Origin of the sequence: Psychromonas arctica (assembly GCF_036697365.1) — a bacterium.
Classification (GTDB): Bacteria; Pseudomonadota; Gammaproteobacteria; order Enterobacterales; family Psychromonadaceae; genus Psychromonas; species Psychromonas arctica_A.
In genome coordinates this window covers 115,343-173,013 of record NZ_JBAHZA010000008.1, presented here as the reverse complement: position 1 = coordinate 173,013, position 57,671 = coordinate 115,343, and the positions used below count along the sequence as shown (strand labels likewise).

Here is a 57,671-nt window from a genome sequence, read left to right as displayed (position 1 = left end):
AAAACAGCAGAATTTTTAGATATTATCATTGAGCAGGCAACTGTTCCTGTGATTGTTGATGCAGGCTTAGGAAGCCCTTCACATGCTGCTTTAGCAATGGAAATGGGCGCTGATGCAGTGCTCGTTAATACAGCAATTGCTGTTGCAGGTAATCCAGTGGCAATGAGTGAAGCGTTTGCTAAAGCGGTACAAGCTGGTCGACAAGCTTACTTAGCTGGTTTAGGTGGTCAAAGTACAGAAGCCGTTGCATCAAGTCCATTAACTGCATTCTTAGAGGCTAGCCTGTGAATTTCAGCGATAAAATAAAAGAGTATCAATGGGATGATGTCCGTTTATCTATTTATGCTAAAACGGCATCAGACGTGCAGCGTGCATTATCTAAACCACGTTTAGACTTAGAAGATTTCAAAGCCTTAATTAGCCCTGCAGCTGAACCCTATTTAGAGCAGATGGCTCAAAAGTCTCAACAGCTCACTTTGCAACGTTTTGGTAAAACACAGCAATTTTATATTCCTTTATACTTATCGAATATGTGCAGTAATATCTGTACTTATTGTGGTTTCTCAATGCACAACGCATTACGTCGTAAAACATTAGATATGCAAGAAATTGAAGACGAATGTATTGCGATTAAAAAAATGGGCTTTGACCATATTTTAATTGTAACAGGCGAATCTGAGCGTAAAGTCGGTGTAGATTACTTCAAACAAGCACTGCCTATCATAAAAAAATACTTTGCAAATATCACCATCGAAGTGCAACCACTTGATCAAGAAGAATACAGTGAATTGATTGAATATGGTGTTAATGCAGTACTCGTTTACCAAGAAACCTATAATCCAGTCACTTATGCAGAGCATCACCTAAAAGGTAAAAAGTCAGATTTTATTTACCGTTTAAACACTCATGACAGGTTGGGTGAAGCGGGCATTCATAAAATGGGGCTGGGGAGTTTAATTGGCCTTGAAGAGTGGCGTACAGATTGCTTCTATGTTGCAGCTCACTTAAATTATCTTGAGAAAAAATATTGGCAAACACGTTATACTATCTCTTTTCCTCGTTTGCGCCCTTGTGAAGGTGGTATGGAAATAAAATCGGTAATGAATGATAAACAACTAGTACAATTAATTTGTGCATACCGTTTGTTTAATCCTGAGGTTGAGTTATCGTTATCCACACGTGAGTCTGAGCATTTTAGAAATCATGTGTTACCGTTAGGCATTACCTCGTTAAGTGCAGGTTCAAGTACACAACCAGGCGGATATGCAGAACAAGCAGACAAAGCCCTGGAGCAATTTGAAATAAGCGATGAACGCTCACCAGCAACCATGGCAAACCTAGTAAAAGCGCAAGGTTATGAAGTGGTCTGGAAAGATTGGGACCATAGCCTGACAGGAAAGTAATACCAATGACGTTAAGTAAGTTATTTTAACCAGTAAAATACACTAGTTGATTAATGTTATTGGTATAATTTAATTTAATGATAGATGAGAAGATAGATGTCTGATGAGCAAGAAATTTACGCGACGTTAATAGAGATCCGTGAAGAACCCACTGCATTGTATAAAATATTAAAAATAGCCAACCTAGTCTCTGGTGGCGGCGAAGCTAAACAAGCTATCGCGGAAGGGTATGTCTCACTAAACGGTGAAGTAGAAACGCAAAAGCGTAAAAAAATCTATGCAGGTGATTTAATCTACTTCAACGAACAATACCTACAAATCGCTTTAGCAGGTGAAACACAAAATTATGAGTTTGTAGAAGAGTCTGATGTAACAGAACAGCAAGTAGAATCCCAATCAGACTACCAAACCTCATTTGAGCAAGTCGAAAGTAGTACCGCGCCAAAGGTAAAGAAACCACGTAAACCGATTAGTTTTTAAAAGTTAACTGTAGGTCCATAATGATTTCAGTTATTAATAATTAGAAAGCACCTTTTATTTTGTAGGAGATTACCTTTTAGAAAGGTGAATTAAAGTTAACTTTTTGGGATTAAATGAAAGTACAAAATAATTTAACTAAAATATTCTTAAGAATCGCTTCAATTCAACTATTCAGTCGAGGGATCGCCTTACTTTCAGGTGTAATTGTAGCAAGGGTTTTAGGGCCTGAAGGATATGGCTATTATACATTTGTTTTATCTACAATTATTTTTGCAATGATCCCAAGTATTGCAGGACTTCCACCTTTATTGATTAGAGAAATAGCTAAATATCGAATTGAGAAAGCACATTCTCTTTTTGTTGGAATTTTGATTTGGTCTAAAAGACATGTGATGTCTATTTCATTAATAATGACAATGATATATTGCTATATATCTTTATGGATTGGAAAAGATAGCTCTATGATAATGTTGATGCTTATTGGTAGTGCCCTCATCTCCTTTAAAGGGTTAATAATAAGACATGAGGCTATCTTAAATGGATTACAACATCCTGCTTTAGCGTTACTGCCAATGGCTATTTTTGCACCCTTAACTTTCTTAGTTATTATTTCAATTAGTTATTATTTTTATGATGTGAGCTTGGATGTCGAATACTTACTTTATTTTCAAATAATAGTGCATATTTTAGCCCTAGTTTTAAGTGGTTATCTCGTTCGGCGAATTAGATCTCATAGATCAAGCAAGGTAATAGCTTTATTTGAGAAAAAGCATTGGTATAAAGCGTTAATGCCTTTTACTATGCTAACGCTTATTGGAGCAATGAGTGGAGAGCTAGCTACAATATTATTGGGTATTTTGAGTGGAGGAACCGCTGTGGGGTATTTTAAAGTGGCCATTCAAGCTGTTTCCATGTTTGCATTAGGCTTGGATTCTGTAAACAAAGTAACAGCGCCGAAAATCGCGAGTTTGTATAATCAAGGTGATTTTGTAGAGATGCAAAGATTACTGAAATCTAGTGTGAGAATTAGTGTTTTAAGCTCTCTCCCATTCGCATTACTGTTAATCGTATTTGGGAAACTATTTGTCACTTTGTTATTTGGAGAAACTTACCTACCAGCTTATAATTTGATACTCATATTATGTTTAGGACAAATCTTTAACGTAGGCATGGGATCAGTAGGGCTCGTCATGAATATGACCGGGCATGAAAGAAGAACATTGAGAACAGATCTCATTGTGCTATTTGTTTCGTTAGTGTTACTAATTTCACTCATTCCACTTTATGGTGCAATGGGTGCTGCAATTACTGTAACAATTGCCATGATTGTATGGAATATAATCATGGCAATTGATGTGTATCGTTTAACTGGATTAAAAACGTGGCTTAGGTAAAACTAGCAATAAGAGAAGGTGTTTTCTAGGAACAATAAATGATAATAAATCATGACAAGAAAGTCGTTTTTATTCATATACCTAAATGTGCAGGAAAAGCAGTTAGGCACATATTATGTGAAGCTGATATGTATGGAAAATTTTGGCATTGGAATTATTCGGAAAAAACGAATAGTTGGAACGATCTTGCTCATTTACCATTACATTTACTCTATCATTATGACGAGTGGAGTTTTCTGAGAGAATATAAGGTTATCGCTGCGATACGAAATCCACTTGATCGTTTTATAAGTGCAGTTGAAGAGCATAAAAGGCAACATGACCGTAAGATAACAATGTCAAAAATTATTGAGGAGTTAGATCCAATAAAAATTGCATATGATCCAAGGTATATACATTTCTGCCCTCAAAGTTATTTTACACATTATAATGGCGTATCAGTTATTGATACTTTTTTACATCAAGAGAATTTAAAAAATGAACTACTTTCTCTTGCATTAGAATTGAATCTTAATATAGAGAAAATAAAACAAATTGAATTGCTAGGGAATGCATCTACTTATGCTAACAATGTTAACCAATTTAATAGTAGAGATGTGACTAAAATTGTTGAACTATATAAAGATGATTTTAATTTATTAGGATACCCTTGCCCAAATAACTATAAAAAAGAATTCTCCTTCGAGAATGAAAGCTTTAAAAAGAAAATTTATAAAGCATACTCGTTTAATTTTCCATGCGAACCCCAAACTAATATCTATTTAAAATTAAGAAATTTTTTTAATTTTAAATAATGAAAGTCCATTGAACGATAAAAGTAGAAGAGAGATGTAATGAGAGGAAAAATATACAATGTAATTCAAACCTTTGTTTCAGGAGAAAGAGATCAAAACTTGTATTACTTTTCAAAAGGCTCTGTTTACTTCGAAAAGCATGCTATAAAATTTTCTTATTTATCTTTAATTGATAGCCACACCTATTTCAATACATTACCTCTTGCTAAAATAAGAAAGCATACTGATATTAATCAGTTAATGTTAAAAGTAAATGGTAATGGTAAATTTTTAATATCAATCAATACAGCTAATAAATCAGGTAGTGTAGTTAATTTGTTTAAAACTGTACTTTTGCTTTCAGGCGAGCATATTCTTAATTTTTCTGATGATTGTCAAAATATATTTGATGAGCGTCTGTTATCTGTTTCGATTCAATGCTTGAGTGATAAAGGTTCCATAGAAAAGATGGAATGGGTTACTGATATCTCCCCTGCTAATGAAGTTAAGCTTGCTATTGTAATTACGCATTATAAGCGAGAAAAAGCTGTTGAGTTGGCTTTGGATAAAATCACTGTAGAACTTTCAAAAGCAGGCATCGATATTATTGTTGTTGATAATTCACAGAGCTTAGAATTACCTGAATACCCTTCCACATTTATTTTGAAAAATGAAAATCTAGGTGGTTCTGGTGGTTTCACTCGAGGCATGTTATTCGCAAAAGATGCGGATTATAGCCATGTGATTTTAATGGATGATGATGCAAGTTGTGAAGTAGAGTCAATATTTAGAACTCGCATGTTATTTCAATATTCGACTCAGGATAAATTAGCTGTTTCAGGGGCTTTGCTTGATGAAGAGTATTCTTATTCTGTTTGGGAAAATGGTGCAAAATTTAATGGTATTTGTAAGCCTCTAATGCATAAACTTGATTTAAGAAACCCTAGAAATGTAAGCATAATCGCTAATAGTAGTGATGTTATTGATTATGGCGGCTGGTGGTATTTTGGATTTAAGTTGTCAGAGATTAAGTATTTTTCATTTCCTTTTTTTGTTCGAGGAGATGATATAATGTTTTCCATGGTTAATGATTTTGAGCTTATTACTTATGCGGGAATTTGTAGTTGGGGTGATTCATTTTCGAATAAAACAAGTCCGATAACTGCGTATCTTGATTCTAGGCATCACATTGTTCAATTACTTACTCACTTGGATTTAGGAAAAAGCAGATTGAACATTATTCTGATTAAGCAGATGTTAATATGCTTATTATCCTATAAATATTCATCAGCGAAAGCTTTGTTATTTGCGATGGAACATATTTTAATTGGAAGGTCGTTTTGGGCTGATAATGTGGATATGATAAATGTGAGAAAAGACATAGCTTTATTACCAGATGAACAAATGACTTCCAATAATCTAATATCAAACCCTAAGGAATTATTTTTAGATGATGAATCAGAACCTCTAAGAGTCGAGCCATTAAAAATAGAAGCGATTCATAGAAGTCTTATGCGTTTAATCACTTTAAATGGCAATTTAGTCCCTGGTTTTATGTTATCTAATGATATTTCATACCAAAATCATGAAAGGGGTATTAAGTTAAAAAGTGTTTTCATGAAAAAGTCAATATGTTATGTCAATCGGCAAGGTTTTTCTTATGCTGTTTCAAGGAATAATATAGAAGCTATAAAGATTATTTCAATATTTACAATCAGACTGATAAAAATTAACATAAATTATAAGTATCTTAGAAAAGAATATTCTGAAGCTTTTAACACTTTTACAAGAGAAAAATTTTGGGAAAAAATATTTAAGGTCAAAAAATGAATATTTTATGTGTAGGAGCGGGGTTTTCCTGTGCTGTTATAGCAAGAGAATTAGCGGAGCATGGTTTAAAGGTTACGGTTATTGATTCTCGTAATCATGTTGCAGGTAATTGCCATACTAAACGAGATGACGATACAAATATCATGCTTCATGTATATGGCCCTCATATTTTTCATACAAATGACCAAGAAGTTTGGGAGTATATGAATAACTGGGCTGAATTTATGCCATATATAAATAGAGTCAAAACGACTTATAAAGGAAGCGTTTATTCTTTGCCAATAAACTTACATACTATTAATCAATTTTTTGAGCAAGCATTAAGCCCTAATCAAGCTCGAGTATATATTGAATCTAAAGCAGATATGTCTATCAACATCCCTCAAACTTTTGAAGAACAAGCTATGCGGTTTGTTGGGAAGGAGCTGTATGAAGCTTTTTTTAAAGGGTATACACAAAAACAGTGGGGAGTAGCTCCTTCGATGTTACCTGCTAGCATTCTAAAACGTTTACCTGTTAGGTTTACTTACGATGACAATTACTTTAACCATAAATACCAAGGTATGCCTAAAAATGGCTATACTGAAATTGTAGAAAAAATATTAAACCATAAAAATATTAAAGTTAAGTTGAACACTTCATTTAACAAAAGTATGCAAGAAGGGTTTGATCATATATTCTATTCTGGGCCCATTGATGAGTATTTTAATTTTAAGTGTGGCCGATTAGGTTATCGAACATTAGATTTTAAAAAAGAAGTTTTTGAGGGAGAGTATCAAGGAACTGCTGTTATGAATTATGCAGATATTGATATCCCATATACACGAATAACGGAGCACAAATATTTTTCTCCCTGGGAAGAGCACAACAAAACAGTGGTATATAAAGAATACAGTCGACAAGCAGAATGTAATGATATTCCGTATTACCCTATCAGGTTTGCAGAAGGCGATTCATTAACACCGCTGATGAAGTATCGTACACTTGCGAATACGCAATCTTCAGTTTCTTTCATTGGGCGACTTGGGACATATAGGTATTTAGATATGGATGTTACAATTAGAGATGCACTAGATACAGCAAAAAAAACGATCAAACTGATTAATGATAATAAGCAACTCCCAGCTTTTTTTATTGATGAATAAGTTTAATGGCCAATTAGAATGACTAGCATTTCTGTCTGTATTGTTACATTTAATCGCAAACTAGAATTAATTCGCTGTTTAGATAGAGTGCTTGATCAATCATGTCAAATTACTAATGTAATCATTTATGATAACGCTTCGATAGATGGAACCAGCGAAGCTTTAATTGACAAGTTTAAATGTCAAAAGTCTACCAAAGTAGGAATGCAAAAGTTAGGTAAGGTTAGAGCTGCAACAATATGGCTTGTTTGTTCATCAAAAAATATTGGTGGTGCAGGTGGTTTTCACGAAGCCGTAAAGCAATCAAGAGAAAACTTCAATACTGATTATTATTGGTTAATGGATGATGATGGCTATCCTGAAAAAGATTGTTTGAAAAAATTACTAACATATGCCAATAGACATCACCTCGAATATATTATGCCTGTTAGTATTGATATTGAAAATCATCAAAAATTGTCATGGAAGACAAGGAAGAAGAATGGTCAGAAAACTGAGTTGTATAAAGAATTAAAAGCATCATGGGGAGCTGTTATGAATTATATCACTCCATTTAATGGTTCTCTATTAACTCGTTCTTGTGTTGATAAAGTTGGATATGTCAATAAAGATTTTTTTATTTGGGGTGATGAATACGAGCATTATTGGCGCTGTAGGGAAGCAGGAATTAAACCTATTACTTTAACGAGTGCTATATTTTATCATCCTGCGTTGAAGTTACCTTTAGTTCCTATTTTTAGGGGGGTGTTTAAAGTTCCTTATACAGACTCAAAACTAAGAATGGTGTGCTTAGTAAGAAACCACACTTATATTTATAAAAAGTATGATTTTAAATTAAAAATTATTGTGAAGTTGTTCATGTATTCATGGTTTTATTTGGTTACAAGAAAGCTGGATTTTAAAGGTTATAAACTTTACCTTAGTTGTGTTTTTGATGGTTTAAAAGAAGATTTTAGTCGGCACCTCCGTTATTTAAAATGATTTTTAGAATTAAGGTTTTTATTTAGTGAATGTTATTGCCATTGTTGTAACTTATAAAAGAAGTAAATTACTTCGGAAGGTTTTAAACTCCTTAAAAGATCAAAGCCTAAAGCCGAGTAAAGTTATTGTTATTGATAACAATAGTGGAGATGAAACTTGTGCTGTGGTTAATGAATTTTCGCGATATGACGATTCATTTTTTTATTATAATACGAATTGTAATTTAGGTGGGGCTGGAGGGTTTCATTGTGGATTTGAAATAGCTAAAAAGTATAACTATGACTATTTATGGTTAATGGATGATGATTTATTGCCAGCTAAGAATTGTTTAGAATATTTATTATTTAATACTCCTATCGATATTGTCCAGCCGACTCGTTTTGATCAGAACGGCATCTGTGTAGAAATGTCCCCAGTGGTTTATGATCTCAACAAAGTATTTTGCAAAAACCCTAAGCTGTATTCGGTGGCAGATATTTATTCTTCTTTAAAAGAAAAAGAATTGATAAATATTGCAACAGTACCTTTTGAAGGGCCTTTAATATCAAAAAAAGTAGTTGAAACTATTGGCTTTCCTAACCCTTTATTTTTCATTACAGGCGATGATACAGATTATTCTTTAAGAGCTATAAGATCTGGGTTTACTATAAAATGCTCGCTAAAAGCACGTGCAACTAGATTATTAATTCACAATCAAAGTGATGATTTATTTACATGGAAAGGATATTTTATTTTAAGAAATCATTTTTATATATTGAGAAATTATGGGGATAACATATTTGTCAGAAATCGAAGTGTTATTATTTTGTTCTATATCGCAATAAAAGCTTCATTCAAAGTGAATTTTAAAGCATTGCGAACAGTGTTTTCTGCGTATGTAGATTCTTCAAAACTGAATAATAATGAGCGTCATAAACCTTGATTTACTAAAATAAGTGAGCTACTTAGCCCCAAACCCCGTAATCATCGTTTTAAGCGTCTTAAAGAAGATGTTTACATCAAGCCAGAATGATAGGTGTTTGATGTAGTAGAGGTCGTGTGCGAGCTTCTCTCGGGTGGAATCTGTGTCTGCAGTATAACCTTGCACTGTTTGTGCCCAACCTGTTATGCCGGGTTTTACCATGTGGCGATAACCATAAAATGGAATGTCTGCTTCAAAGCTTTTTACAAAGCTTTCTTGTTCTGGTCTTGGACCAATTAAGGCCATCTCACCTTTTATTACATTAAAAAACTGTGGTATTTCATCTATACGGGTTTTACGAATAAATCGGCCAATATTGGTGACTCTGGCATGCTCTTCGGTGACGAATTTAGAGTCTGCTTTTGGACAGCCAACTTCCATACTTCTTAGCTTGTAAATCTTAAATGTATTACCGCCTTGTCCTATTCGTTTTTGTGTATAGAAGACCGGCCCTTTACTCTCTAATTTTATTGCGATACTGATGATTAACATTAATGGTAAAAATACTGGTAGGCTTAATAGTATTAGGCCTGTTTCTATGAAACGCTTAATTAGGCGATAACTAGGATTAGTGTTTAAAGCATTGAGTGCATTTTCTGACAAATGGGTAGTTTGTACTTTGCCTTCAATCATCTCTTTAATAGTTTCTGAATGATAAACGACTTTGTTGTTGATGCTGCAGTCGGCAATAAACTTCTCTTGCTCTGCTGTTAGTGATTTATGTAAATTTACTACTAGACCATCTTTAATTTGTTTCAGATTATAAGGCGAGTTGATAGTTTCAATTTCGATATGTTGGTTGCTATTAAATGATGAAAGACTGAAATTATCGATAGCTTGTAGTTTTAAAATAGCGCTTTGATGGTTAAATCGAGCACTTATCAATAGCCAGAATAGCACTATGGCAAATCCATAAATAAGGGTAGGGCGAGAGTATTCTATACGTAATAAAACAATGGCGATGATTGCCAAACTATAAAGGGATAACATCACGGGCAAAACATATAAACTTTTATCTACCAATAAAAATTTAGTCACTCTAGGTAAGGTAATAACACAGCCTGTATAAACGATGAGTGTAATTAAAAAGCTGTTATAAACCGTGGCATATGAGAATGGCATTAATATGTCTATGATGGCATATATCAATCCTAAACCAATTGCATAAGTGATGTATTTATTGGTGAATAATTGTTGGGTTTTATACATTACTGATAACTACTCATACTAAAAAATAAATGGTTTAGGCTTTTGTTTAAGGAAGTTTAGCTATCTTCCTATATGTTAAAGATATAAATTGTGTTGATAATACTGGTAAAAAGTTAATACCTTTGAAACATATTTTTGTGTTTCAGGATAAGGCGGTATTTGACGTTTATAACGCCTAACGGCTCCTTCACCTGCATTATAAGCTGCAGCTGCTAACTCCCTTGTTTTAAATTCTTTTAATAATATCTTTAAATATAATGCTCCGGCATAAATATTTTGTGTCGGATCAAAAGGGTCTGTCACAGAGAAACGTTTTGCCGTCTCTGGCATTAATTGCATTAAGCCTTGTGCGCCAGCAGAAGAAATTGCGTTACGTTGGTAAGCTGACTCTGCGGTGATAACTGCATGTAAAAAGGCTGGATCTAGGTTATTTTTTTGAGCCGCCTTGATAATAATAGGGTGGTACTTTCTTTGTAAGGTTTTATCACGTGGGATCGAAATGTTTGTATAACTTTTTGCCTTCCAGTTTCTGAAGCTGGTAGGTTTTTTATTAGTGTCGCTGCGTAATAGAAGGGTATAGTTTTTATTTTCTTTACGTTCAGAAAAGTATTTATTGCCATTTTTATCTGTATACATATAAATATCAGCATGACTGGCACTGAATAATCCGCTTAATAATAAAGCGATAAAGCCAAATAGTGAGCGGAATACTTTCATACTATGCATATTACGGCTGAGCCTCATGACTGATCTTAGCCGAAGAAACCGCTTGGCTTGTTGTTACTGCGACCGAGGTCACTTTTGATGCACTTTCTTTCACTTTATCCGCATTCTTTAAGCCACTATCTCCTGGATATAAATAACGTGCATAGCTTAGAACTTCAGCCGCTCTTTCTGGTTGATTATGATGTTGATAAGCAATATAGAGTAAATGATAGAAAAATGGTTTAGGTGTGCTGTAAACGGTTTTTTCTAGCCCTAATATCACCTTCTCAATTTCAGCTTGATTACCTGTGTTGATTGCATTGGTAAGGCGGAAATTATAGAGGTGGAAAGAGAGATTATCTTCAAATACTAATGGATTCACAATATTGATGATCTCACGAAGGTCGCGAGTTTTACTTCGCTCAAAGTGTGTAACCGCATGAATCGCAAATAGATTAGTGATCATGAAAATAGCGGTAAATAATGGAATTAATGTGCCAGCTACTCTTAAAAAGAAAGTGGGGTAAAATCTTTTTTCATTATTTTTCTGTGATTCTGAATCCACATAAAACACTAAAACCATTAATACCAGCCAATGTAATGCTGAATGATATAAAGGGTATTCTGTTTGTGTATGTAAGCCAATGGGCACCACTAATGCAAGCAAGGCGAGTGCTTTGCTGAGTTTAAATGAGCATAATCGATAAAAGAAGGTAAGTACTAATAACAACATACCTAATATTGGTGCTATTCCCCCTTCAATCGCCCAAAAGATAAGATCGTTATGAGGGTGAGTTAGTACTTGAGAAAATTTCTTAAGTTCGCCATTTTTTACACGTTCAGCATGGCTTAATAAATACTCTTTTTCGAAACTACCATAGCCATATCCTAATAAAGGTCTTTCTTTGATCATGTGCCAACCGTGTTGATACATCTCAATACGAGCGCCACCTTCTTTCATCGCTTCTACATTACGTGCGCCTAATGCATCGCCCTTTAAGGAAGCAAAGCCTATCCCCAATAATATCGCTAGTACAAATAAACTAAGGCGTTTTTTATTACTTTGCCATGCCAGAGGCAGTAGTAGCAATAATCCAATTAGAGTGCCTAAATAACCGGTACGAGACATTGCAACACTGATCACCCACATATTTAATAATGCAGTTAATAGTAAAAATGCTTGCAGTTTTTTATCATTTACTTGTTGTAACAGGTAGCCGCTTAAAATAAGCGTGGTAGCCATAAAGCTAGCGAGTACATTAGGCTGTTGGAAGATGCCATAAGGACGACCATAACCAACGCTATACCCAAAGTAATTACGAGCGGGTAATAAATAATCTTGCATTAAGCTATAACAGGCTTGAATAAAGCCTGCTAATACAATGAGTAGCAGTAGCTTAGTAATTTGCTCTCGGGTAAAGCTAAATTGTTGTAAGCTGAGGAAGAGTAATACACCTGCAAATAAGCCTAATAAACGGGTGTAGCTTTGATCCGCTAGGGCATTATTAGGATAAGCTAAGGGCAGAAAAAATAAACCTAAAGCAATAAATACAATAGCAGTGTATTTGGAGTAAATAATTTTTTGTTGGGCGGTGATCCGCCAAAGGCCTAAACCAATTAATAGAGAGAAAAATATCCAAACAACGTTGTTTACAGCTAACTGTAAACCACTACCTCCTTGATTGTGTTGGAAGTAATGCGCACCGAGCCCCATTAATAATGCAAAACTTATAAAGAAGGCACGTGTTAGCTTTTGTTGTAAGTCCATTTATCTCTCGTATTTATTATTTTTGTAAGATAAGGCTTCTATGTCATTTTATGAAGCACTTTTGTCTAAAATTGGTTTCAGGAATTGTCCAGTATAGCTGCCTTTTACTTTGACCACATCCTCTGGTGTACCTGTTGCGATAATTTCACCACCACCGTTACCACCTTCTGGACCGAGATCGATGATCCAATCGGCTGTTTTAATCACATCAAGGTTGTGTTCAATAATAACTAAAGTATTTCCTTTATCACGTAGAGTGTGGATAACTTTGAGTAATTGTGCGATATCGTGGAAGTGTAATCCCGTTGTTGGTTCATCTAAAATATACAGTGTTTTGCCTGTATCACGCTTGGACAATTCTTTTGCTAGTTTAACACGTTGTGCTTCCCCGCCAGATAAAGTTGTCGCTGCTTGACCAAGGCGGATGTAGGATAAACCAACATCCATTAATGTCTGCAATTTTCGTGCAATAACTGGTACTGCTTCAAAGAATTTAAAGGCATCTTCCACTGTCATATCCAATGTTTCATGAATATTCTTGCCTTTGTATTTTACTGACAAGGTTTCACGATTATAGCGTTGTCCTTTACATGAATCACAAGGGACGTAGACATCAGGTAGGAAATGCATCTCTACCTTAATCATGCCGTCACCCTGGCAGGCTTCACAACGACCACCTTTTACATTAAAACTAAAACGGCCTGGTTTGTAACCACGAGAGCGAGACTCTGGTGTAGCAGCAAACAGTTCGCGGATAGGCGTGAAAATACCTGTGTAAGTGGCCGGGTTTGAACGTGGCGTTCGACCAATTGGGCTTTGATTAATATCTACTACTTTATCCAGTTGTGATAAACCTGTAACGCTTTTATGCGCAGCCGCTTGAATGGTGGTTGCTTTGTTTAGTTTAGTTTGGGCTAATGGGAATAAAGTGTCATTAATTAGGGTTGATTTACCTGAACCAGAAACACCGGTTACACAGGTTAATACACCTAGTGGTAAGTCTAAATTAACTGATTTTAAGTTGTTTGCACTTGCTGATGTGAGTTTTACCCATTTGTCGGTTAGTGGAGTGCGTTGCTCTGGAACTACAATCTCTTTACGACCACTTAAATAATCCGCAGTTAATGAGTCTTTTGATTTTAATATTTTTTTGTAACTGCCTTCAGCAATAATCTCTCCGCCGTGAATACCCGCACCAGGGCCAATATCGATAATATGATCTGCTTGACGGATCGCATCTTCATCATGCTCAACAACGATCACCGTATTGCCTAAATCACGTAGATGGGTGAGGGTTTTTAATAAACGTTCGTTATCGCGTTGGTGTAAGCCGATAGAAGGCTCATCAAGAACATACATTACGCCCATTAAACCCGCACCAATTTGGCTAGCTAAACGAATACGTTGTGCTTCACCACCGGATAATGTTTCAGCACTACGCTCTAAGCTTAAGTAATTAAGTCCAACATTCACTAAGAAACTGAGTCGTTCTAGGATCTCTTTTAAGATCTTTTCGGCTATCTGAGCTTTTTGTCCAACCAGTTTAATGTTTTGGAAGAACTGCTCTGCATCGGCAATTGATAATGCAGATACATGAGATAAATTAACGTCATTAATAAATACGTGACGAGAAGACTCTTTTAAACGTGACCCGCCACAACTAGAGCATGGTTGACGGTTCATATATTTACTTAGGTATTCACGCATTGCAGGTGATTCGGTTTCTCGATAACGACGAGATCGGTTTGGTATCACGCCTTCGAAAGCGTGCAAGCGAGACACTAAGTCGCCTTTATCATTACTGTAAGTAAAGGCGATTTTTTCGTTGCCCGTACCTTGTAGTACATATTGCTGGTGTTTTTTGCTCAGTGATTTAAACGGTGCGGTCAAGGAGAATCCGTAATGGTCAGCGACTGCACGTAAAATTTGGTAATAATAATTAGACTTACTACTCCAACCATCGATTGCACCATTGGCTAAACTCAAGCTTGGATCAGTAACTACTAATGCTTCATCAAAATATTGCTCAACACCTAAACCATCACAGGTTTCACAAGCACCAGCAGGGCTATTAAAAGAGAAAATACGTGGTTCTAGCTCTGCAATACTGTATCCACAATGTGGACAAGAGAAGTTAGCTGAGAAAAGTTGTTCAGGTTCACTGTCGTCCATGTGAGCCAAAATAGCTGAACCGTTACTTAATTCTAAGGTGGTTTCAACCGATTCAGCCAAACGTTGTTTTAAGTCGTCACGCACTTTAAAACGGTCAACCACTACTTCGATAGTGTGTTTTTTATGTAATGCTAATTTAGGTGGATCGCTTAAGTCACATACGTCACCGTCAATACGTGCACGTAAGAAACCTTGTGCGGCTAAACTTTCAAAGGTTTTAACATGCTCCCCTTTACGACCCTTTACAATCGGGGCTAGCAGCATCATTTTTGTGCTTTCTGGGTGCTCTAAAATAGCATCGACCATTTGGCTAACGGTTTGTGCATGTAAAGTTACACCGTGTGTTGGACAACGAGGATCTCCAATACGAGCAAAGAGCAACCTAAGGTAATCGTAAATCTCAGTAATGGTGCCTACTGTAGAACGCGGGTTATGTGATGTAGACTTTTGTTCGATAGAAATTGCTGGAGATAAACCTTCAATATGCTCGACATCAGGCTTTTCCATTAATGATAGAAACTGACGGGCGTAAGCTGATAGCGATTCAACGTAGCGACGTTGACCTTCCGCATATAAAGTATCAAATGCTAATGAGGATTTACCTGATCCGGATAGGCCGGTTATCACCACCAATTTATCTCGTGGGATTGATAAGCTAATATTTTTTAAGTTATGCGTTTTTGCACCGCGAATTTCAATATTGTTCATTATTTCTCACTCATTAATGCATTTGAATTGGTGTATTTGATATCTGAAAGCGTTATATAACTATCATATTACACTGTAAATTATTACAGTGGTAGTGTGGTGAAATGTACTTTTATCAATCTCTACCAATTTGAGGCAAGTTGCTTAACGTTTATTATTTTGCACTTGATTATGATTGTCATAACAAACCTTTGCAAACCGGATCTATTGTTTGCTTCTTAATAGGTGGTTGTATTAAATCAGTTTATGGAATTACTTAGTTATATAACAAAGTTGTCATGTAAATAGGTGTATAAAGAGGAGGTTTTACTTTATTTAAGGTAACCAAACTTTAACACTGTTTTACTAAAGCAGTGCTCTCGAAACATGCTGATTTACAATAGTAATTAATTACGTATTAACGATTTTAAAAGATCATTAGTCAGCAAAAACTACGACTGCATTTTTTCCACCGTCGTTCATCCCATTATCAACGTAGCTATAAGCATCATCGGGTAATAGAGTAAAAGCTTCGCCACTTTCTGAAGTCGCTTGGTAGATGAATTGAAAACCTTGACGATCTTCCATTGAGATATTTTCAGCTATCTTAAATTTACCATTTTTAAATTTTTTAAACTCAATAGGCGTCCATTGGTTATGCTCTGAGAGTAAGTTGATGGTACTGGCATTTTTAGCCATTTCTTTACTAATTTCGAAGGTCACTTTTACGATTGGTTTGTTTTTTAAAAATTGCTTTTTAATACTCATGTCTGCTCCTTAAACGATATCTATTTGAGATTTAATTTACTGCAAACATTGTACAATTTCTAGTCAATTCTGTTTCACTTATACATTTAAATTAAATTGCTGGTTAATAATATGCTGAGTGAATGCTTTTTTAAGGTAAAAGCCACGAGGTCTTACTTTAATTAATTCGCCTTCTTCTCCATAAGCATCAGTAACAACTTGTCCATTGGCGGCTTTGGGGCGTAGTTGTAATACCTGCCCATCGCGTGCACTAATTTGTTCTATTTTGCCCAGTGCAATTTTTTCCATGATTTCATCCCAGTCTTGACGCATTAATTGTTCCTGTTGCGTTGAAGCTGTCCATAAAAAGCCATTACCGACTAGACGTTCTGCTAGTGGGATCTTTCGTTCGCCTTGAACAGGTAGCCACAATACTTTGCTGAGTTTATTGCGAATATTACTGTTTTCCCAGGTAAGGTGAGTGGTATTTAAAATAGGTGTACTGCAAACAAAAGTGGTTTCTAATACTTTACCGTTACTATCAATAGGGATTGTTTTCAGTTCAATCCCAAGGTGCTTAAAGTCTTGCTCTGGTTTACTGCCTGCTGATGCACCCAAATGCCATTCAATGAGTTGGCCTACCCAACCTTTGTTTTTACGTAGATTTTCTGGGGTGATAATACCTGCTATGTCTGCTAATTCAGATAAAGAGTAACCGGCTATGGCTTCACAATAACTCAATAACTGAGATTCAGATTGTGGTGTAGGCTGCATAATAACTCGCTTGATAGGCTGTAAAATATAAATATATTGATTGTACGTGTTTTTTTATTGTTGGGTTATTCATAGTTTTAAAATGAACTTACACAGAGTTATGCACATTTTTAGTGGATAACTGAATAGATCGAAAGATCTTCATTTTCAATCTGATCATTTTACTTAATTTTTCTAAAAATCTATTTTATATGTTTATTTTTTGTACGGAAATGCATCGTTTTATCTTGGTTGTATGTTTTTTGTACGATCAAGATATTCACATTCAATTGTGAATGAAACTTACTGGATCTATTTACAGTAATCTATTCTTATAGTTTGTTGTTTTTATTTAACATGCTGTTTTTAAATGTAATAATAGCTTTTTAAATAAATATATAAAGATCTTGCGGTTTGTTGTGTTTCTTGATCCTTTTATTTGTGTTTAATTGTACACATAGTTATGCACAGATTTAGTGGATACATTAATATTATTCATTTTCAGTAAACGTGACCTAGGTACTATCGTTTAACCTTTTTATAGTTTATGAGTTTGATGGATAAGGGTTTCTGTGAAAGAATGCAATTATAATTATAATTTCATCTATTTTGTTTTGTCGTTGATTTACTTGTGTATAAATAATAATAGATCTTAACCTGAGAAAGTTTTTTAATGATTGATGCTGACGGTTATCGTTCTAATGTAGGTATCATCATTTGTAATAAAAATGGTCAAGTATTATGGGCTAAGCGCTTCGGTCAACATTCATGGCAATTTCCACAAGGTGGAATAAAAGAAGGGGAAACCCCTGAAAAAGCGATGTATCGAGAATTATATGAAGAAGTTGGCTTAAAACCTGAGCATGTCAAAGTAGTAGCGAGCAGTCGTCAATGGCTGCGTTATAAACTTCCCAAGCGCTTAGTACGTTGGGAATCTCCCGCACCTATTTGTATTGGCCAAAAGCAACGCTGGTTTTTATTACAATTGATTGCCAAAGAAGAGCAAATTGGATTTGATACTTGCGGACACCCTGAATTTGATGATTGGCGGTGGGTAACTTACTGGTATCCAGTGCGTCAAGTTGTGTCATTTAAGCGCGATGTTTATAGAAGAGCATTGACTGAGTTTGCCCATGCTGCATTTTCGTTAATGCACAGAACAGATAAAAAACGAAACAAACGACCTCGTCGAGGTTCTTACAAATAATAAATACCTTCTTACCTTACTAATAGGAGCGTTTTATGTTCAGCCAACTTCGTCAAATTGTAGAGCAATTCGGTGAGGCCAGTACACTTTCTGATGCTATGAACTTATTAGTACAGCAAACTAAAAACACAATGATCTTAGATTGTTGTTCTATCTTTGTGACTAATCAAGAAACTAAAAAGCTAACACTAATGGCTAGTGAAGGCTTAGATAGCCAAGTAGTGGGTGCAACGCATTTTAATTTGGATGAAGGTATTGTAGGTTTGGTTTACCAAAAAGGTGAACCGATCAATTTAGTGAACGTTTCTGAACACCCTCAGTTTAAATATCTCCCTTCTAGTAATGAAGAACAATTTAATTCGTTTTTAGGCGTTCCTATTATCCATAAACGCCAGGTACTCGGTGTCTTGGTTGCACAACAACGAACCCCACGCCTGTATAATGAACTTGAGGAATCCTTTTTAGTTACCTTAGCGGTTCACCTTGGTAGTGTGTTGGGCGGGACATTATTAGATCTTCCTGATAAAACTGAATCCAAGAGCCGATCTTTACATTTGCAAGGTAGCCCTGCGAGTTCTGGTATCTCTATCAATAAAGCACATGTGTTACAGGCTCACCTGTTATTAAGTGATGTTGGTATTGAGTTAAGTGAAGATCCAGAACATGAAATGAGCTCTTTTACTAATGCAGTGCAAGCTTGTGCAGATGAATTTTCTAAGGTATCTATTACTTTAAAAGAGCAAGTTTCCAAAGATGCATTTATGCTATTTGATGTCTACGGGCATCTTTTACAAGATAAAGCGTTATTAAGTGCGATAGAAGTTCAGATTAGACAAGAGAAGTTAACCGCTAAGAGTGCTGTTAAACGTGTCTCTGAGAACTATATAGAGCAGTTTGAGAGCATGAGCGACCCTTACTTAAGAGAAAGGGCGGTTGAAATCAGAGATGTTGGGCAGCGTTTGTTATATCACCTTTCTAATCGTGACGATGAACAGCTCGACTTTCCAGATGAAATTATTTTGGTCGCAGAAGAAGTGACTATTTCTATGCTAGCCATGGTGCCTCCAGATAAACTAAAAGGGATTGTCTCAGTTCGTGGTGGCTTAAGTTCTCATATTGCGATCCTATCTCGTACTTTGGGTATCCCTGCTGTATTAGGTGTACCACTTCGATTGAAGAGCATCGCTCAAAAAAATATGATCATCAATGGCTATGCCGGTACCATTATTATTGAGCCAGAAGCTTCATTAATCGCTGAATATCAAATTCTTTTAGACGAAGAAAATGAGATGAAGGCGCTGGTAGAGTTGGAAGCTAATCAAGCTTCAGTGACCAAAGATGGTTTTGAAGTTGAGCTATTGTTAAATACTGGTTTGAACTCCACCCCAGACGTATTCTCAGAACATAACTTCTCAGGAATTGGTTTATACCGTAGTGAGCTGCCTTTTATGCTCAGTAATGCCTTCCCAACTGAACAAGAGCAAGTTAGCACCTATAAATCCTTATTCGATCAGTACCAAAACTTGCCTGTTACTATGCGTACGTTGGATATTGGTGGCGATAAACAGCTAAGTTATTTTCCTATTAACGAAGAAAATCCATTCTTAGGGTGGCGTGGTATTCGTTTAACGTTAGATCATCCTGAAATATTTTTAATTCAAATACGTGCGATGTTGCGTGCGAGTATCGAAACACAGAATCTACGTATTATGCTACCTATGGTCGGTTCAGTAGGTGAAGTTGAAGAGTCTAAACGTTTAATAGAACAAGCCTGGAAAGAGGTCTGCTGGGAGCAAGCTTTGTCTCATGAACAATTCCCATTACCAGATATCGGCGTGATGATTGAAGTGCCTTCCGCTATTTTCATTATTGATCAATTAGCGCCGCTGGTGGACTTTTTATCAATTGGTACTAATGATTTAACGCAGTATTTATTGGCTGTGGATCGCAATAATAGTCGTGTTGCTGATTTATTTGATAGTTATCACCCTGCAGTGTTACAAGCGATGCGTTTAATTTTAGAGCAAAGCAAAAAGAACAATATAGAAGTGAGTATTTGTGGTGAGTTAGCTGGTGATCCGATTGGCTTATTAATGCTATTAGGGTTGGGTTATCGTAAGTTGAGTATGAATGCTTTTAACATTAATAAGGTTAAATATTTACTCAATAAAATTACTATTTCTGAGCTTGAAGCTTGTACTGAAGTTGCTTTAAAAGGGCATGATGGTGTGTTTATTAAACAGACGTTTATCGATTATCTTGATGAAAAAGGCTTAGGTGGATTTGTTCGAGCTGGTAAAAAATAGTAGGTGATTCTTAACACTAATCAAAACCAAAAAACCGATCAATTGATCGGTTTTTTGGTTTTCAGAGCTAGCTTTTAGCGGTGAACTATTTTGCTTCTTCAGCACGACAAGCGGCTGTAGTGAAGATAACGTCCGTAGAGCTGTTCAATGCTGTTTCCGCAGAATCTTGAACAACACCAATGATAAAGCCGATTGCAACTACTTGCATTGCTACTTCATTTGGTACACCAAATAGGCTACAAGCTAATGGAATAAGCAGTAATGAACCACCTGCAACGCCTGATGCACCACATGCTGAAACCGCTGCTACAACACTTAATAAAATAGCAGTAAAGATATCGAATTCGATACCTAATGTATTAACGGCTGCTAGCGTTAACACTGTAATAGTAATCGCTGCACCTGCCATGTTGATCGTTGCACCTAGCGGGATAGAAACAGAGTAAGTATCTTTATGTAGGTTTAATTTCTCACACAGTGCCATATTAACTGGAATATTAGCTGCAGAACTACGTGTAAAGAAAGCTGTTACACCTGACTCACGTAAACACTGTAAAATAAGTGGGTAAGGGTTTGAACCTAGTTTGATATAAACAATGATAGGGTTAACAATCAATGCGATGAATAGCATTGATCCTATTAACACTGCTAACAAGTGAGAGTAACCGATTAGTGAATCAAAGCCTGTTTCTGCAAAGGTTGTCGCAACTAATCCAAAAATACCGATAGGCGCTAAACGAATGACTAGTTGTACAATCTTTGAAACGCCATTTGATAGATCTTGTAATAAGTTTTTAGTTGATTCATTACCATGTTGTAATGCTAAACCTAAGCCAACAGCCCAAGCTAAAATACCAATAAAGTTACCCGTTAACAGTGCATTAACTGGATTATCAACAATTTTAAATAACAAAGTATTTAAAACTTCTAAAATACCTTCAGGTGGAGTTGTCGTTACATTACTAGTGATTAATACTAAATCAGTAGGAAAAACATAGCTAAATAATACAGCAGTGATCGAAGCTAATAATGTGCCGATTAAGTATAAGTGAATAACAGGTTTAAGATTAGTGTGAGTACCTTTTGCTTGGTTAGCAATAGATGAAGCAACTAAGATAAAAACTAAAATAGGGGCAACTGCTTTTAACGCACTAACGAAGAAGCTACCAAGAAAAGAGACTGAAGTGGCTGTACTTGGTGAAAAACTCGCAAGGCAAACACCTGCAATAATACCGACAACAATTTGTAATACTAAGCTACCGCTCATCATACGTTGAATAAGAGTGGGGTTTGAATTCATTGAATATTCCTACTTTATTATTTTTATGCATTAATAAACGAGCTTATTGATGCCATGGTTAATCATTTAACGCTTTATTTCGGAAAACGCCGTTACTGCAAAACTACAGGTGATTGTAGTGAGTAATCTGTTATTGAAATTAATACAGATCATAATTTGGCGCAGAAAATAGCATAAATAGCGGGAAATTAATTCGGTAATTGCTATTTTTTATCATTTAGTAAAAAACAACAGACCAGATGGCTATATATCTAGGTCTACTAGTTTTTCTTTTGATAAAGAAAACTATGATTATTTTTCCATTGAAATTACGATATGATACGGTCACTAAACTCATCAATTAGAGCAAATTATGTCCTCATCTCATTATGTATTACCCCAGATCGATCCGATCGCAATCAGTCTTGGTCCACTTGATATTCGTTGGTATGGATTGATGTATCTTGTTGGTTTTGCCTTTGCGTTTTGGATGGCAAACCGTGTATGTGATAAATCTAATGGCGTATGGACACGCGAGCAAGCCAGCGACCTGTTATTTGCAGGTTTTATGGGGGTTATTTTAGGTGGTCGAATTGGCTACGTACTGTTTTATCAGTTCCCGACCTTTATCGATAACCCTATGTATTTATTTAGAATTTGGGAAGGCGGTATGTCATTCCATGGCGGCGTATTAGGGGTTGTAACAGCGATTATTATTTATGCTAAACGCCATCAACGTTCGATTTTATCGGTAGGTGACTTTATTGTGCCACTATTGCCAGTTGGCTTAGGTGCAGGGCGTATTGGTAACTTCATTAACTCAGAGCTTTGGGGTCGTGTAACAGACTCTCCATTTGGCGTAGTGTTTTATAATGCAGGACCATTGCCGCGTCATCCTTCTCAATTATATGAATTTGCCCTAGAAGGTGTTGCGTTATTTATTATTTTATTCTTATTTATTCGTAAGCCAAAACCGGCAGGTTCAGTCGCTGGATTATTCTTGTTAGGTTACGGTACGTTCCGCTTTATTATTGAGTTTGCCCGTGAACCTGATGCTCAGTTAGGTTTATTAACCTTCAACATGAGTATGGGACAAATTTTATCACTGCCTATGATTCTTATCGGTGCTATTTTAATGGTTTATGCATACAAAAATAATCCTGTTCCAGAAGTGAACCAAGGTACTAAAAAAGCAAAGGGTAAAAAACAATGAAACAGTATTTAGCATTATGTCAGCGCATCATAGATCAAGGAACTTGGATTGAAAATGAGCGTACTGGAAAACGTTGCCTTACCGTAATAAATGCTGATTTAGAGTATGATGTTGGTAATAATCAATTCCCAATGATCACCACGCGTAAGAGCTTTTATAAATCTGCGATTGCTGAGTTTCTTGGTTATATCCGTGGTTATGATAATGCTGCCGATTTTCGTGCTTTAGGCACTAAAACTTGGGATGCGAATGCTAACTTAAATGATGCTTGGTTGAACAATCCACACCGCAAAGGTGCAGATGACATGGGGCGTGTTTATGGGGTGCAGGGGCGTGCATGGGCAAAGCCTGATGGCACGACATTAGATCAACTTAAAAAAATTGTAGATAACCTTAAAAACGGTATCGATGATCGGGCTGAGATCTTAACGTTTTATAATCCAGGTGAATTTGATATGGGTTGTTTACGTCCATGTATGCACACTCATACTTTCTCATTATTAGGTGATACATTACATTTAACCAGCTATCAGCGTTCATGTGATGTGCCACTTGGGCTTAACTTTAATCAAGTGCAGGTATTTGCTTTCTTAGCCTTGATGGCACAAATAACCGGCAAAAAAGCAGGTAAGGCATATCATAAAATCGTGAATGCACATATATATGAAGATCAGTTAGCGCTTATGCAAGATGTACAATTAAAGCGTGAACCTTTTCCATCACCACAACTGAAAATTAATCCTAAAATAACTTCATTAGAAGACTTAGAGACTTGGGTTACTATGGATGACTTTGAAGTGGTCGGTTACCAGTGCCACGAAGCGATTAAATATCCTTTTTCAGTTTAATCAAATTGCTTAATGCTTAACAAAAAGCCTAATCAATAACGTTATTGATTAGGCTTTTTGTTTGGTATCGACTACATTAAATAACTTATCTATTTAGTGTGATTGGTATTACTATTAGGTCGAAATTAATCTTCTGGTAACTCATTAAATAATTTTTGTTTATTCGCGTACCAAACCTTACTCGCTTCTATATCTTGCATCAATGCCTTTACTTTACGACTTGCTTCAATGTGTTGTTCATCCTGTTGCATCATCATTTCTACCATATGTAGCTTATTTTGTTCTAACAGGTCTTGTAACGTATCCCCTTGATAAGATTGCTCACAAGCACCTCCAAGTTGTCTACAAGTCATCGTTTTCATCATCATCCCTTACTTATAAATTATCTTCATAATAATAAACTAATCCTAATAGGTTATACTATGAGTGCTCGTTTAGTGAACAAAAACACCTAAATTTTACTTTTTATGAAATATTTATAATGGAGCTAACCACTTACAAAGTTAAGGGTATTAGTTCACATATAATACAAAATAAGCTATTTTTTACCCTATATAAATCACAGAAGACAAATAGGATGGGTGACACTGATACCAAACAGTGTTTATTTGTATTACTATTAAGTGACTTTATTATAGGAATGAATCTTATGCAGAATGCATTTGTAGAAATAGCAGGAGTAAAACGCAGTTTACATGTGCAAGTAGCGCGCGAAATTGCTCGTAAAATATTATCCGGAGAAGTTGCTCAAAATGAGATTATCCCTGGCGAAATGGCTTTATGTGAACAATTCAAAGTAAGCCGTACCTCCCTGAGAGAAGCAATTAAACTGTTAACGTCCAAAGGGTTATTAGAATCTAAACCCAAAGTGGGGACACGAGTCACTAACCGAGAAAACTGGAACTTCTTAGACTCTCAATTATTAGACTGGTTAACTGGTTTAGGCGATAATGATGCGGTTTATCGTGACTTTTTATCATTACGTAATGCATTAGAGCCTGAAGCCGCAGCATTAGCAGCAGAAAATGCAACTGCACAGCAACGTATTTTATTATCAGCGACTTTTCAGCAAATGGATGATATCTCCAAAGACTTTGAATTAGAGAGTTGGACTGATGCCGATATGGAGTTTCATCGCCTTATTTTCCTCTCAACAGGTAATAGTTTTTATCTGCCTTTTGCGAATGTACTTTGCACCATGTTTAAAAGCTTCATTACACATTCTTCTATTCGTGGTAGTACTTGTATTAACGAGCATCGTGCAATTTACTCAGCGATCATGGCGGGTGATGCAGATAAAGCGAGACAAGCTAACATTGAGTTATTAAGCAAAAGTAAACGCCGTTTACCAAGTAAAGATTAAATCCCTCGTAATAGTTTTGTTATTTATTCCAAACAGAATCAATAGGTATAACTTACTTTGATGCTTGGTCCGAGTATTTAGCAAAACGAGTATAGCCATTCTCTATTATTAGGAGCGTGGCTTTTTGCATTAAAATGACAGTGTTTTTAAAGGATGACTTATGCCTCAAACATTAATACCTAATATTCATGATTTCCTAGCGACGATTGATCCCTTCGATAAATTGCCTAAAGAGTTACAACGTAAAATTGCTTGTTGCATAAAAATAACTTACCTCGCGAAAGGCGAACAAATTCAGTTTGGAGGAGAGCATGAATTACGTTATTTATATGTCGTCCGAACCGGTTCAATGGAGCAGCGTAAGCATAACGGAATGTTAAGAGCAAAATTAGGTTCAGAGGATCTATTTGGTTTTACCTTTCTGTCAGAACAAAAGGAATCACAGGAAGATTACACCGCTGTTGCATTAGAAAATACACTCTTATATTTAGTTCCTCACTCTGATCTATTAAGCCTTTTAGAAGAGTATCCTGATTTTGCTGAGCACTTTGCCAGTAATGTACAAGTTCGTTTACACTCTGCATTAGACGTGGTGTGGTCAGATAGTGAGAAAGGTATTTTCGTTAAAAAAGTATCGGAAGTTGCTAGTGACAAAATAGTAGTTGCTGATTCTAGTACACCGATTAGACAGGTCGCAGAACAAATTATGGCTGTTTGTTCACCAACAGCAGTCATTACCGAAAATGGGCAAATAGTTGGCTTAGTGACTGACCGTGATATGACCAAACGCGTTATTGTAGCAGGCTTAGATTACACTCGTCCGGTAAAAGAAATCATGACACCTAATCCCTTAACTGTCGCGCCCAATGACCTTGTGCTAAAAGCCTCATCAATCATGATGCAAAACAATGTCCGAAGCTTACCTGTTGTGGAAGGTAATAATGTATTAGGAGTGTTAACAACAACTCATTTAGTACGCAATAACAGGATTCAAGCTGTCTTCCTAATTGAAAAAATAAAATACGCTAAGACGGTTTCTGATTTATCTAAATTAACTCCTGAACGCCAAGCTATTTTTGAAGCATTAGTAGAAGGTAAAGTAAGTGGCGATATTATTGGCCATGTGATGACCTTAATTATGGACGCCTATAACCGTCGCTTATTACAAATAGCAGAAGAGCATTTTGGTAAGCCGCCTTGTGAGTTTGCTTGGATCGTTGCTGGATCGCATGCGCGTAATGAAGTGCATATGCTGTCTGATCAAGATAATGCGATTATCTTAGCGGATGATGCAACTGCTGCAGATCGCATTTACTTCCAGGGGTTAGCGATGTGGGTATGTAATGCGCTTGATGCTTGTGCATATCCTTTGTGCACCGGTAAATTTATGGCGGTCAACCCTAAATGGTGTATGCCACTGAAAGTATGGAAAGCTTCGTACAGCAAGTGGGTGGCGAATCCAGAGTATGATAGTTTGTTAAATGCAACTGTATTTTTAGAGACGCGTTGGCTATACGGTAACGAAAGCTTCAATAAAGAATTACAAGCACATCTGTTTAGTAGCATTAAGTCCTCACATGTCTTTTTATCTTCTATGGTACGAGACTCTGTTTCAGTAAGTCCACCATTAGGTATTTTCAATTCATTGGTATTAGAAAAAAGTGGTGAAAACTCTAAGACTCTGAATATTAAGAAATTTGCTCTAAGTCTATTAGTTGATTTGGCACGAATTTATGGACTGTCGTCAGGCTCAGAAAAGGCCGAAACGATGGCGCGTTTCGAACATGCTTATGAAAATAATTTATTAAGTGAAGACATGTTGAAAAATGTACAAGGTGCATTTCAGTTTATTACTCAAGTCCGTTTATCACATCAATTTACGGCCTTGAAAGAAGGGCGAGTAGCAGACAATCATATTGATCCTAATGCCTTTGGTAGCTTTGAAAGAAAGCATTTAAAAGATGCTTTTAGGATTATTGCTGATTTACAAGAATATACAAAATTGAAATTTAATCGTCAGTAATATTTGGGTGAGAGAAATAAATTATGCGTCGTATTTTTAATCATTTTCATCCACTTAATAAGTTGCAACGTGAACGGGAACGGTACTTATCAACACATCAAGTACCCGATAATATCCGAGCATTGTTAGAAGCACCATTACCAGGTTTGGATGATGATATTTACTCTTTAGATTATTTGTCGCTGGATTTTGAAACATCAGGCTTCAACCCTAAAACCGATTCGCTGTTGAGTGTGGGTTACTTACCTTTAATTAACCAGCAATTGTTGTTATCTGAAGCGGTAGAGACTCTAATTCATACAGCAAAAAATGTTAAAGCCGAAACGGCGGTGATCAACCATATTGTCCCTGAAATGCTGGAGAAGGGCGAAGCATGGAATGTAGTATTGGATACCATGTTAGCCGAAGCAGTGGGGAAGGTCTTAATCGTTCATGGCAGTATCGTAGAAAAGCGCTTTTTAAATCACTATATGGCTAAGCGTTATAAGTTACCGCCTTTACCGTTATTGTGGGTAGATACTTTACAGATGGAAAAATCTTTACATATTTACAAAGGTAGTAATGGTACTGACGATTTCCGTCTGGGTAGTGTGCGAGAACGCCACAATTTACCAGAGTATTCAGCACATGGTGCTCTTGTTGATTCATTAGCTACTGGAGAGTTGTATTTAGCGTTGCTTAAACAACACTTTGAAGGAGCTGACTCTTCTGTCCGACATATGAAATTTGATTATACACGCGCTCTATAAACCTCAATATGTAGCTCAATTATAAAAGCCTGAGCTAATGCGGTTTAATTTTATGGTTGATCGTTATTTTTATAATAAGCAGTAGCTATTTACTTATTAACTTTAGGTCTTATACCAATTACATTAAATAAGTGATCTAAATTTTGCGCAGGAAAAATGACTTAGTTTAAAGCGTAACTTAAGCCTTTCGACGATGAACTTCGTTAATAGTCTATCGGAGAATTAACCAAAAGATGTTAATTCTTTAATAGTTGTTCTATTTTCGAAAGTTACAACAAAAAAATAAGTTATTTTAACAAGTAAAATAGATCAGTTACTTAGTGTGATTGGTATTAATCAAACGATATGATATCGGTACTTCCGAGGGGGTCTGCGTTCCATTACCTGTAAATACCTACCTCTAATTTGTTTAACAATGGCTTATATAAATTAATTCTTTATTTTAAAAATGAAAAAGCCACTTAACAAGTAAGTGGCTGCAAATGATCAGACTCAATTAATCATTTAAACTTAATAATCTAATTCCAATTGGTGTTATTGGTATTAGAAGCTGTATTTAATACCTGCACGGTAACGAGCTTGACGTTTACTAGAGCTAGAACCTTCATCTACAGTCCAGACCTCAGCAAATGGGCGCCAATCACCAAATTGGTAACCAACAATTAGACCTGCATCATATTCCCAATCTTTATTATCAAATTGTTTTACTTTATCCCAAGATTTAACGTAGTTTGCTTCGTAGCTCAGTCTTAGATTCGGTAACGATTTGATTTTGTATGAACCAGTTAGTGTTACTTTTGATTTAGTAGGACGGTTAACTTTTTTACCTGTCTCTACGTTAGTATCACCATCAGTTGGATCTGAGTAGTTTGCGAATTCATGACGGTAACGTAATGCTGTTTGTAAACCAAAGTCTGATTTATAAACAACACGAATTTGTGGTTTAAAGGTTCTTTTACGATCTGTTAGTGCTATTGGCATACCTGGTTTGATTTGCCATTTACCAATACGGTAAGTTAAGCCCATGTCTAACTCTGTTTCAGTTAGGTAAGTATCATCAAGCGTGTCTGTTTTATCGAAACTAGCAAACTTCATTTCTATACCAAGGTTAACTTTAAGGTCTTTCATATCTTCTACAGGTCTGAAGTTGTTACCTAGTTTAACTCGGCTTGCTTGTTGTTCATTATCTGCCTTGTATTCATGGCGGAAGTCGATAGTAGCAGCTGATGCTGCGCCAGATAGTACTGTAGTTGCAACAGCAAAAATTAATTTATTTTGTAGTTTCATGGTTATCTTCCAGTTTGATGTAATATAAAGTTTTTTATATTTTTAGTTTTATTGTTGCAGGTATGAATAGTGCAAAACTTATTTTTACGAACAACAACAAACTTGTAATTCCGTAAATACTAAAACTTAAAATATTTATTAAATACCAACTCTAATTGGCATTTCATAATACAAATAGAATACATAATTTTTGTGCTTTTGTTCTGTGAGTTCCCTCTAACTTTTTTTGTACTAAAATTTCAGGTTTTTGAGATGTGATTAATAGTTGTTTTATTTCAGTGGTTTATGTGTTTTTTGGGATGTTTTGGATTAAACGCTTTTAGCTCATATAGAGAGCTGTGTAACATTTTTGTTTTTCATTAATACGACTAAAGTGGTTCCCTGCGTACTTTTTTTTGCGCTGTGTCACAGCAAAAATTTAAATAATTTTTAATTAGGTGTGACACAAACGTTTTCATTTTTGCATCTTTTGCTTTAACGAGCAGCACTAGACGCTGTAAGGCTTTCAACAACTTAATCTATTCTTTAAAGTCTAATAATAATAAGATATAGATGCTTAAATACTACCAACTATATATAAAGAATTTTGTTTTTCTACTTTATATAGAAGTTACTAACTGATTTAAACCTGATCTAGATTATATTCTTTGCGATACCTTCTTATTTAATATGATTTCAATCACATACTTTTATTATTGTAATACAATTAATCTTCTCTCTGGGATATGGTTTTGCTAATTATAAATAACTAAAGGGTCTCGATATGGATTTTAATATATTAGTAGTAGGGGTTTATTTTTTATTCCTTATTGCAATTGGATGGATGTTTAGAACATTCACCACAAATACAAGTGATTACTTTCGTGGGGGCGGTAACATGCTCTGGTGGATGGTAGGTTCAACTGCCTTCATGACCCAATTCAGTGCTTGGACATTCACAGGTGCCGCCGGTAAAGCTTATAACGATGGTTTTACTGTTGCGATTATCTTTATGGCTAACGCATTTGGTTATTTCATGAACTTTGCTTACTTTGCACCTAAGTTCCGCCAATTACGTGTAGTAACTGTAATTCAAGCGGTTCGCCAACGTTTTGGTAGTAAAAATGAACAAGTATTTACTTGGACAGGTATGCCAAACAGCGTTATTAATGCAGGTATCTGGTTGAATGGTCTTGCTATCATAGCTTCTGGTATTTTCGGTGTTGATATTGAAACAACTATCTGGGCGACGGGTATTGTAGTATTAGTGATGTCTGTAACAGGTGGTTCATGGGCGGTAATTGCATCTGACTTTATGCAGATGGTTATTATCATGGCCGTAACTATTACTTGTGCGATTGTTGCGCTTAATCAAGGTGGTGGTATTTCAAATATCATCGAAGGTTTTGAGCAAACACGTGAAGTTACTTTCCTTATTGGTACTGAAATCAACTACTTTAGTATCTTTGCATTGTGGTCATTCTTTATCTTTGTTAAGCAATTCAGTATTACTAATAACATGCTTAACTCTTACCGTTACCTTGCGGCAAAAGATTCTAAAAATGCACGTAAAGCTGCGCTATTAGCTTGTATTCTGATGACTATGGGTCCATTAATTTGGTTCCTACCTAGCTGGTTCTTGGCTTCTACTGGTGTTGATTTAACCGCTATGTACCCAGATGCTGGTAAAAAAGCCGCTGATTATGCTTACCTTTACTTTGTTGATGAGTACATGCCAGTGGGTATGGTTGGTTTGCTTATTTCTGCAATGTTTGCAGCAACTATGTCTTCAATGGATTCAGGTCTAAACCGTAACTCAGGTATCTTTGTTAAAAACTTCTACCAAGTGGTTTTACGTCCAAAGGCAACTGAGAAAGAGTTAGTAACATGTTCTAAAATTACTTCTACGGTATTTGGTATCATTATTATCCTAGTGGCATTATTTATTAACTCACTTAAAGGATTAAGCTTATTTGATACTATGATGTATGTAGGTGCGTTAATCAGCTTCCCTATGACGGTACCTGCTTTCTGTGGCTTCTTTATCCGCAGAACGCCTGACTGGGCTGCATGGGCAACATTAATTGTTGGTGCATGTGTGTCGTACTACGTCGGTCTTGTTATCTCAGCAACAGATATTCAAAACTGGTTTAATTTAGATACAGCATTAACTGGTCGTGAGTGGAAAGATCTTAAAGTTGGTCTTGGTTTATTAGGTCACATTGTTATTACAGGTGGTTTCTTCTGTGCAACGATGTTCTTCTACAAACCATTATCTGCAGAGCGTGAAAAAGACGTTGATACATTCTTTACGAATTTAGCGACTCCTCTTCACAATACATCTGCTGCTCAAGCACACCTTGATAACAAACAACGTCGTATGTTGGGTATGTTAATTGGTACAGCTGGTGTTGGTATCATGGCAATGTTCTTCTTACCAAATCCATTTATGCAAAGTTTAATCTTTGTATTGTGTGGCGGTATCGTATTCGCAGTTGGCCTACTACTTGTTAAAGCAGTTAGCCAAGTAAATGAAGACGACGATGGAGATAAAGACCGATTACCAGAAATGGACTAATCAGGTTAGCATCCATTAAATTCAATTAGCAAAAGCGGTTAGATTATCTAACCGCTTTTTTTTTGCGTAAAATTTATATTAATGACACATTTGGGGTGAATGATGTGACCGACCTATTGGTTACCAACATGAGTATAAGATAAATAAACTGTTAGGTATTAGCACCTTTATATGTAGATTGGAGTGGGGTAATAGTATCTTTAGGAATATGTAATGAACTCTACTAAACCTTTGTGCTTGCTCTATTAACACTGTTTGTGAAAAATAAGTCCTGCTATGTTTGACTAGTTTACTTTAGTGTTTTTTTCGTTGATGAAGGGTATACCCTGTATAAAAGACTTCAATATGCCGGTGTGCAATTGCTATTTTTTATAAAGACTTCTTGATTATTCCATTTCTTTGAGTTTTAGCTGGCATATAAACCACGTAAATTTATTACTCTCAATGAAGTTTGATAACTAGAAATACTTTTGAGTCTGCGTCAATATCATTAATATTCATACTATTAAACAGACCAGTGGTAATTTTTTGCTTAACGTCCATTGAGTGCTTGTCATACAAGAAGACTTGAGTTGTAGGATTGTAGGAAAGTTACGGAACAAATACTTATACCAACTATATTATAAGTAAGTGCTCTAAATTTTGTGCAGTAAAACGTATTGAATTCAATACGTAATTCAATCGTTTCGACGATTAATGGAAAGGGGGAGTTGTTTTTTATCTGCGAAAATTACAACGAACAAATAAGTTATTTTAACAAGTAAAAAAGATCAGTTAATTAGCGTGATTGGCACTGGTGTTCGAAAGCCCATACTTTATTCAGCAAGTATGGGCTTCTGTGTCGATTAGAGTTAAAGGTTTTTACTGATTAATGTGTTTTACTTAAATAATAAAAAGTAGCTTGAACGTAATCTGTTTCATCACCTGAGTTATTTTGGTTATAAACTCCCGCTTTGAAGTACATATAATCCTCTGTCTCTACACCGTCTTTTTCATAGTAACCATCATAGCCACTATTACTCATATCAACTTCTTGAGTAATAGTGTCTTTATCGTCACGCATAATATTCACCGTCAGTATTGTACCTACGACATCAATCTCGAAGCTAAATTTTTCATCTAGTTCGATGCCATCTGATGGTTCACTTGCATCATTGTCTCTAGATCCGATCATTTCATACCATTCTTCACTATTGCCGTTACTTGGTTCATGCGCAAAATAAATAGCACCTTTAGTGTGTCCATCTAATAATCGGTAATATAATCGAACTGGCTCATCGCTTGCCGCGTGAATTTGGCCTATGATAACTCGACCTTGGTGACTGCTGCTGCCCGTGCTCGTTACATGATTTACTGCTAAGGTTGCCACCATGTTGCCATCTACACCACCTGCATTATCCTGTTGTGCTTCTGGTGCATTACTAAATACCCAGTTATTTTGATTAACGCCCTGGGTTTTGATGCTTGTATCTTCACCACGTAACATTTCACGAAATTCTGTACGTGAGTATGAAGTCCCTTCAGATGTACGAGCACCACCGATATAGTCTCTGAAAACCATCCCGCCATCTGTCGTATTAGTCCAGAAGTAGTTTTCTAACTCATAACCATCATTAAGATCTTCAACAGAAATATTGGTTGCTTTCGCATAGTTTTCGCCTTCTCCACTATCAATCGGGACACTTAAGTTCCAAGTTGAAAGGTCAAAGTTTTCAGAAGGAGCTAAATTTGCATCTAATGCATTCATTGGTAGTGATGTAGTGTCATCGTCCGCGTATTCACTTTCATTATAAGTGAGCGTTTTAAATTGAACGGTGCTATTGCCATCAGTATATTGGTTATAAACGCCTGCTTTAAAATAACTGTATAAGTTTGACCAATAACTAATGTTAATATTAGCTTTATTCTCATCGTCTACATTGATGAGTAATGTTTCATTACCGACGACCACTTCAAAATTAGTGGGGGCACTTGCGTCGTAATCCGCTAAGTAATAAAAATCATATGAGTCAGGGCAACTCGCATTATAGTTAGGATTACTTTCATCCTTACACTCATAAGCATTGGTCTTAACGATTGCCCAGTAAGCATTATTATATGCGTCACCTGTTATATCATCAGTACGGTTTTCACCATCCCAAACAATACGTAATAAAGGATGTGATAGCACGGTATCGTCAGCCTCACCGTTTTCACCTTTGTTATGTACCTGCAATAATGTAATCTCTTCACCATCACTGCTATTTGTAACGGACTCAGCAGGAGATATAGGTAATATGTCTGCAGTTAACGTATATTTTGTATCTGTTAAATTAGTTAAGAAGTTTTCAGTAAAGCGAAGCTCCGTACGATTACTATCACCTTCCATTTCAAATGTTAACCAGCCTGAATCTTTATCAATATAGAAATAATCGCTGTCATAATCTACATAATCACCAGCATCAACGACATCAGACTTCGAACAACTGTTATTAACATCATTATTTGTACAATCGGAGAGGTCGGTTTGCTGTAAGTTAGCGTTATCTAATGCATCAACATATCGAGAATAATCGTAGGGCACACCTTGATAGCTGCTAGTATCATCATTAGTGTTTTCTGTATCAGTATTTACAGCGGTAGAACTGCCACCGCTACCGCCACATGCACTAAGGAATATTGATAATATGGCACTGCTTATTAATTTATATTTCACTGTATGATATCCATTTTCATAAGAGTTAATAAAGATTTTTCAATTATAATACAAATGAAATTCCTTATTAAAAAACGCTTTCAAAATTGATAACTAGACACTGAAACTTGATGTAATAATGATTGTTCTCGGAGGTATGTTTGAGGTGGTGTTTTTGATGATAAATCTGGCGCATAAAAAAGGCCGAATAATTGAGTATTCGGCCTAATAATTTTAATAAAATACTGTTATTAATTACTCTGGTTGTGCAGCTACAGTCGCTTCAGAGCTGTTTCCATGATAAGAGCTTCCTTCTATTTCATCAAGAACAACACCAATTTCGTAGTCTTCAAAGTCATCAGAGAAGCTAACGGTTGTCCCTGCATCAGAATAAAGTGTTAAATCATCTACATACAATACAAACTCAGTTGTTGCTGAACCACCGGCATAACGAATTTGAATATCTTTTGCACCTGTATCATCATTACCATCAGTACTGTAATCATTCACGTAAGTACCGATTTCTTGATCATCAATTGTAATTGTAACATCAGCTGAAGATGTTCCATCTGTAGTCCAATTGATTTGTAAGTCTACCCATTCACCAGGTGTAAATGTTGAGATATCTCCATGGTTTCTTAGTGATACAGTACCTGAGTCAAGTTGTAAATCTACAATATGCTCGCCACTTGAAGTAGAAGTACCGCCAGTAGAAAATACAGTTAAAGCAGCTGTTTCTGTTTCGCTTTCATCGTATAAGAAAGATACGTTAACTTGCCCAACAGCGATACCATCTGAAATTTGGTATCGTAATTCACCAGTATCAGTCTCTAATGTATCTGCAATAGCTGCTACTTGAGTTGAGTCAGTTTCTGTAGTGTCGCTATCATCCGTTTCATCCGTATCATCTGATGCTGCACCACCCACAATGGCTGGTTGTGTTTCATCATTGTATGGGTCACCTGCGCCATCTAATAACTCATCAACAACATAATCTTCATAATCATCAAAGAATACTTCTGTTGTGCCTGCTTCATCTGAGTAAATAGTAAAGTCATCGACTAAGAACTCTTCGGAATCAGTCAATGCATTATTACCTATTTTAAAGCCAACAGTATCAACACCTGTTGCTGCCGAATTATGGAAATCATAAGTTCCAATTTCAGTGCCATCTACAGTAACAGTATAAGTACCGTCTGTTACACTCCAAGTAACGTTAACGTTAACCCAGGCACCTGTTGTGAAAGTGCCTACAGTAGTAGAATCTCCAGATCTCACTTTAATGTTACCATCGTCTAACTGCACTTCACCTACTAGGCCGGCCGTATTTGTATCGGCATTAAATAATGAAATATAAGCTGTCTCTGTTTCAGATGATGAATAGAACACATTTACATCAACTTGCCCCTCAGTTAATTCCGCGCCTTCAACTGCTGCAACATCGTAGCGCATTTGGCCACTAGAACCTGCTTCAACATTCGTTAATATTGAATATTGGCCTGCATCAGAAGATGTATCGCCCGTATCTGTTTCACTACCAGAATCAGTATCACCTGTAGAGCTAGTTGTTTCTTGAAATTCAAGATCATCACAACCAAAAATTAATGCTGCGCTTAAAGTGACGGCTGCAATTTTAGTGAGTTTCATTTTTTGTCCGTTTTTCATTTTCTTTTCCCTTTAAAGCTAAAAATAATTGGAGTTGATTTGATTTACCTTTTTATTGTTCTGTAATCTCTAAAAAGGGGCAATTTTTCCTTATGAATAAAATGATCTTGCTCTCATTAGGGAGCCATTTAGGTCCATAAAGTAGATCTATACATCATTTTAAATTACAAAAATGGTGTTTATTTGTATGGTTATTTAAGCGGTTTTTAGATTTTTTAGTATGATTTTTAATCTAGGTGATATTGGTTTGTTTTGTTTTTATAAAAAAAAGACTTATCACGTAAACAGCTTATTTTGAAGTTAATTGTTTATAAATCAGTTATTTGTGCGTTTTTTATTTTTGTTTTTTCTTCTTGGCTATTTGGAGGTTAATATTTCAAAATATTTATTCTTATTTATAGTTTTGTATGAGTAATTGTGAGCTTGGTAAAGTTTTTGATCGTAGAAATTACTCTCGTGGAGAATGCTTATTTCGTATAATAAATATTTTTTTGATTAACTAGTATTTTGGATAGATAAAGTGAGCCACGTTATTTTCTTTATCAAACAAAGCAGGTCAAAAATAATAATTGAAGTTTGGAGTGTCGCTATTAGATGTTAATTATATGAAATAAAGGAAGGTTGGGGGAGTTTAGAGCTAAGGTGACAAGCAGAGCGCAGTAACAAATGTATGATACTACGCTCTTAATCGTTAGACTCGCGCTTAGCGCATAGTAACAAACTCTTCAGAGCCCGTTGGGTGAATTGCTACGACACTATCAAAGTCTGCTTTAGTTGCGCCCATTTTCATAGCAATACTAAAGCCTTGAATCATTTCATCAACAGCAAAGCCAATACCGTGTAAACCAACAACAACTTCATTTTCACCTGCACAAATTAACTTCATTTTACATGGTTGGCGATGTTGAGTAATAGCAGTATACATAGCAGTAAAGCCTGATTGATAAACTTTAACGTTTTTCTCACCATATTGTGCAATGGCTTCTGGCTCAGTTAAACCAATCGTACCAATTGGTGGGTGGCTGAATACAACAGTAGGGATTAAATCGTAATCCATTTTAGCTTCAGGTTTGTTGTTAAATAAGCGCTCCGATAACTGGCGGCCAGCTTTAACAGCAACAGGCGTTAGTTCTACGCCATTTTCCATAATATCTCCAACACAGTATATGCCTGGGATATTTGTTTCTTGGTATTCATCTACCTTGATGTAACCTGCGTCGTTAGTTTCTACACCTGTTACCGCTAAGTTAATTTGATCTGTCGTTGGGTGACGACCAATGGCCCAAATTAACGTATCAACATTTTGACTTTGACCATTTTCTAGATGCAAAGTAATACTGCCATCATCTTCTTTAGTCACTTCTTTCGGAGTTGAGTGAGTATGTAATGTTGGGCCTTCTTCCGCCATTACCTCTACTAATGTTTCAACAATCAGTGGATCAAAGCTACGTAATGGTGACTCTTTACGTACAAATAAGTGTGTTTCTGTACCCAATGCACTTAAAACACCTGCAATTTCTACTGCGATGTAACCTGCACCAACAATAGCGACACGTTTCGGCTGTTCAACAATATCAAAGAAGCCATTTGAATCGATACCTAATTCAGCGCCAGGGACATTAGGAATAGTAGGGCGACCACCAGTTGCAATGGTGATATGTTTTGCTGTGTAGTGTTTCCCATCTACTTCAACCGTATTTTTGTCTACAAAAGTAGCAAAACCTTTGATTACTTCTACTTTATTGTTACCTAACACTCGATCGTAAGACTCATGAATGCGGCCGATGTAAGCTTGACGATTCTCAACCATTTTTGCCCAATTAAAGCCTTTAACGTCTAAATCAAAACCGTAATCTTCAGAATAAAGGTTAATCGCCTCCGCAACTTGAGCACCATGCCACATCACTTTTTTAGGTACACAGCCTACATTGACACAAGTACCGCCTAAATCTTTAGCTTCAATAATCGCCACTTTTGCACCGTATATAGAGGCGCGATTTGCAGAAGCGATACCGCCACTTCCACCACCGATACAGATGTAATCAAAATCAAATTGTTTGTCGCTCATGGAGACCTCATCCTTATTCTGGAAAATTAAACGGCTAATATTTTGTTTTTCTTAGCCGTTAAGTTACAGCATTGCTTATACAAACTATAGAGTTTGCATGGAGTTTTTTGATTGTTGTGGGTAAATACAGTCATCACATCAATTCATTTACTATCTTACGCTATCAAGATACGAATAGGATCCTTGTATCGAGGAGATGATAAAATTTTAATGTATTGAACTACTCTCGTTAATAAACCTTGAGTCGTTATCAAATATTTTGTGATTTATAAAAAGAAGAAAAAAGAAAGGGCGAGGTAGCTATCAACCTTAAAGTTGATAGCTATTGTTAATAGCTTTATATAAAGTCTATTGCGTAACTGTTTTATAAGCCCAAGTTAACCATGGCATTAAAGCTTCTAAATCACTTTGCTCTACCGTGCTACCACACCAAATACGTAAACCACTTGGCGCATCTTTGTAAGCACCAATATCAAAGGCTACTTTTTCTGACGATAAGAGTTTAATAAACTGCTTAAGTTGTTCTGCAGATAAATCCACAGATAAACACACGCTAGTATTTGAACGAATGCTTTCTTTTTCCGCTAAGAAATTAATCCATTCATTGTTCTCAACAAACTTAGATAATACAGCTAAGTTTTGTTGTGATTTACGAATACAAGCCTCAACGCCACCAATCGAACGTACCCAATCTAAAGCGTCTTGATAATCCGATACACATAACATTGATGGTGTATTAATCGTTGCACCAGAGAAAATGCCTTCTATTAGCTTACCGCCTGCCGTTAATCGAAATATTTTTGGTAACGGCCATGAAGGGGTATAACTTTCTAAACGAGCGACTGCTCTAGGGCTTAAGATGATCACTCCATGACCACCTTCGCCACCCAATACTTTCTGCCAACTAAAAGTAGTAACATCTAACTTTTCCCAAGGCATTGGCATCGCAAAAACAGCTGATGTCGCATCACAAATAGTCAAACCTTCACGGTCATCACTAATAAAGTCAGCGTTTTCTACTTTTACACCGGAAGTTGTGCCGTTCCAGGTAAAGATACAGTCATTTTCTGGTTTAACTAAACTCATATCAGGCAATTGGCCGTAGCCTGCTTTGATTTCATTTACATTTTCTAGTTTTAATTGCTTAGTGATATCTGCAAACCAACCTTGGCCGAATGATTCCCAATAACAAATATCAACAGCACGAGGCCCTAACATTGACCACATGATCATTTCCATTGCACCCGTATCAGATGCTGGAACGATACCCACTCGATAACCTTCAGGTAATTGTAAAATCTCAGCGGTATCATTAATCACTTTTTGCAAAGCATTTTTACCCACATCTGAGCGATGTGAACGACCTAATGTTGTTTGGTCTAAACGTGATAAATCATAACCTGGACGCTTGGCACATGGGCCAGAAGAGAAATTAGGAGTCGTTGGTTTAAGCGAAGGTAGGGCGGGCGTCATGGGTAAATCCTTTTATAAACAAGTAAGGGGATATAAGGCTATTGAAAATACACCAGAGGCGGTTGGTTATCAAACAAATCCGCCTCTTATTCATTACAATATTCTAATATGTATAAAAGGAAGATAGATCGTTCTGAAAGCTAAAATTTAGCCAGATAATAAGCAATTTTATCAAAATCATTTGATTTTGCCTGTTTTGTAAACAATCAACCAATTTTTAGCAAAAGTTACTTTACATTAACGCCAGCTTCGGTATTATCCGCAACGTCTGCAGGGGTGTAGTTCCAACGGCAGAACGACGGATTCCAAATCCGTATGTTGGGAGTTCGAATCTCTCCACCCCTGCCACATTATATATGAAGCCTCAGCAATTTATTGTTGAGGCTTTGTTGTTTCTAGAGTAATGCTTTAAAGACAACCTTTTCTTCGCTTCTCCTCTTTGTAAATTCTGCAGAGCCCTGTCGATACCAGAATCTATTAGAGATTAAAATACTATCAACGAATTTTTACAGCTTAAAGTATTTAGGTTATTGGACAATTTAAAGTCAAACTTTCTAAAGTTTTAATAATTGCGGATTTTTATCGCAATTCAGCACTGTATATAATATTTGATAAAGCTACTTAAATTATTTTGCAAGAGAAAGTTTAGAGTTGGAGGTGTATTTACATATTTTAGGGAGATATATACATTTTACAGAACATATTATTCATCCCATTATCTCTACTCACAAATAGTTTAAATATTAAAATAAGGCTAAATTAAAAATTTCAATAAAGATAATTTTATTCAGTAAAACTTAAGAATTTTTGTTCATAATAAGATAATTAAATAGTGCAGGTAATCACAATGAAATTACTCTTAGTTGAAGATTCTGAATCACTTAGAAATAGTCTAAAAATAGGTTTAGGGAATTTAGGGTTTACTGTAGATGCAACAGGTGATGGGGCTGAAGGGTTAACCATGGCAACAATGGGAAGTTATGATCTTATGATTTTAGATCTTATGCTGCCTAGCGTTGATGGTTTAACGGTATTAAAAACAATTAGGCGCAAAAAAATCGAATTAAAAGTGCTTATTCTATCTGCTAGAGGAGAGACTGAAGATCGAATTGAAGGTTTAATTTCAGGCGCAGACGATTATTTAGCTAAGCCCTTCTCTTTTGATGAATTACATGTTCGTTTACAAACTCTATCAAGAAGAGGTGGATTGGTAATAGATGAAAATATTATTGAGGTTAATGATTTTATTTTAAATACTCAATTATTCACACTCTCATTTCATGGTAAAAATATTAATTTAACACCAAACGAATATAAGTTAATAGAATGTATTTTTAAGCAAAAAAAACTGGTTTTTTCACCTGAAAAATTGAGTGAGTATCTGGCAGGGCAATATGATTCTATGTCTAAAAATACAATAGAGGCTCATTTATCGTCAGCGAGAAAAAAAGCAAAAGCAGCTGGAGGAATATTACCAATTATTAATAAACGTGGTTTTGGTTATATGGTTGATCAAACTCTATGATATCCATCAGAAATAATTTAGTTAAGAGTTTATCGATTTCACTTTCGCTTGTTTTTGCTTTAGTGATGCTAATTATAGATGTCGTACTTGATAATTGGGTAGATAAAGAGTTTGAACAGTCACTTATCGGTAAAGCTTCTTTATTAGTTGCTTTAGTGTCAGAAGATGAACAAGGTGTTGAGTTTGAATTTTCAGGTGAATTTATGCCTGAGTTTGAGAGACAAAATAACGCAGAATACTTTCAATTATGGTTAGGTGATGAAGTCTATGAAAAGTCAGATTCATTAAATTTTCAATTAAACAATAGTTTGCCTTTTATACCTTTAATGGAGGGGAAAAAGAAAATTATTGAGGCTCGATTACCGGATGGGCGTGACGGGTTAATTATTTATTATTCTTTTAAGGCACAAGTCGATACAGTCAAAAGATCTATATTTTATAAGCATTTAAAAGGGGCTGGTGCAACTCAACCGACAATACTCTTAGCTTATGCTGCTTCTACAGAAGATACTGAAGGTATATTAATTTTTCTAGATTTTTTGTTTATTCTGGCTACGTTTATTGTTGTTTTCTTAGTTGTATATGTGGTGAGGAATAAGGTGGACTTGGGGTTGATCCCATTAAATGAATTAAATAATGAGCTCAAAAAAATTAAAATAAGCGATGAAAATTTAAAGTTATCAAATAAAAATTTGTCGTTAGAATTAGTGCCTTTCATAGACAGCATTAATAGCTTTATTGATCAAAATAAAACGTTATATGAAAAAGAAAAGCGCTTAACTTCAGATATTGCACATGAATTAAAAACTCCTATTACAGAGTTGATTAACCTGACGGAAGTTGTTATTAAATTCCCTCAAGATAAAATATCCAAAACCGATTACCCACAGCAAGTGTTAGGTATTTCTTGGCGCTTAAAAAATGTCATCTCAAATCTTTTATTGCTAAATAAATTATCTGGTAATGGGCTTCCTAAGGATGATATTTTTGATTATCAGCAAATTATCCATGAGCTATATGCTCCTTATGAAAATCGCATAATTTTGAATTCTCAAACAGAGATCCCTCCTTTAGAAAATAATTTATTTGCAGTAGAAACTGTTTTGAAAAACTTAATCAATAATGCCATTCAATACAGTCCTAATGAGTCTGTGATATTGCTTACATTAGACTCAGTGGGAGAGTTACCTCATGTCTCAATCACTAATGAAGTATCTGAAGCATTATCTGTTGGAGATCTAGAGAATATGTTTGAACCTATGTGGCAAAAAGATATTTCTCGTAGTTCTAGTGAAAATTTTGGCCTAGGGTTGGCCATTGTAGCTTCTCTTTGTGATGCCATTGATGCAGATATTAAAGTTACATTAATCCAAAAAACAATTACTTTTGATGTGCTATTTAACTAGTAGCTAGATAGCGGCATTTTAATTATCTATATTAAACATTCAGTTTATATTAAGTGAACCTTAAGTTTTCCGTGAAATAGTGCTTTCTATCTTAACTTAGGAAGCTTTATATGATCTTATATACCTCTACTGATACCAGACAAAAAAATGCAGGGGCTTGCTCTATCGTTGTCCCAATTTATAACGAAGAAAATGTAATTCCCCAATTCCATTCTAGGTTAAATCGTGTTGTAAAGTTATTAGATATTCAAGTTCATGTTATTTATGTGAATGATGGAAGCCATGATAGAAGCACTCAAATTATTGAAACATTAACCAATTTAGAATACGACTTTACATTAATTAACTTAAGTCGAAACTTTGGTAAAGAGGCGGCTATGTCCGCTGGGCTAAGTAAAGCTGACGGTGACTTCACTATTATTCTTGATGTAGACCTTCAAGATCCACCTGAGTTGATTCCTTCTATGATTAATAAATGGAAAGAGGGGACTGATATAGTTTGCATGCAGCGTAATAAAAGATATGGGGAGTCATGGTTTAAAAAAATATCTGCATTTTTGTTTTATAAAATAATTAATCGTTTAGCTGATTGCGATATACCAGAAAACGTTGGCGACTTTAGGTTGCTAGATAAAAAGGTAGTGAAGGAGTTAATTCAATTACAAGAAAAAAATATATACATGAAAGGCTTATTAGCTTGGCCTGGGTTTAATCAAGCTATTTTAAGTTTTGATAGGGATCAGCGGTTTAGCGGAGAGTCAAAATGGCCATTACAAAAGTTACTCGCTTTAGCGATGGATGGGATAACTTCGTTCAGTACAAAACCACTACAAATAGCGACCTATCTTGGAGCTGCAATTGCTAGTGGATCATTTTTTTATGCTGTTTTTACTGTTTTAAAAACATCCATCTTAGGTGAAACGGTAACAGGATTCCCCACCATTATTGTTGCTATTACTGGGTTAGGTGGAGTGCAGTTATTATCGATTGGTTTAATAGGTGCTTATGTAGGGAGAATTTATAATGAGGTTAAAAACCGACCTCGATTTATTATCGCTTCTGAAGTGAATAAAGTAGCTGCAGAAACGAGCAAGGTCATTTCAATCTCCTCCTCTCGCAAGGAGGTAATATAATGAAGAAGTTGCCTATCCGTATTACAATTTTTATCTCCGTTATCATGCTTATTCGATTAGTGTCACTCCAATTATATCCTTTAATGGACACAACAGAGGCGAGATATGGAGAAATGGCTCGTTTAATGGTGGAAACCAATAATTGGGTCACTCCTTTATTTAACTATGATGTGCCTTTTTGGGGTAAGCCTCCTATGCAGACTTGGATAAGTGCATTATCAGGAAAAATATTAGGAATAAGTGAATTTTCATTGCGTTTTCCTCATTTTATCAGTGGCATGTTAACACTTGTTGTTGTCGGTTATTTTGCTTATAGAAAGTCTATATCCCCATTATTGAGCATTGTAATTTTATTGACTTGTACAGGTTTTTATATCGCAAGTGGTGCCATTATGACAGATTCATTGCTAACACTTTCAATGACTCTTTCTATGTTTGGTTTCTATTTTGGATGGAAAAATTATAGTAAAAAGCATGCTTATTTAGGTTTTGTTGGGATAGGGCTCGGCTTATTAATTAAAGGACCGCTTATAATTGTTTTAATTGCCTTATCCATTCTTCCTTGGGTCATTATTAACTATGGTGTCTTAGAAGGAGTAAAACAGTTTTGGTTGCGCATTCCTATTGTTTCTGGATTATTACTATCGTTAATAATCGCAGTGCCGTGGTATGTCATTGCAGAAAAAACAACACCAGGTTTTCTTCATTATTTTTTTGTTGGTGAACATTGGTCTAGATTTACTGTAAGTGGCTGGAGTGGAGATCTATATGGAAATGCACACTCTGAATCAAGGGGGATGATTTGGATATTTTGGTTATATATTGCTTTTCCTTGGTCATTTCTTTTTTTATATAAATTAGTAAATAATACTGATCGTAAAAAATTATTTGCAGATAAACGTGATTTAAATTGGTATTCTTTTCTTATCTGTTGGCTTATTTCTCCTATGGTGTTGTTTACATTTTCTGGCAATATTTTACCTATGTATGTGCTTCCAGGTTTGCCTGCTTTAGCATTATTTTTAGCTTCACAAAGCCATTTTTTTGATCGTAATAAAATAGTATTAAGTTGTTTTGCTCCGATGGCTGTGATTGTTTTACTTGTCTTTTATAGGCCTATGCTTGCTTCCAAGAGCGATGTTAGTTTAATGAAGTATGTAAAGAAGTCTTACCCTATTTATTATATAAATGAAGCTAGCTTTTCTGGTCGCTTTTATACGCGTGGGCAAGCTATGGTATGGAAGAAAGGGCAACAAATAATTTATCCTTTTTATCTTATTCAGCGCAATAATCCACAAGAAAATGATTTAGTTGGGGCGGGTAATTGTACATTTGTCATTAAGAATAAAAAAAGATCTCTGTATTTTTGTAGTGATAGCAATGAATAAAAAGGTCTGCTTTGTATTAATAGGCGGCGTGGCATTTTGTATTGATACCGGCGTATTTAGTATCTTATTTAGCTTATATGGAATTAATATTTATATTGCTCGTATTATAGCTTTTATTGTTGCTGTTTGTGTTACTTGGTATGGAAATCGTTGTTTTACCTTTAAAGAACGAAATGTGCTGTCTGTAGGCAAGCAGATTAGTAGGGCCTTTTTTAGCGCTATTTTATCATTGCTTCCTAATTTGATTGTTTTTTATTTTGTTAGCTATTATTTATATCTGCCTTTATCAACTGCTATTGCTTTTATTCTTGGGACGCTAGCAGGTACGTTAAGTAATTTTATATTAAGTGATAAATATATTTATAAATAATATTAAGAAAGCATCGGAATCTAGAAATGTTATCTATGATACTTGTTAAGTATTTATTAATTAGTGTTAGTAGGGAATTTCTAAAGGAATGAATCAGATATTGTTGTAATTGAATTTGGTGAAGAGAGGCTATAGCCACTAAAAACTGCAATAAGCAGGTTTTAGTAGCTGTAGCCGTAATCACTTTCTATAGTTTACTAAGTTTAAACTCATCAATGCGGACTTCTGTTTGTTTACCAATATCTCCAGATTCATCGATTTGTGATGGATCGGTAATATGTAGTTTTGCATAGATAGTTACTGAAACATTCGATCCAGAGTTAAAATTAAGTACCGTTTGCTTGAAGCGTTTCTTTACTGCACCTTGTGGGGCATCAGCAAGTTCTGAAACATGAGTGGTTTTGGTCGCAAGCGATTTACCTGTCATGCCATTAACACCAAAGACTAGTTCGCTAATGGAGTCATCGCCTTTTTTATCATTGTAATACAGTGATAATTGGTAATCTGTATTAGGTTGTAAGCCATTTACTAGCTGGGTTAAACCTGGTTGTGCGGTGAAGTCATCAGTGGCTGACACAAAACGTAAACGTGAAGAGCCTTCTTCGTCAAATGCGCTATCTTTTGAGCTGCCGGCATCGCCTAAACCAGCATTTTTGTTAGCTTCTTTTTTCCACACATCACTTTTACCACTGTTACTTCTAAATTCCGTGAGTTGTGGGTCGATAATCAGATTTTCTCCAGATGCAACGGCCACAACTGCATTGGCGTTAGTTGATGCGGTTGATGTTGTTTGTGCTGTATTTGCACAACCAGTTAGTAGTGCTGCGATAGTTAATCCTAAGTATATCTTTTTCATATCTAACCCCTAAATCTATATTTATTAATGGTGAAGATACTCTATAGTGCTATTGTATTATTTTATGTGACTGTCTAAACATTTTGAAAGTAGTGTCGAAAAATAGGGTGTTCTCTTTTTATTTATGTGAGATTGGTTGCTTAAAATGAAGTGTTTTTAATAGTTAAAAAATAGATGATTAAATCATAACTACCTAATAATAAATGAAAAAATAATATATAACATACAATCTAAAACAATTATCTGCTAATTAGTGTGGTATCCTTGAGAGATGTTTTTAGAGGCTTAAAATTCAACAAATTGACTGACATGTTCAGGGCCGTTCGCTGCAGAGTAATACAAATTCAATTTTAATATCATATCCAACTCTTGCATGGTAATAAACTGACACTCATTGAGTCCTAAGTGTTTAACACATGTTGGTAAAAATAAAATCCCTAACCCCGCAGATACTACTTTCATTAAATTATGTTTTTAAGTTACGTTTTGATAGCACAATGTTAGTTCTCAATAATATTGCTAGCATTGTGCCTGAACGACAAAGTTAAAGCTTCACACCACACCCTTTGAGGATAACGTGGGTGACTAGCTCAATGCCTTTGGCAAAATCTTCATCTGATAGTTGTTCTTTTTTCATTAAGATACTGATTTGTAAACCATGATCGGCATAAGCTTGAGTGCTTGACCACAACATAAATAACATATGTTCAGGATCTATTGGATCTAGCCAGCCTTTTTCCTGCCATGCACGGAATACATCACAGGTCTGTTCAAACTGCTCTCTTAATTCGTTTTGTAATGGTTCACGTAGGTAGTGTGCACCATGCAGTACTTCTGCGGCAAAAATACGTGATGCATTGGGATGTTGTCGAGATTGGGTTATTTTATTTACTATATATTTAGGAAGTGCATCGCCTGGGTGTTGATCTGCACTCATTTCATTCATGTGCTTCATCCATTGAACTAGCATGCGGTTGATGACTTCTTTGTATAAGCCTTCTTTAGTTTTAAAGTAATAAAGTACATTCGCTTTGGGTAAATTGACTGCTTCTGCAATGCCCGCAACTGTTGTCCCACGAAAACCACGCTCTGCAAATACATGTTCTGCAGCATCTAAAATTTGTTGCTCATTACCTTGGCGTATATCGGCTAGTGAACCACGGGATGACTGGCTTTTTTTCATTACTTTTTTCATAAATAAAGCATACTCTTTTAGCAGTTTATACGAATAAGAAAGTGGACTAAATTTGTCTAATTTCTTGATAATTATATAGTAAAGCTTAGTGTTTATTATCCATAGGTTAACAGATAATTATGCTTGTGTATTTCTTATCATGGTTGGTATGTATAAGGCTCTCCACCTTAATCTTGATAAGGTTACCAATAAAATTATCAAAAAACTTGCTTAGATACTTTAACTCGCTAACTAATTTCAGTTCACCTTAGGAGCGCCATTGCTATAAATTCAATAGAATCGTTATAAAAGGCTATATTAAAAAAGGTCATTCTATTTTAATAAACCTGTGTAATTATTATTTTTTGTCGAAAGGTAATCTTGGTACACAGTATGCAATGGTATAACTTGACCATATGGTCAAAACAGGCTTGAATGATAGTTGATAACATATCATTAACTTTTTAAGTCTTGATATACAAAGGATTGCAACATTAAGAGAGGTTTACGTGATTCAGTTTTTAGTTAACAACGAAATGGTTCAATTGACACAGTTTGCGCCAAATTTGAGCATTTTGGACTGGTTACGCACCAATGTGGGGAAAGTAGGCAGTAAAGAAGGCTGCGCCTCAGGTGATTGTGGTGCTTGTACTGTGGTGATTGGTGATCTGATTGATGGTCAATGGCAGTACAAAAGCATTAATGCTTGTTTAATGTTAGTTGGAAATTTACACGGAAAACACTTAATTACAGTGGAGGCATTAACTACTAAAGCTAACCCAAGTTTGGAAGAGTTGCATCCTGTACAGAGGGCGATGGTTGAATGTCATGGCTCGCAATGTGGTTTTTGTACGCCAGGCTTTATCATGAGCTTGTTTGCCTTGTATATGAATTATTCAAGTTACCCTGGAAAGGCAGCGGTAATTCAAGCCCTAGGCGGGAATTTATGTCGTTGCACTGGTTATCAACCTATTTTAGCGGCTGCAGAGAAGTGTTTTAGCTACACTGCGGAATTTACGCAAAACATCAGTGATAAAGATCATCGATTTAGCCAACAAGTAAGTGCATTAACCCTCTCTTTAGAGAAAGATCTGGCATTAAATGCTATTCCAGCGATTGAGCATGGTCAGCAATATTTTTATTTACCTCAAAATTTAACGCAACTCTGCGAATTAAAAGCTTCGCATCCTGAAGCTAAGTTTGTGGCAGGTGCAACGGATTTATCCGTCGAATTCAGTCAACATTTAGCATATAGCGAGCAGCTGATATCGGTACGTTATTGCCCTGAATTAATGCAGTTTACCCAAGATGAAACAGGTATTCATATTGGCGCTGCATTGCCTTATAGCGAGTTCGTAGACAGCTTTTGTGAGGTCTACCCAGAAGCACATGAACTGTTTGAACGTATTGGATCGTTACAAATTCGCAACGCCGGATCATTAGGTGGCAGTATCGCTAATGCATCACCGATTGGTGACCCAGCACCATTATTAATCGCATTAGACGCAAGCATTGAGCTACAAAGTATCAGTGGTTCGCGTGTCATCCCTTTAGCTGAGTTCTTTGTTGATTACCGTATAACACAGTTAGCCGATGATGAAGTGATTGTGGCAATTCATGTGCCTCAACGCTTACCTAACCAACAACTCAGCTGTCATAAAATATCTAAACGTATTGAAGATGATATTTCAGCAGTATGTTTAGTATTAAGCTATCAATTAACAGATCAAACCATGCATCAAGTGAAATGTGCAATGGGTGGTATGGCTTCTACACCAGCATTAGCGACGAATATTGCCGGTGCATTAAATGGGAAAACCTTTAGTTTAGAAAACTTACAAGCAGCTGCACAAAAAATGGAAGAGGACTTTCAGCCGTTATCAGATGTGAGAGCTACATCAGCGTACCGATTACAAGTGAGTAAAAACTTGTTTGACCGAATTTGGTATCAAAGTGCAAGTAACATGATATTAAGCCCAAGCAGTGTCGAACTGAACACTACAGTACCCGCTATCAAAACAAGGATTAATCATGCGTCACTTTAAAACAGACAAACCAACTGGCCAAAAAGGTAACGCCATCGGCCAGTCTTTTATTCATGAAAGTGCAATTAAACAAGTGATTGGCAAAGCAGTGTATGTTGATGATAAAGCGGAAGAAGTAAATAGTTTACATGCTTACCCTGTGGTATCGACCATTGCACACGGTAAAATTCTATCTATTGATACTGCTCCTGCTTTTGCTGTGCAGGGGGTGGTTGATATTTTTAGCACTAAAGATATCCCAGGTACTAATGATATTGGGCCGGTTTTTTCAGGTGATATTTTATTAACCGATGAGGTGATTGAGTACCACGGTCAGCCCATTTTATTAGTGGTTGCGACAAGTTATAAAGCAGCAAGAATCGCCGCACGTAAAGTGGTGATTGAATATCAGACTAGTACACCTATGTTGGATATTAAACAGGCGATAAAAGAACAACATTGGGTGCGACCACCACATGCTTTGAACCGAGGTGATGCTAAGCAAGCAATTGAAAATGCTGCTCATAAAATTGCTGGTGATTTATATATTGGTGGCCAAGAACATTTTTATTTGGAAGGCCAAGTGAGCATTGCAACACCTACTGAAGAAGGTGGTATGTTTATTCAATGTTCGAGCCAGCATCCTAGTGAAGTTCAGCATTTAGTTGCTAAGGTATTAAAACAACCATTCAACTATGTAACAGTAGAAATGCGCCGTATGGGCGGTGGTTTTGGCGGTAAAGAAACACAGGCTGCGCCTTGGACATGTTTGGCTGCACTAGCGGCTTTTCATACAGGAAAAACGGTTAAAATTCGCTTAGCTAGAAGTGATGACTTTAAAAGCACAGGTAAACGTCACCCATTTTATAACACCTATCAGGTTGGTTTTGATCAACAAGGCTTGATTGAAGGTGTTGATATCAATATCAATGGCTATTGTGGATACTCTCCAGACCTATCTGACGCGATCGTTGATCGTGCCTTATTCCATGCGGATAACGCTTATTATTATCCTAACGCACATATTAATGGGAATCGTTGTAAAACCAATACCGTTAGTCATACCGCATTCCGAGGTTTTGGTGGCCCACAAGGCATGATAATGGCTGAACAGCTGGTGGACGATATCGCTTACTATCTGAAAAAAGATCCATTGGAGATCCGTAAGCTTAATTTATATAAGCCAGGCCGCGATTTAACACCCTATAAGCAAAAAGTAGATCAATTTATTTTAAAGGATATGATTGCGCAAATGGAAGAAGAGGGGGATTACTGGGCGCGTAAAAAAGCGATTGCAGCCTTCAATAAAACCTCTCCTATTATTAAGAAAGGCTTGTCATTAACCCCGGTTAAATTTGGTATCTCTTTTACTGTTCAGCACTTGAATCAAGCGGGGGCATTATTAGTGATTTACTCTGATGGCTCTGTCCATGTTAATCATGGTGGAACCGAGATGGGACAAGGGCTTAATACCAAAATAGCACAAATAGTTGCACAAGCTTTTTCCATTGATATGGAACATATTTTAGTGAATGCAACGCGTACTGATAAAGTACCTAATACCTCACCAACGGCCGCATCAAGTGGCACAGACTTGAACGGTATGGCGGCTCTTAATGCTGCAAATACCATCAAGGACCGTTTATTTGAGTTTGCTAGTCAACATTTTGATGTGAGCCTTGAGCAAATGCAGTTGATAGATAATCAACTAGTGCATGAAAAAGGTCGAATTAGTTTTTCTGAATTGATTAATTTAGCTTATCTAAATCGTATTTCGCTTTCTACTACGGGTTATTACGCAACACCTGAAATCTATTATGATCGTGAAAAAGCAGAAGGGCATCCTTTCTTTTATTACGCTTATGGATTGGCATTAAGTGAAGTCGAAATTGATATTTTAACCGGTGAAAATACAGTAACTCGCACTGATATTTTGCATGATGTGGGCAGTTCTATTAACCCGGCTTTGGATGTTGGTCAAATTGAAGGTGCCTTTATCCAAGGAATGGGCTGGTTAACCACTGAAGACTTAAGCTGGAATGACCAAGGTGCATTAGCGAGTAATGCACCTGCAACTTATAAAATTCCTGCGATTGGCGATACGCCTGCAGAGTTTAATGTGACGCTATATAACTCTCAGAATCCTGCGACGACAGTATTTAAGTCAAAAGCCGTGGGTGAACCGCCATTTATGTTAGGTATTAGTGTATGGAGTGCGATCCGTAATGCATTAGCGAGTATTACGGACTATCAATTTGCGCCGAGTTTAAATCCACCTGCAACACCTGAGACGGTGTTGAATGCTGTGCAAGCTGCACAGGAGTGGAATAAAGCGGCTGCGCAGAAAACAACAACAGAGAAAAGCCATGCTTAATCAGTCTACCCAAGGGCTACATGCCCACAATTGGTTACAAGCTGCCACTGAATTAGAAGCAAGTTCAGCGACTTACGTGATTGTTACATTGTTAAGTGCTGCTGGTTCAACACCTCGTGCCAGCGGCACTAAAATGGTGATTAGTGATAATAATATCTACGCAACCATTGGTGGCGGACACCTTGAGTTTAAAGCCATTGAGCATGCGCGTACGTTAATCGCTCGTGGTGAAAGCTGCCAAGAAGTTGAAAACTTTCAACTGGGTGCAAGTTTAGGGCAATGTTGTGGTGGTCAAGTCTTAGTGTTATTTGAAGTATTTGCTAGCGATAAACTGCATTTAGATGTGTATGGAGCAGGGCATGTTGCACATGCTTTAATGCCTATTTTAGCGCAATTACCTATACAGATCCGTTGGATAGATAGTAGAGCGGAATTGTTCCCTGAGCAGATTCCTGCCAATGTGCAGAAAGTGGTTGATGATGAGCCCGTTGCACAGGTAAAAACAGCGGCTAATAACACTGCAACACTGATTTTAACCCATAACCATCAATTAGACTTTGAACTTTGTCAGGCGGTATTAAAACGAGATCAGTCATTGTGGTTAGGAGTAATAGGGTCGGATACCAAAGCTAAAAAGTTTCAGTATCGTTTAATGCAAAGAGGATTTTCCGAGCAGCAAATTGATAGCATGATTTGCCCAGTTGGTTTAAGTGAAGTGAATGGGAAGTTACCAATGGAAGTCGCAGTGTCTATCGCTGGGCAGTTGGTTGCTTTGTACCAAAGCTTAGAAGTGGGTAAACCAAAACAAAAAAGCAAACAGTGGAGAGATCTACAAGATAACCTAGTTCATCTCAGTACATTACAAAGCCAAAAAGCTAAAATTGGTTAGTTGTAATCTAATAAAATAACAAAAAACAATCCAAATGGTCAGTTTTGGTATGATATTAGCTTCATATTTATTCAGAAGTAAAGTACAGAAAATTATCATGTAAGTGAATATGCTTATTGTGAAATTAAAGGTTTTATAAACAGTGTGTTATGAACGTTTTTAATATTAACATGTAGCGTAAGTTAAACAGTTAACTCATTGATAATCATGTGTTAGATCATTTATTGTCCCATTTAATGCACTATTAAGGTGCTATGTCGGATTGATTTACTATTGTGATGCTAATAAGTAAATCGTCAAAAGGAAAGATAATGAGTTTAGATAAAATCAATAATGCTAGTCCAGATAAAGGGTTCGACATCTTTGAAAGTTGTTGTTGTGCGCCAAACTGGATTAAAAAGATGATTCAAGCAACACCATTTGTAGATAAAGCTGCGCTACTTGCTGCTTCAGAAAAAGCCTTTTCTGAATTAAACGAGCAAGATTATTTAATTGCTTTTCAAGGGCATCCACAAATTGGAGACCTAAATACATTGCATAAGAAATACGCAAATACATCAGGGACCGCAAGCAATGAGCAAGCTGGGATGTCGGTAGCAGAAAGTACAGTATTAGAAGAGATGGTGGCATTAAATAAAGCTTATCTAGATAAATTTGGGTTTATCTTTATTGTCTGTGCATCGGGTAAAAGTGCGGTTGAAATGTTAGTACTAATAAAAGCGCGAATAGGTAATGATCGCGCAACAGAAGTGAAAATAGCAGGTCAAGAACAAGCTAAAATCACCGCTATTCGTTTGGAGAAATTATTATGAACCATAACCCAATCACAACGCATATTTTAGATTCATCATTAGGTAAACCTGCCGTAGGTGTCACCATTAAATTATTAGTATTAAAGGGTAAAGAGTGGCAATTATTGTCCTCTGCAGTCACTAATAGTGATGGACGAATCGATGGCTGGGAGCAAACTGAGTGGTATCAAGATAAAGAGATTGAATCGTTATTTGCCACTTACAAAATATGTTTTGAATTAGAAAGCTATTGGGAGCAACAATCACTTTCGGCTTTTTATCCTAGTGCTGAAATTTGCTTCAGATTACAGGATGAGCGCCATCACCATATTCCTTTGTTATTGTCGCCTTATAGTTATTCAACGTATCGCGGTAGTTAATCGCCATTCAAGCCATTTTATTAGTATAAAGTGGCTTCTTTCCCTGCTTTGATTTTGTTTCAATCCTAATATTAATCCTCTCAACAATTTAAATCTTAAGTTGAATTTTATTCATACTTATCCTGATCAAGTTTCATTATGAATTTTTGAAAATTATGGTTAAATACGCATATCTTATTTAGACGTATAGAAGTCCATAATGAAAGAATTAACTATATTAGATGGTGGTATGGGGCGTGAACTTAAGCGTATTGGCGCTCCGTTCTCACAACCACTGTGGAGTGCACAGGCTTTAATTGAAGCACCGCATTATGTCACTCAAACGCATCAAAGCTTTGTTGATGCAGGTGCTCAACTCATTACGGTTAACAGTTACGCATGTGTACCCTTTCACCTAGGTGAAAGGTTGTTTGTAGAACAAGGTGCTAATTTAGCTACCCAAGCCGCTGCCATAGCTAAAGAAGTTGCTGTATCTGCCCAACACAAAGTACAAGTCGTTGGCTCGTTACCGCCAGCTTTTGGCTCATATCGCCCAGATTTATTTGATGCTGATAATGCCTTTGATATTCTAAACACCTTATTTATCGCTCAAGATCAACACGTCGATGCATGGTTAGGTGAAACTATCTCTAGTATTGCCGAAGCGAAAGTAATGTTAAAGGTATTGGCTAGTACGACCAAACCTTGCCATTTTTCTTTTACATTAAGTGATGATTTGTCGGGAAAGGCAAAATTAAGGTCAGGCGAACTGGTTACTGAAGCGATTGAAATATTACTAGCTGAAGAAATTACTGGTATTTTCTTTAACTGTTCTATCCCAGAGGTCATTGAGCAAGCGCTTAAAGATACTCAGCAAGTTTTACAGGCTAAGCAAAAAACAGATTTAGACATTGGTGTGTTTGCTAATAGCTTCACACCTATCCCTAAGGATCATAAAGCCAATGAGGCGGTACAAGGTTATCGTGATTTATTACCCCTTGATTACTTAGGTTATGCAAAACAGTGGTATGCACTAGGGGCAAATATCATTGGTGGTTGTTGCGGTATTCGTCCTGACCATATTAAAGCGTTAGCTAACTGGCAGGCGAGTTTAATAAACTAATTACTGCTTTAACGTAAAAAGGCCTGAGATGAATTAACTTCATCTCAGGCCTTTTATTTTTAGCGTTGTTTTACTAGCTAATATTTAACGCGATTTAACGTAAGGGACACCAATTGATTTTGGACCAACGGCACGGCCAATAAACCCAGCCAGTAACAGTACTGTTAATACATAAGGCAGTATTTCAATTGCTTGTACAGGTACTTCACCAATAAATGGTAGCTCAGCACCTTGCAGACGAATAGCCATTGCATCTAAGAAACCAAATAGTAAACAACCAAATAGAACTGGTACAGGTTTCCACTTACCAAAAATAAGCGCTGCTAATGCGATATAGCCTTTACCGGCGCTCATGTTTGGTACAAAACCCGCACTGTGCGCAGTTGATAGGTAAGCGCCTGCTATCCCCGTTAAAATACCCGCGCAAATCAATGCTCGGTAACGTAACCAAGCAACAGAAATACCTGCGGTATCAACGGCATGTGGATTCTCACCTGCAGCACGTAAACGTAAGCCAAAGCGCGTTTTAAAGATGATCCACCAACATACAGGTACTAACGCTAACGCTAGATAAACGAGAATGTTGTGGCCAGAAATTAACTCACTGTAAAGTAAGCCAATCACAGGAACATCAGCGACTGCATCAGCACCAGGAAGAGTAATTGACGTGAAGCGCTCATCGTTTGATAAAGGTGGTGTTTGACCACCTAAACCAAACCAGTAACGACCTAAGGTCACAGTCAAACCAGCCGCCAGCATGTTAATAGCAACACCTGATACAATCTGATCACCTCTGTGAGTGATACAAGCAAAACCGTGTAACAAAGAGAGTAAAGTAGAGGTCATCATCGCGGCTAATAACCCTAGCATGATAGACCCAGTTACCGATGTGGTTGCAGCCGCGGCAAAAGCCGATGATAAGATTTTACCTTCTAGTGCGATGTTGACGATACCTGAACGTTCTGAAAATAAACCTGCTAATGCAGCTAAAATCAGTGGAGCGGATACCCTTAATGTCGCATCGAGTACTAAAATAATATTCTCATACATAATTTAAGCCTCCGCAGCGTTAGTGTTGTTAGACTTTTTCTTTTCATCTAAATAAACAAATAATCGCTCAGTTGGTTTAACCAACATTAATGATAGTGCGCCACTAAAGAGTACAACTAATGCCTGTACTACTTGGATCATCTCACGGTCAATATTTGGGAAATCAAAAGATAGCTCTGCGCCACCTTGGTATAAAATCCCGAATAAAATACTTGCTAACACAATGCCAAAGGGATGATTTCGTCCGATCAAACATACTGCAATACCAGTAAAACCATATCCTGCTACAAAGCCTAATTTAAGCTGTTGTGAATAACCTTGTACTTCATTTAGGCTTAATAAACCTGATAAAGCACCAGAAATAAGCATCACAATAATGATTAAACGCTTACGGTTGATACCACCGTATTCAGCAGCAGAAGGGCTTGAACCCATTGCACGGATAGCATAACCCCAACGCGTTCTCCAAAGTAATAGCCATACTAAAACACAACAAAGTAGCGCAATTAAAAAGCTTAAATTCATTGGGGATTCAGCAAAACCATAGCCAAACCATCCGGCAATAGTGTGGAAACCCGGCAAACCAGCTGAGGCTTCAAAAACACGTGATACAGGAGCCATTTGGCCTTTTTGATTTAAAACATTTACCATTAAATACACCATCAATGATGACGCAATAAAGTTAAACATAATGGTGGTGATTACAATATGGCTACCGCGGTAGGCCTGAAGGTAAGCTGGTATTAACGCCCATAACGCCCCAAATGCCATACTTGCAAACATAGAGATCGGTAATAGTGCCCAAAAGGGTAGGGTATGATCCAAACCTAGACAAACTAAGCCTACGCCGAGTCCGCCAATATAAGCTTGGCCTTCACCACCGATATTAAATAACCCTGCTGAAAAGGCTACGGCAACTGCTAAGCCAGTAAAAATAAAGTTAGTCGCATAGTAAAAGGTGTAACCAATTCCTTCTTGATAACCAAACGCACCATTAATCATAGTTTGTGCGGCTTCAATTGGGTTTACATCAACGGCCAAAAATATAATGGCAGAAAAAGCAAAAGCAAACAGAATATTGACTAACGGAAGAACAATAATGCTTACCCATGCTGGAATCTTTGAGTCATTCATAATTGCTCTCCAGAAGTTGTTGCTGCATTTGATTGCAGTTCGTCAGGCATAATATTAGCCATCATCATGCCGAGGATTTTTTCATTGGCTTGTTGTGCGCTAACTTCACCCACGATATTGCCATCAAACATCACAATGATACGGTCTGATAAAGCCATAATTTCATCGAGCTCAACGGAAACTAATAAAATCCCTTTGCCTTGATCACGTAATTCAATAATACGTTTATGGATTAATTCAATGGCTCCGATATCAACGCCACGTGTAGGTTGACCAATTAATAAAATATTAGGATCTTTATCTACTTCTCGTGCGATGATTAATTTTTGTTGGTTACCACCTGAAAATAAAGAAC

47 protein-coding genes and 1 tRNA gene (2 of these 48 running past the window's edge) are annotated in these 57,671 nt (G+C 36.3%); 29 read left to right on the top strand and 19 right to left on the bottom strand.

The features are described 5' to 3' along the window. The 9 genes from V5290_RS11105 to V5290_RS11065 form a co-directional block, all read left to right on the top strand. On the top strand, window positions 1-288 hold the 3' portion of the coding sequence (locus V5290_RS11105; RefSeq protein WP_333385460.1) for a thiazole synthase. 513 nt of this gene lie to the left of the window's left edge; the window shows 288 of its 801 coding nt (coding positions 514-801); its start codon lies off the left edge, out of view; the stop codon is at window positions 286-288. Beyond that, window positions 285-1,403 carry a 2-iminoacetate synthase ThiH gene (gene thiH, locus V5290_RS11100; protein WP_333385457.1) on the top strand — a complete coding sequence of 373 codons (1,119 nt, stop codon included), beginning with the start codon at window positions 285-287 and terminating at the stop codon, window positions 1,401-1,403. Before V5290_RS11105 ends, thiH begins: the two co-directional genes overlap by 4 nt. A gap of 96 nt (window positions 1,404-1,499) precedes the next feature. Then, window positions 1,500-1,883: an RNA-binding S4 domain-containing protein gene (locus tag V5290_RS11095; protein ID WP_333385454.1), complete on the top strand. Its 384-nt coding sequence runs from the start codon at window positions 1,500-1,502 to the stop codon at window positions 1,881-1,883. Between the two features lie 113 nt (window positions 1,884-1,996). Next, window positions 1,997-3,277, top strand: a complete 1,281-nt coding sequence (locus tag V5290_RS11090) for a flippase (protein ID WP_333385451.1) — start codon at window positions 1,997-1,999, stop codon at window positions 3,275-3,277. Window positions 3,278-3,315: 38 nt separating this feature from the next. After that, on the top strand, window positions 3,316-4,071 hold the full coding sequence (locus V5290_RS11085; protein WP_333385449.1) for a sulfotransferase family 2 domain-containing protein: 756 nt from the start codon (window positions 3,316-3,318) through the stop codon (window positions 4,069-4,071). 39 nt (window positions 4,072-4,110) lie between these two features. Continuing rightward, window positions 4,111-5,880 carry a hypothetical protein gene (locus V5290_RS11080; RefSeq protein ID WP_333385446.1) on the top strand — a complete coding sequence of 590 codons (1,770 nt, stop codon included), beginning with the start codon at window positions 4,111-4,113 and terminating at the stop codon, window positions 5,878-5,880. Continuing rightward, window positions 5,877-7,025, top strand: a complete 1,149-nt coding sequence (glf, locus tag V5290_RS11075; protein ID WP_333385443.1) for a UDP-galactopyranose mutase — start codon at window positions 5,877-5,879, stop codon at window positions 7,023-7,025. Before V5290_RS11080 ends, glf begins: the two co-directional genes overlap by 4 nt. Before the next feature lie 18 nt (window positions 7,026-7,043). Then, window positions 7,044-8,006 carry a glycosyltransferase gene (locus V5290_RS11070; protein ID WP_333385440.1) on the top strand — a complete coding sequence of 321 codons (963 nt, stop codon included), beginning with the start codon at window positions 7,044-7,046 and terminating at the stop codon, window positions 8,004-8,006. Window positions 8,007-8,031: 25 nt separating this feature from the next. After that, window positions 8,032-8,928 carry a glycosyltransferase gene (locus V5290_RS11065; protein WP_333385437.1) on the top strand — a complete coding sequence of 299 codons (897 nt, stop codon included), beginning with the start codon at window positions 8,032-8,034 and terminating at the stop codon, window positions 8,926-8,928. Between the two features lie 18 nt (window positions 8,929-8,946). Here the strand turns inward: V5290_RS11065 and V5290_RS11060 are convergent, their stop codons facing one another. The 6 genes from V5290_RS11060 to mutH all read right to left on the bottom strand — a co-directional run bounded on the left by V5290_RS11060 (window position 8,947) and on the right by mutH (window position 17,029). Continuing rightward, window positions 8,947-10,176, bottom strand: a complete 1,230-nt coding sequence (locus V5290_RS11060) for a sugar transferase (RefSeq protein ID WP_333385435.1) — start codon at window positions 10,174-10,176, stop codon at window positions 8,947-8,949. A 75-nt stretch (window positions 10,177-10,251) separates the two neighbouring features. Further along, the gene (locus V5290_RS11055) at window positions 10,252-10,902 is read right to left on the bottom strand and encodes a transglycosylase SLT domain-containing protein (protein WP_333385432.1); all 651 of its coding nucleotides are present in this window, start codon (window positions 10,900-10,902) and stop codon (window positions 10,252-10,254) included. A 1-nt stretch (window position 10,903) separates the two neighbouring features. After that, window positions 10,904-12,649 carry a PglL family O-oligosaccharyltransferase gene (locus tag V5290_RS11050; RefSeq protein WP_333385429.1) on the bottom strand — a complete coding sequence of 582 codons (1,746 nt, stop codon included), beginning with the start codon at window positions 12,647-12,649 and terminating at the stop codon, window positions 10,904-10,906. A 48-nt stretch (window positions 12,650-12,697) separates the two neighbouring features. Continuing rightward, window positions 12,698-15,529, bottom strand: a complete 2,832-nt coding sequence (uvrA, locus tag V5290_RS11045) for an excinuclease ABC subunit UvrA (protein ID WP_333385426.1) — start codon at window positions 15,527-15,529, stop codon at window positions 12,698-12,700. 417 nt (window positions 15,530-15,946) lie between these two features. After that, a complete protein-coding gene (locus V5290_RS11040; protein WP_333385423.1) occupies window positions 15,947-16,276 on the bottom strand; it encodes a hypothetical protein in 330 nt (109 codons plus the stop codon). Between the two features lie 78 nt (window positions 16,277-16,354). Next, complete coding sequence (gene mutH / locus V5290_RS11035; RefSeq protein WP_333385419.1) at window positions 16,355-17,029, bottom strand: DNA mismatch repair endonuclease MutH; 675 nt, start codon at window positions 17,027-17,029, stop codon at window positions 16,355-16,357. A gap of 652 nt (window positions 17,030-17,681) precedes the next feature. On the opposite strand from mutH, the gene rppH reads away from it, so the two are divergent. Together rppH and ptsP are read left to right on the top strand one after the other, a co-directional pair. Next, a complete protein-coding gene (gene rppH / locus V5290_RS11030) occupies window positions 17,682-18,215 on the top strand; it encodes an RNA pyrophosphohydrolase (RefSeq protein WP_113819281.1) in 534 nt (177 codons plus the stop codon). A gap of 35 nt (window positions 18,216-18,250) precedes the next feature. Next, complete coding sequence (gene ptsP, locus V5290_RS11025) at window positions 18,251-20,521, top strand: phosphoenolpyruvate--protein phosphotransferase (RefSeq protein WP_333385416.1); 2,271 nt, start codon at window positions 18,251-18,253, stop codon at window positions 20,519-20,521. 85 nt (window positions 20,522-20,606) lie between these two features. On the opposite strand, the gene sstT is transcribed toward ptsP, so the two are convergent. Continuing rightward, complete coding sequence (gene sstT / locus V5290_RS11020) at window positions 20,607-21,821, bottom strand: serine/threonine transporter SstT (protein WP_333385413.1); 1,215 nt, start codon at window positions 21,819-21,821, stop codon at window positions 20,607-20,609. A 352-nt stretch (window positions 21,822-22,173) separates the two neighbouring features. On the opposite strand from sstT, the gene lgt reads away from it, so the two are divergent. Next, window positions 22,174-23,013: a prolipoprotein diacylglyceryl transferase gene (gene lgt / locus V5290_RS11015; RefSeq protein WP_333385410.1), complete on the top strand. Its 840-nt coding sequence runs from the start codon at window positions 22,174-22,176 to the stop codon at window positions 23,011-23,013. Next, window positions 23,010-23,861: a thymidylate synthase gene (locus V5290_RS11010; protein ID WP_333385407.1), complete on the top strand. Its 852-nt coding sequence runs from the start codon at window positions 23,010-23,012 to the stop codon at window positions 23,859-23,861. Before lgt ends, V5290_RS11010 begins: the two co-directional genes overlap by 4 nt. A gap of 125 nt (window positions 23,862-23,986) precedes the next feature. Here V5290_RS11010 and V5290_RS11005 read toward each other — a convergent pair whose 3' ends face one another. Beyond that, window positions 23,987-24,223: a hypothetical protein gene (locus tag V5290_RS11005; RefSeq protein WP_333385404.1), complete on the bottom strand. Its 237-nt coding sequence runs from the start codon at window positions 24,221-24,223 to the stop codon at window positions 23,987-23,989. Window positions 24,224-24,510: 287 nt separating this feature from the next. Between V5290_RS11005 and V5290_RS11000 the strand changes: the two genes are divergently transcribed. The 3 genes from V5290_RS11000 to V5290_RS10990 all read left to right on the top strand — a co-directional run bounded on the left by V5290_RS11000 (window position 24,511) and on the right by V5290_RS10990 (window position 27,996). Further along, complete coding sequence (locus V5290_RS11000) at window positions 24,511-25,224, top strand: FadR/GntR family transcriptional regulator (protein ID WP_333385401.1); 714 nt, start codon at window positions 24,511-24,513, stop codon at window positions 25,222-25,224. Between the two features lie 160 nt (window positions 25,225-25,384). Continuing rightward, entirely contained in the window at window positions 25,385-27,247 is a 1,863-nt protein-coding gene (locus V5290_RS10995) for a putative nucleotidyltransferase substrate binding domain-containing protein (protein WP_333385399.1), read from the top strand. Window positions 27,248-27,270: 23 nt separating this feature from the next. Continuing rightward, complete coding sequence (locus V5290_RS10990; protein WP_333385397.1) at window positions 27,271-27,996, top strand: 3'-5' exonuclease; 726 nt, start codon at window positions 27,271-27,273, stop codon at window positions 27,994-27,996. A 543-nt stretch (window positions 27,997-28,539) separates the two neighbouring features. Here the strand turns inward: V5290_RS10990 and V5290_RS10985 are convergent. Then, window positions 28,540-29,283: an oligogalacturonate-specific porin KdgM family protein gene (locus V5290_RS10985; protein WP_333385394.1), complete on the bottom strand. Its 744-nt coding sequence runs from the start codon at window positions 29,281-29,283 to the stop codon at window positions 28,540-28,542. 763 nt (window positions 29,284-30,046) lie between these two features. On the opposite strand from V5290_RS10985, the gene V5290_RS10980 reads away from it, so the two are divergent. Then, window positions 30,047-31,840 (top strand): sodium:solute symporter family transporter, encoded by a 1,794-nt coding sequence (locus tag V5290_RS10980; protein ID WP_333385391.1) that lies wholly within the window; start codon window positions 30,047-30,049, stop codon window positions 31,838-31,840. Window positions 31,841-32,708: 868 nt separating this feature from the next. Here V5290_RS10980 and V5290_RS10975 read toward each other — a convergent pair. From V5290_RS10975 to V5290_RS10960, 4 genes are all read right to left on the bottom strand, one after another. Beyond that, the gene (locus V5290_RS10975) at window positions 32,709-34,535 is read right to left on the bottom strand and encodes a polysaccharide lyase family 7 protein (RefSeq protein WP_333385389.1); all 1,827 of its coding nucleotides are present in this window, start codon (window positions 34,533-34,535) and stop codon (window positions 32,709-32,711) included. 234 nt (window positions 34,536-34,769) lie between these two features. Then, window positions 34,770-36,179: a hypothetical protein gene (locus V5290_RS10970; RefSeq protein ID WP_333385386.1), complete on the bottom strand. Its 1,410-nt coding sequence runs from the start codon at window positions 36,177-36,179 to the stop codon at window positions 34,770-34,772. Between the two features lie 703 nt (window positions 36,180-36,882). Beyond that, window positions 36,883-38,247, bottom strand: coding sequence for a glutathione-disulfide reductase (gene gorA / locus V5290_RS10965; RefSeq protein ID WP_333385383.1), 1,365 nt, complete (start codon window positions 38,245-38,247; stop codon window positions 36,883-36,885). A gap of 348 nt (window positions 38,248-38,595) precedes the next feature. Beyond that, on the bottom strand, window positions 38,596-39,720 hold the full coding sequence (locus tag V5290_RS10960; RefSeq protein ID WP_333385380.1) for a phosphoserine transaminase: 1,125 nt from the start codon (window positions 39,718-39,720) through the stop codon (window positions 38,596-38,598). Between the two features lie 272 nt (window positions 39,721-39,992). On the opposite strand from V5290_RS10960, the gene V5290_RS10955 reads away from it, so the two are divergent. From V5290_RS10955 to V5290_RS10930, 6 genes are all read left to right on the top strand, one after another. Further along, window positions 39,993-40,068 (top strand) — tRNA-Trp (locus V5290_RS10955). Window positions 40,069-40,567: 499 nt separating this feature from the next. Beyond that, window positions 40,568-41,245 (top strand): response regulator transcription factor, encoded by a 678-nt coding sequence (locus V5290_RS10950; protein WP_333385379.1) that lies wholly within the window; start codon window positions 40,568-40,570, stop codon window positions 41,243-41,245. Continuing rightward, entirely contained in the window at window positions 41,242-42,651 is a 1,410-nt protein-coding gene (locus tag V5290_RS10945) for a sensor histidine kinase (protein WP_333385376.1), read from the top strand. The genes V5290_RS10950 and V5290_RS10945 overlap by 4 nt, the downstream gene beginning before the upstream one ends. 110 nt (window positions 42,652-42,761) lie before the next feature. Further along, window positions 42,762-43,784 carry a glycosyltransferase family 2 protein gene (locus V5290_RS10940; protein ID WP_333385373.1) on the top strand — a complete coding sequence of 341 codons (1,023 nt, stop codon included), beginning with the start codon at window positions 42,762-42,764 and terminating at the stop codon, window positions 43,782-43,784. Beyond that, entirely contained in the window at window positions 43,784-45,172 is a 1,389-nt protein-coding gene (locus V5290_RS10935) for a glycosyltransferase family 39 protein (protein WP_333385371.1), read from the top strand. Before V5290_RS10940 ends, V5290_RS10935 begins: the two co-directional genes overlap by 1 nt. Beyond that, window positions 45,165-45,542, top strand: coding sequence for a GtrA family protein (locus tag V5290_RS10930; protein WP_333385368.1), 378 nt, complete (start codon window positions 45,165-45,167; stop codon window positions 45,540-45,542). The genes V5290_RS10935 and V5290_RS10930 overlap by 8 nt, the downstream gene beginning before the upstream one ends. Before the next feature lie 187 nt (window positions 45,543-45,729). Here the strand turns inward: V5290_RS10930 and V5290_RS10925 are convergent, their stop codons facing one another. The 3 genes from V5290_RS10925 to V5290_RS10915 all read right to left on the bottom strand — a co-directional run bounded on the left by V5290_RS10925 (window position 45,730) and on the right by V5290_RS10915 (window position 47,581). Further along, window positions 45,730-46,398, bottom strand: coding sequence for a hypothetical protein (locus V5290_RS10925; RefSeq protein ID WP_333385366.1), 669 nt, complete (start codon window positions 46,396-46,398; stop codon window positions 45,730-45,732). A 285-nt stretch (window positions 46,399-46,683) separates the two neighbouring features. Further along, complete coding sequence (locus V5290_RS10920) at window positions 46,684-46,860, bottom strand: hypothetical protein (RefSeq protein ID WP_333385363.1); 177 nt, start codon at window positions 46,858-46,860, stop codon at window positions 46,684-46,686. An 82-nt stretch (window positions 46,861-46,942) separates the two neighbouring features. Then, a complete protein-coding gene (locus V5290_RS10915; RefSeq protein ID WP_333385359.1) occupies window positions 46,943-47,581 on the bottom strand; it encodes a TetR/AcrR family transcriptional regulator in 639 nt (212 codons plus the stop codon). A gap of 500 nt (window positions 47,582-48,081) precedes the next feature. On the opposite strand from V5290_RS10915, the gene xdhA reads away from it, so the two are divergent. From xdhA to V5290_RS10885, 6 genes are all read left to right on the top strand, one after another. Next, a complete protein-coding gene (gene xdhA, locus V5290_RS10910; RefSeq protein WP_333385356.1) occupies window positions 48,082-49,617 on the top strand; it encodes a xanthine dehydrogenase small subunit in 1,536 nt (511 codons plus the stop codon). Next, window positions 49,604-51,970 (top strand): xanthine dehydrogenase molybdopterin binding subunit, encoded by a 2,367-nt coding sequence (xdhB, locus tag V5290_RS10905; protein WP_333385353.1) that lies wholly within the window; start codon window positions 49,604-49,606, stop codon window positions 51,968-51,970. The genes xdhA and xdhB overlap by 14 nt, the downstream gene beginning before the upstream one ends. Continuing rightward, window positions 51,963-52,859: a xanthine dehydrogenase accessory protein XdhC gene (gene xdhC, locus V5290_RS10900; RefSeq protein WP_333385350.1), complete on the top strand. Its 897-nt coding sequence runs from the start codon at window positions 51,963-51,965 to the stop codon at window positions 52,857-52,859. The genes xdhB and xdhC overlap by 8 nt, the downstream gene beginning before the upstream one ends. A 311-nt stretch (window positions 52,860-53,170) precedes the next feature. Further along, window positions 53,171-53,671: a 2-oxo-4-hydroxy-4-carboxy-5-ureidoimidazoline decarboxylase gene (gene uraD, locus V5290_RS10895; RefSeq protein WP_333385347.1), complete on the top strand. Its 501-nt coding sequence runs from the start codon at window positions 53,171-53,173 to the stop codon at window positions 53,669-53,671. Further along, entirely contained in the window at window positions 53,668-54,030 is a 363-nt protein-coding gene (gene uraH / locus V5290_RS10890) for a hydroxyisourate hydrolase (protein ID WP_333385345.1), read from the top strand. Before uraD ends, uraH begins: the two co-directional genes overlap by 4 nt. Window positions 54,031-54,229: 199 nt before the next feature. Next, a complete protein-coding gene (locus V5290_RS10885) occupies window positions 54,230-55,132 on the top strand; it encodes a homocysteine S-methyltransferase family protein (protein WP_333385342.1) in 903 nt (300 codons plus the stop codon). A gap of 84 nt (window positions 55,133-55,216) precedes the next feature. On the opposite strand, the gene V5290_RS10880 is transcribed toward V5290_RS10885, so the two are convergent. The 3 genes in view from V5290_RS10880 to V5290_RS10870 are tightly spaced (at most 3 nt apart) and all read right to left on the bottom strand, a layout consistent with a single transcriptional unit that may run on beyond the window. Continuing rightward, window positions 55,217-56,182 (bottom strand): ABC transporter permease, encoded by a 966-nt coding sequence (locus V5290_RS10880; protein WP_333385340.1) that lies wholly within the window; start codon window positions 56,180-56,182, stop codon window positions 55,217-55,219. Window positions 56,183-56,185: 3 nt separating this feature from the next. Then, window positions 56,186-57,316, bottom strand: a complete 1,131-nt coding sequence (locus V5290_RS10875; protein WP_333385337.1) for an ABC transporter permease — start codon at window positions 57,314-57,316, stop codon at window positions 56,186-56,188. Continuing rightward, window positions 57,313-57,671, bottom strand: the end of a protein-coding gene (locus V5290_RS10870) for an ABC transporter ATP-binding protein (protein ID WP_333385334.1). Its footprint extends 1,225 nt past the window's final position; 359 of the gene's 1,584 nt are visible here — the last part of the coding sequence; the start codon falls outside the window, past its right edge; it ends in the stop codon at window positions 57,313-57,315. Before V5290_RS10870 ends, V5290_RS10875 begins: the two co-directional genes overlap by 4 nt.

What these genes read in the sequence shown, in the direction of transcription:
- V5290_RS11070 (WP_333385440.1), top strand. Translation starts at nt 7,044, where the DNA reads ATGACTAGCATTTCTGTCTGTATTGTTACATTTAATCGCAAACTAGAA.
- glf (WP_333385443.1), top strand. Translation starts at nt 5,877, where the DNA reads ATGAATATTTTATGTGTAGGAGCGGGGTTTTCCTGTGCTGTTATAGCA.
- V5290_RS10960 (WP_333385380.1), bottom strand. Translation starts at nt 39,720, where the DNA reads ATGACGCCCGCCCTACCTTCGCTTAAACCAACGACTCCTAATTTCTCT.
- sstT (WP_333385413.1), bottom strand. Translation starts at nt 21,821, where the DNA reads ATGAATTCAAACCCCACTCTTATTCAACGTATGATGAGCGGTAGCTTA.
- V5290_RS11060 (WP_333385435.1), bottom strand. Translation starts at nt 10,176, where the DNA reads ATGTATAAAACCCAACAATTATTCACCAATAAATACATCACTTATGCA.
- V5290_RS11005 (WP_333385404.1), bottom strand. Translation starts at nt 24,223, where the DNA reads ATGAAAACGATGACTTGTAGACAACTTGGAGGTGCTTGTGAGCAATCT.
- uraD (WP_333385347.1), top strand. Translation starts at nt 53,171, where the DNA reads ATGAGTTTAGATAAAATCAATAATGCTAGTCCAGATAAAGGGTTCGAC.
- V5290_RS10925 (WP_333385366.1), bottom strand. Translation starts at nt 46,398, where the DNA reads ATGAAAAAGATATACTTAGGATTAACTATCGCAGCACTACTAACTGGT.
- V5290_RS10875 (WP_333385337.1), bottom strand. Translation starts at nt 57,316, where the DNA reads ATGAATGACTCAAAGATTCCAGCATGGGTAAGCATTATTGTTCTTCCG.
- rppH (WP_113819281.1), top strand. Translation starts at nt 17,682, where the DNA reads ATGATTGATGCTGACGGTTATCGTTCTAATGTAGGTATCATCATTTGT.
- V5290_RS10930 (WP_333385368.1), top strand. Translation starts at nt 45,165, where the DNA reads ATGAATAAAAAGGTCTGCTTTGTATTAATAGGCGGCGTGGCATTTTGT.
- V5290_RS10950 (WP_333385379.1), top strand. Translation starts at nt 40,568, where the DNA reads ATGAAATTACTCTTAGTTGAAGATTCTGAATCACTTAGAAATAGTCTA.
- V5290_RS11085 (WP_333385449.1), top strand. Translation starts at nt 3,316, where the DNA reads ATGATAATAAATCATGACAAGAAAGTCGTTTTTATTCATATACCTAAA.
- V5290_RS10980 (WP_333385391.1), top strand. Translation starts at nt 30,047, where the DNA reads ATGGATTTTAATATATTAGTAGTAGGGGTTTATTTTTTATTCCTTATT.
- mutH (WP_333385419.1), bottom strand. Translation starts at nt 17,029, where the DNA reads ATGCAGCCTACACCACAATCTGAATCTCAGTTATTGAGTTATTGTGAA.
- V5290_RS10970 (WP_333385386.1), bottom strand. Translation starts at nt 36,179, where the DNA reads ATGAAAAACGGACAAAAAATGAAACTCACTAAAATTGCAGCCGTCACT.
- V5290_RS10880 (WP_333385340.1), bottom strand. Translation starts at nt 56,182, where the DNA reads ATGTATGAGAATATTATTTTAGTACTCGATGCGACATTAAGGGTATCC.
- V5290_RS10915 (WP_333385359.1), bottom strand. Translation starts at nt 47,581, where the DNA reads ATGAAAAAAAGCCAGTCATCCCGTGGTTCACTAGCCGATATACGCCAA.
- xdhB (WP_333385353.1), top strand. Translation starts at nt 49,604, where the DNA reads ATGCGTCACTTTAAAACAGACAAACCAACTGGCCAAAAAGGTAACGCC.
- V5290_RS10935 (WP_333385371.1), top strand. Translation starts at nt 43,784, where the DNA reads ATGAAGAAGTTGCCTATCCGTATTACAATTTTTATCTCCGTTATCATG.
- V5290_RS10920 (WP_333385363.1), bottom strand. Translation starts at nt 46,860, where the DNA reads ATGAAAGTAGTATCTGCGGGGTTAGGGATTTTATTTTTACCAACATGT.
- V5290_RS11050 (WP_333385429.1), bottom strand. Translation starts at nt 12,649, where the DNA reads ATGGACTTACAACAAAAGCTAACACGTGCCTTCTTTATAAGTTTTGCA.
- V5290_RS10945 (WP_333385376.1), top strand. Translation starts at nt 41,242, where the DNA reads ATGATATCCATCAGAAATAATTTAGTTAAGAGTTTATCGATTTCACTT.
- V5290_RS11000 (WP_333385401.1), top strand. Translation starts at nt 24,511, where the DNA reads ATGCAGAATGCATTTGTAGAAATAGCAGGAGTAAAACGCAGTTTACAT.
- V5290_RS11040 (WP_333385423.1), bottom strand. Translation starts at nt 16,276, where the DNA reads ATGAGTATTAAAAAGCAATTTTTAAAAAACAAACCAATCGTAAAAGTG.
- uraH (WP_333385345.1), top strand. Translation starts at nt 53,668, where the DNA reads ATGAACCATAACCCAATCACAACGCATATTTTAGATTCATCATTAGGT.
- V5290_RS10885 (WP_333385342.1), top strand. Translation starts at nt 54,230, where the DNA reads ATGAAAGAATTAACTATATTAGATGGTGGTATGGGGCGTGAACTTAAG.
- lgt (WP_333385410.1), top strand. Translation starts at nt 22,174, where the DNA reads ATGTCCTCATCTCATTATGTATTACCCCAGATCGATCCGATCGCAATC.
- ptsP (WP_333385416.1), top strand. Translation starts at nt 18,251, where the DNA reads ATGTTCAGCCAACTTCGTCAAATTGTAGAGCAATTCGGTGAGGCCAGT.
- uvrA (WP_333385426.1), bottom strand. Translation starts at nt 15,529, where the DNA reads ATGAACAATATTGAAATTCGCGGTGCAAAAACGCATAACTTAAAAAAT.
- V5290_RS11080 (WP_333385446.1), top strand. Translation starts at nt 4,111, where the DNA reads ATGAGAGGAAAAATATACAATGTAATTCAAACCTTTGTTTCAGGAGAA.
- V5290_RS11055 (WP_333385432.1), bottom strand. Translation starts at nt 10,902, where the DNA reads ATGCATAGTATGAAAGTATTCCGCTCACTATTTGGCTTTATCGCTTTA.
- V5290_RS11090 (WP_333385451.1), top strand. Translation starts at nt 1,997, where the DNA reads ATGAAAGTACAAAATAATTTAACTAAAATATTCTTAAGAATCGCTTCA.
- V5290_RS11010 (WP_333385407.1), top strand. Translation starts at nt 23,010, where the DNA reads ATGAAACAGTATTTAGCATTATGTCAGCGCATCATAGATCAAGGAACT.
- V5290_RS10995 (WP_333385399.1), top strand. Translation starts at nt 25,385, where the DNA reads ATGCCTCAAACATTAATACCTAATATTCATGATTTCCTAGCGACGATT.
- V5290_RS11095 (WP_333385454.1), top strand. Translation starts at nt 1,500, where the DNA reads ATGTCTGATGAGCAAGAAATTTACGCGACGTTAATAGAGATCCGTGAA.
- V5290_RS10990 (WP_333385397.1), top strand. Translation starts at nt 27,271, where the DNA reads ATGCGTCGTATTTTTAATCATTTTCATCCACTTAATAAGTTGCAACGT.
- xdhC (WP_333385350.1), top strand. Translation starts at nt 51,963, where the DNA reads ATGCTTAATCAGTCTACCCAAGGGCTACATGCCCACAATTGGTTACAA.
- V5290_RS10985 (WP_333385394.1), bottom strand. Translation starts at nt 29,283, where the DNA reads ATGAAACTACAAAATAAATTAATTTTTGCTGTTGCAACTACAGTACTA.
- gorA (WP_333385383.1), bottom strand. Translation starts at nt 38,247, where the DNA reads ATGAGCGACAAACAATTTGATTTTGATTACATCTGTATCGGTGGTGGA.
- V5290_RS10940 (WP_333385373.1), top strand. Translation starts at nt 42,762, where the DNA reads ATGATCTTATATACCTCTACTGATACCAGACAAAAAAATGCAGGGGCT.